This window comes from Type-E symbiont of Plautia stali (assembly GCF_059731115.1).
Genome location: NZ_AP035907.1, coordinates 114,330 through 172,000, shown reverse-complemented (window position 1 = coordinate 172,000; position 57,671 = coordinate 114,330). Strand labels below are relative to the sequence as shown.

General features: G+C 52.2%; 51 protein-coding genes, 1 pseudogene and 1 riboswitch (1 of these 53 only partly in view). Of the genes and pseudogenes, 31 read left to right on the top strand and 21 right to left on the bottom strand.

Annotated features, from left to right (window positions below; translation table 11 throughout):
- The first annotated feature begins 149 nt into the window (after positions 1-149).
- Complete coding sequence (chaB, locus tag AC6I8L_RS20685; protein ID WP_058960718.1) at positions 150-383, top strand: putative cation transport regulator ChaB; 234 nt, start codon at positions 150-152, stop codon at positions 381-383.
- 203 nt (positions 384-586) lie between these two features.
- On the opposite strand, the gene AC6I8L_RS20680 is transcribed toward chaB, so the two are convergent.
- From AC6I8L_RS20680 to AC6I8L_RS20670, 3 genes are all read right to left on the bottom strand, one after another.
- The gene (locus AC6I8L_RS20680; RefSeq protein ID WP_058960719.1) at positions 587-868 is read right to left on the bottom strand and encodes a hypothetical protein; all 282 of its coding nucleotides are present in this window, start codon (positions 866-868) and stop codon (positions 587-589) included.
- A gap of 719 nt (positions 869-1,587) precedes the next feature.
- On the bottom strand, positions 1,588-2,577 hold the full coding sequence (locus tag AC6I8L_RS20675) for an aldo/keto reductase (RefSeq protein WP_058960720.1): 990 nt from the start codon (positions 2,575-2,577) through the stop codon (positions 1,588-1,590).
- Positions 2,578-2,766: 189 nt separating this feature from the next.
- The gene (locus AC6I8L_RS20670) at positions 2,767-3,678 is read right to left on the bottom strand and encodes a LysR family transcriptional regulator (RefSeq protein WP_058960721.1); all 912 of its coding nucleotides are present in this window, start codon (positions 3,676-3,678) and stop codon (positions 2,767-2,769) included.
- Positions 3,679-3,784: 106 nt separating this feature from the next.
- Here AC6I8L_RS20670 and AC6I8L_RS20665 point away from each other — a divergent pair, with 106 nt between their 5' ends.
- The 3 genes from AC6I8L_RS20665 (at position 3,785) to AC6I8L_RS20655 (ending at position 6,757) form a co-directional block, all read left to right on the top strand.
- Positions 3,785-4,288, top strand: coding sequence for a cyclophilin-like fold protein (locus AC6I8L_RS20665; protein WP_058960722.1), 504 nt, complete (start codon positions 3,785-3,787; stop codon positions 4,286-4,288).
- A gap of 37 nt (positions 4,289-4,325) precedes the next feature.
- Positions 4,326-5,438, top strand: coding sequence for an alpha/beta hydrolase (locus AC6I8L_RS20660; RefSeq protein ID WP_058960723.1), 1,113 nt, complete (start codon positions 4,326-4,328; stop codon positions 5,436-5,438).
- Positions 5,439-5,542: 104 nt separating this feature from the next.
- Complete coding sequence (locus AC6I8L_RS20655; RefSeq protein WP_058960724.1) at positions 5,543-6,757, top strand: MFS transporter; 1,215 nt, start codon at positions 5,543-5,545, stop codon at positions 6,755-6,757.
- 145 nt (positions 6,758-6,902) lie between these two features.
- On the opposite strand, the gene AC6I8L_RS20650 is transcribed toward AC6I8L_RS20655, so the two are convergent.
- Positions 6,903-7,445: a TetR/AcrR family transcriptional regulator gene (locus tag AC6I8L_RS20650; RefSeq protein ID WP_479399993.1), complete on the bottom strand. Its 543-nt coding sequence runs from the start codon at positions 7,443-7,445 to the stop codon at positions 6,903-6,905.
- Between the two features lie 133 nt (positions 7,446-7,578).
- Here AC6I8L_RS20650 and AC6I8L_RS20645 point away from each other — a divergent pair, with 133 nt between their 5' ends.
- From AC6I8L_RS20645 to AC6I8L_RS20630, 4 genes are all read left to right on the top strand, one after another.
- Positions 7,579-8,670: an alkene reductase gene (locus AC6I8L_RS20645; RefSeq protein ID WP_058960725.1), complete on the top strand. Its 1,092-nt coding sequence runs from the start codon at positions 7,579-7,581 to the stop codon at positions 8,668-8,670.
- Between the two features lie 74 nt (positions 8,671-8,744).
- The gene (locus tag AC6I8L_RS20640) at positions 8,745-9,527 is read left to right on the top strand and encodes an SDR family NAD(P)-dependent oxidoreductase (protein ID WP_058960726.1); all 783 of its coding nucleotides are present in this window, start codon (positions 8,745-8,747) and stop codon (positions 9,525-9,527) included.
- Between the two features lie 132 nt (positions 9,528-9,659).
- On the top strand, positions 9,660-10,478 hold the full coding sequence (locus AC6I8L_RS20635; RefSeq protein ID WP_058960784.1) for an oxidoreductase: 819 nt from the start codon (positions 9,660-9,662) through the stop codon (positions 10,476-10,478).
- Positions 10,479-11,501, top strand: a complete 1,023-nt coding sequence (locus AC6I8L_RS20630; RefSeq protein ID WP_058960727.1) for an NADP-dependent oxidoreductase — start codon at positions 10,479-10,481, stop codon at positions 11,499-11,501.
- A gap of 526 nt (positions 11,502-12,027) precedes the next feature.
- On the opposite strand, the gene AC6I8L_RS20625 is transcribed toward AC6I8L_RS20630, so the two are convergent.
- From AC6I8L_RS20625 to AC6I8L_RS20615, 3 genes are read right to left on the bottom strand one after another with little or no spacing between them, the layout of a single operon-like run.
- Entirely contained in the window at positions 12,028-13,338 is a 1,311-nt protein-coding gene (locus tag AC6I8L_RS20625; RefSeq protein WP_058960728.1) for a c-type cytochrome, read from the bottom strand.
- A 1-nt stretch (position 13,339) separates the two neighbouring features.
- Positions 13,340-15,112 carry a GMC family oxidoreductase gene (locus AC6I8L_RS20620; protein ID WP_058960729.1) on the bottom strand — a complete coding sequence of 591 codons (1,773 nt, stop codon included), beginning with the start codon at positions 15,110-15,112 and terminating at the stop codon, positions 13,340-13,342.
- Positions 15,113-15,134: 22 nt separating this feature from the next.
- Entirely contained in the window at positions 15,135-15,854 is a 720-nt protein-coding gene (locus AC6I8L_RS20615; RefSeq protein WP_058960730.1) for a gluconate 2-dehydrogenase subunit 3 family protein, read from the bottom strand.
- A gap of 423 nt (positions 15,855-16,277) precedes the next feature.
- Between AC6I8L_RS20615 and AC6I8L_RS20610 the strand changes: the two genes are divergently transcribed.
- The gene (locus tag AC6I8L_RS20610; RefSeq protein WP_479414990.1) at positions 16,278-17,297 is read left to right on the top strand and encodes a LacI family DNA-binding transcriptional regulator; all 1,020 of its coding nucleotides are present in this window, start codon (positions 16,278-16,280) and stop codon (positions 17,295-17,297) included.
- Here the strand turns inward: AC6I8L_RS20610 and AC6I8L_RS20605 are convergent.
- Entirely contained in the window at positions 17,294-18,172 is an 879-nt protein-coding gene (locus AC6I8L_RS20605) for a LysR family transcriptional regulator (RefSeq protein WP_058960731.1), read from the bottom strand. The two genes, AC6I8L_RS20610 and AC6I8L_RS20605, sit on opposite strands and share 4 nt — an antisense overlap.
- Positions 18,173-18,305: 133 nt before the next feature.
- Here AC6I8L_RS20605 and AC6I8L_RS20600 point away from each other — a divergent pair, with 133 nt between their 5' ends.
- From AC6I8L_RS20600 to AC6I8L_RS20590, 3 genes are all read left to right on the top strand, one after another.
- A complete protein-coding gene (locus tag AC6I8L_RS20600) occupies positions 18,306-18,929 on the top strand; it encodes a glutathione S-transferase family protein (RefSeq protein ID WP_058960785.1) in 624 nt (207 codons plus the stop codon).
- 20 nt (positions 18,930-18,949) lie between these two features.
- Positions 18,950-19,720, top strand: a complete 771-nt coding sequence (locus AC6I8L_RS20595; RefSeq protein ID WP_082678122.1) for an enoyl-CoA hydratase/isomerase family protein — start codon at positions 18,950-18,952, stop codon at positions 19,718-19,720.
- A 75-nt stretch (positions 19,721-19,795) separates the two neighbouring features.
- Positions 19,796-20,521, top strand: a complete 726-nt coding sequence (locus tag AC6I8L_RS20590; RefSeq protein WP_058960732.1) for an SDR family oxidoreductase — start codon at positions 19,796-19,798, stop codon at positions 20,519-20,521.
- Positions 20,522-20,656: 135 nt separating this feature from the next.
- Here the strand turns inward: AC6I8L_RS20590 and AC6I8L_RS20585 are convergent, their stop codons facing one another.
- Positions 20,657-21,769: an alkene reductase gene (locus AC6I8L_RS20585; protein ID WP_058960733.1), complete on the bottom strand. Its 1,113-nt coding sequence runs from the start codon at positions 21,767-21,769 to the stop codon at positions 20,657-20,659.
- Between the two features lie 260 nt (positions 21,770-22,029).
- Between AC6I8L_RS20585 and AC6I8L_RS20580 the strand changes: the two genes are divergently transcribed.
- From AC6I8L_RS20580 to AC6I8L_RS20565, 4 genes are all read left to right on the top strand, one after another.
- Positions 22,030-22,287, top strand: a complete 258-nt coding sequence (locus AC6I8L_RS20580) for a hypothetical protein (RefSeq protein WP_034822590.1) — start codon at positions 22,030-22,032, stop codon at positions 22,285-22,287.
- Between the two features lie 361 nt (positions 22,288-22,648).
- Entirely contained in the window at positions 22,649-24,268 is a 1,620-nt protein-coding gene (locus AC6I8L_RS20575) for an inorganic phosphate transporter (protein ID WP_058960734.1), read from the top strand.
- A gap of 25 nt (positions 24,269-24,293) precedes the next feature.
- On the top strand, positions 24,294-25,202 hold the full coding sequence (ppk2, locus tag AC6I8L_RS20570) for a polyphosphate kinase 2 (RefSeq protein WP_058960735.1): 909 nt from the start codon (positions 24,294-24,296) through the stop codon (positions 25,200-25,202).
- A 38-nt stretch (positions 25,203-25,240) separates the two neighbouring features.
- Positions 25,241-25,507, top strand: coding sequence for a DksA/TraR family C4-type zinc finger protein (locus AC6I8L_RS20565; RefSeq protein WP_058960736.1), 267 nt, complete (start codon positions 25,241-25,243; stop codon positions 25,505-25,507).
- Between the two features lie 127 nt (positions 25,508-25,634).
- On the opposite strand, the gene AC6I8L_RS20560 is transcribed toward AC6I8L_RS20565, so the two are convergent.
- Together AC6I8L_RS20560 and AC6I8L_RS20555 are read right to left on the bottom strand one after the other, a co-directional pair.
- The gene (locus AC6I8L_RS20560; RefSeq protein WP_058960737.1) at positions 25,635-26,132 is read right to left on the bottom strand and encodes a hypothetical protein; all 498 of its coding nucleotides are present in this window, start codon (positions 26,130-26,132) and stop codon (positions 25,635-25,637) included.
- 158 nt (positions 26,133-26,290) lie between these two features.
- Positions 26,291-26,917 (bottom strand): Vat family streptogramin A O-acetyltransferase, encoded by a 627-nt coding sequence (locus AC6I8L_RS20555; protein WP_058960738.1) that lies wholly within the window; start codon positions 26,915-26,917, stop codon positions 26,291-26,293.
- 314 nt (positions 26,918-27,231) lie between these two features.
- Between AC6I8L_RS20555 and AC6I8L_RS20550 the strand changes: the two genes are divergently transcribed.
- Positions 27,232-27,771 (top strand): hypothetical protein, encoded by a 540-nt coding sequence (locus AC6I8L_RS20550; RefSeq protein WP_058960739.1) that lies wholly within the window; start codon positions 27,232-27,234, stop codon positions 27,769-27,771.
- A 201-nt stretch (positions 27,772-27,972) separates the two neighbouring features.
- Here AC6I8L_RS20550 and AC6I8L_RS20545 read toward each other — a convergent pair whose 3' ends face one another.
- On the bottom strand, positions 27,973-28,713 hold the full coding sequence (locus AC6I8L_RS20545) for a hypothetical protein (protein ID WP_498014661.1): 741 nt from the start codon (positions 28,711-28,713) through the stop codon (positions 27,973-27,975).
- A gap of 317 nt (positions 28,714-29,030) precedes the next feature.
- On the opposite strand from AC6I8L_RS20545, the gene AC6I8L_RS20540 reads away from it, so the two are divergent.
- Positions 29,031-30,473 carry an IS1182 family transposase gene (locus tag AC6I8L_RS20540; protein ID WP_058960787.1) on the top strand — a complete coding sequence of 481 codons (1,443 nt, stop codon included), beginning with the start codon at positions 29,031-29,033 and terminating at the stop codon, positions 30,471-30,473.
- Between the two features lie 395 nt (positions 30,474-30,868).
- On the opposite strand, the pseudogene AC6I8L_RS20535 reads toward AC6I8L_RS20540, so the two are convergent.
- Together AC6I8L_RS20535 and arsH are read right to left on the bottom strand one after the other, a co-directional pair.
- A pseudogene (locus tag AC6I8L_RS20535) lies at positions 30,869-32,310 on the bottom strand (IS1182 family transposase).
- A 195-nt stretch (positions 32,311-32,505) separates the two neighbouring features.
- Positions 32,506-33,204: an arsenic resistance NADPH-dependent reductase ArsH gene (gene arsH, locus AC6I8L_RS20530; protein ID WP_058960742.1), complete on the bottom strand. Its 699-nt coding sequence runs from the start codon at positions 33,202-33,204 to the stop codon at positions 32,506-32,508.
- 85 nt (positions 33,205-33,289) lie between these two features.
- Here arsH and arsR point away from each other — a divergent pair, with 85 nt between their 5' ends.
- The 3 genes from arsR to arsC are packed head-to-tail and all read left to right on the top strand — an operon-like array spanning position 33,290 to position 35,383.
- Positions 33,290-33,610: an As(III)-sensing metalloregulatory transcriptional repressor ArsR gene (gene arsR / locus AC6I8L_RS20525; protein ID WP_058960743.1), complete on the top strand. Its 321-nt coding sequence runs from the start codon at positions 33,290-33,292 to the stop codon at positions 33,608-33,610.
- Between the two features lie 45 nt (positions 33,611-33,655).
- Positions 33,656-34,945: an arsenite efflux transporter membrane subunit ArsB gene (gene arsB / locus AC6I8L_RS20520; RefSeq protein ID WP_058960744.1), complete on the top strand. Its 1,290-nt coding sequence runs from the start codon at positions 33,656-33,658 to the stop codon at positions 34,943-34,945.
- A gap of 12 nt (positions 34,946-34,957) precedes the next feature.
- Positions 34,958-35,383 carry a glutaredoxin-dependent arsenate reductase gene (gene arsC, locus AC6I8L_RS20515; protein ID WP_058960745.1) on the top strand — a complete coding sequence of 142 codons (426 nt, stop codon included), beginning with the start codon at positions 34,958-34,960 and terminating at the stop codon, positions 35,381-35,383.
- 348 nt (positions 35,384-35,731) lie between these two features.
- Here the strand turns inward: arsC and AC6I8L_RS20510 are convergent, their stop codons facing one another.
- The 4 genes from AC6I8L_RS20510 to AC6I8L_RS20495 form a co-directional block, all read right to left on the bottom strand.
- Positions 35,732-36,673 carry an alpha/beta fold hydrolase gene (locus AC6I8L_RS20510; protein WP_058960746.1) on the bottom strand — a complete coding sequence of 314 codons (942 nt, stop codon included), beginning with the start codon at positions 36,671-36,673 and terminating at the stop codon, positions 35,732-35,734.
- Positions 36,674-36,777: 104 nt separating this feature from the next.
- Positions 36,778-37,545 carry a 3-oxoacyl-ACP reductase gene (locus AC6I8L_RS20505; protein WP_058960747.1) on the bottom strand — a complete coding sequence of 256 codons (768 nt, stop codon included), beginning with the start codon at positions 37,543-37,545 and terminating at the stop codon, positions 36,778-36,780.
- A gap of 26 nt (positions 37,546-37,571) precedes the next feature.
- Positions 37,572-39,023 carry an acyl-CoA reductase gene (locus tag AC6I8L_RS20500; protein ID WP_058960748.1) on the bottom strand — a complete coding sequence of 484 codons (1,452 nt, stop codon included), beginning with the start codon at positions 39,021-39,023 and terminating at the stop codon, positions 37,572-37,574.
- Positions 39,020-40,102 carry a LuxE/PaaK family acyltransferase gene (locus AC6I8L_RS20495; protein ID WP_058960749.1) on the bottom strand — a complete coding sequence of 361 codons (1,083 nt, stop codon included), beginning with the start codon at positions 40,100-40,102 and terminating at the stop codon, positions 39,020-39,022. Before AC6I8L_RS20495 ends, AC6I8L_RS20500 begins: the two co-directional genes overlap by 4 nt.
- A gap of 98 nt (positions 40,103-40,200) precedes the next feature.
- Positions 40,201-40,329: riboswitch (TPP riboswitch) on the bottom strand.
- A gap of 947 nt (positions 40,330-41,276) precedes the next feature.
- Here AC6I8L_RS20495 and AC6I8L_RS20490 point away from each other — a divergent pair.
- Complete coding sequence (locus AC6I8L_RS20490) at positions 41,277-41,591, top strand: hypothetical protein (protein ID WP_153012301.1); 315 nt, start codon at positions 41,277-41,279, stop codon at positions 41,589-41,591.
- A 117-nt stretch (positions 41,592-41,708) separates the two neighbouring features.
- On the opposite strand, the gene AC6I8L_RS20485 is transcribed toward AC6I8L_RS20490, so the two are convergent.
- A complete protein-coding gene (locus AC6I8L_RS20485) occupies positions 41,709-44,396 on the bottom strand; it encodes a cation-transporting P-type ATPase (RefSeq protein WP_058960750.1) in 2,688 nt (895 codons plus the stop codon).
- Positions 44,397-45,154: 758 nt separating this feature from the next.
- Here AC6I8L_RS20485 and AC6I8L_RS20480 point away from each other — a divergent pair.
- Genes AC6I8L_RS20480 through AC6I8L_RS20470 form a run of 3 tightly spaced genes read left to right on the top strand, consistent with a single transcriptional unit; the run spans position 45,155 to position 50,264 of the window.
- Complete coding sequence (locus AC6I8L_RS20480; RefSeq protein ID WP_498014657.1) at positions 45,155-46,240, top strand: efflux RND transporter periplasmic adaptor subunit; 1,086 nt, start codon at positions 45,155-45,157, stop codon at positions 46,238-46,240.
- On the top strand, positions 46,240-49,302 hold the full coding sequence (locus tag AC6I8L_RS20475; RefSeq protein ID WP_058960752.1) for an efflux RND transporter permease subunit: 3,063 nt from the start codon (positions 46,240-46,242) through the stop codon (positions 49,300-49,302). Before AC6I8L_RS20480 ends, AC6I8L_RS20475 begins: the two co-directional genes overlap by 1 nt.
- Positions 49,299-50,264 carry an acyltransferase gene (locus AC6I8L_RS20470; protein ID WP_058960753.1) on the top strand — a complete coding sequence of 322 codons (966 nt, stop codon included), beginning with the start codon at positions 49,299-49,301 and terminating at the stop codon, positions 50,262-50,264. Before AC6I8L_RS20475 ends, AC6I8L_RS20470 begins: the two co-directional genes overlap by 4 nt.
- Here the strand turns inward: AC6I8L_RS20470 and AC6I8L_RS20465 are convergent.
- Together AC6I8L_RS20465 and pagP are read right to left on the bottom strand one after the other, a co-directional pair.
- On the bottom strand, positions 50,254-51,759 hold the full coding sequence (locus tag AC6I8L_RS20465) for an alpha/beta hydrolase (RefSeq protein ID WP_058960754.1): 1,506 nt from the start codon (positions 51,757-51,759) through the stop codon (positions 50,254-50,256). The two genes, AC6I8L_RS20470 and AC6I8L_RS20465, sit on opposite strands and share 11 nt — an antisense overlap.
- Complete coding sequence (pagP, locus tag AC6I8L_RS20460; protein WP_058960755.1) at positions 51,749-52,306, bottom strand: lipid IV(A) palmitoyltransferase PagP; 558 nt, start codon at positions 52,304-52,306, stop codon at positions 51,749-51,751. Before pagP ends, AC6I8L_RS20465 begins: the two co-directional genes overlap by 11 nt.
- 239 nt (positions 52,307-52,545) lie before the next feature.
- Here pagP and AC6I8L_RS20455 point away from each other — a divergent pair, with 239 nt between their 5' ends.
- The 6 genes from AC6I8L_RS20455 to AC6I8L_RS20430 form a co-directional block, all read left to right on the top strand.
- A complete protein-coding gene (locus AC6I8L_RS20455) occupies positions 52,546-52,788 on the top strand; it encodes a type II toxin-antitoxin system ParD family antitoxin (protein ID WP_034822508.1) in 243 nt (80 codons plus the stop codon).
- A complete protein-coding gene (locus tag AC6I8L_RS20450; protein WP_034822506.1) occupies positions 52,781-53,071 on the top strand; it encodes a type II toxin-antitoxin system RelE/ParE family toxin in 291 nt (96 codons plus the stop codon). Before AC6I8L_RS20455 ends, AC6I8L_RS20450 begins: the two co-directional genes overlap by 8 nt.
- Positions 53,072-53,229: 158 nt before the next feature.
- Entirely contained in the window at positions 53,230-53,733 is a 504-nt protein-coding gene (locus tag AC6I8L_RS20445) for an RNA polymerase sigma factor (protein ID WP_058960788.1), read from the top strand.
- Positions 53,730-54,767 (top strand): FecR family protein, encoded by a 1,038-nt coding sequence (locus AC6I8L_RS20440; RefSeq protein ID WP_058960756.1) that lies wholly within the window; start codon positions 53,730-53,732, stop codon positions 54,765-54,767. Before AC6I8L_RS20445 ends, AC6I8L_RS20440 begins: the two co-directional genes overlap by 4 nt.
- Positions 54,768-54,846: 79 nt before the next feature.
- Positions 54,847-57,195 carry a TonB-dependent siderophore receptor gene (locus tag AC6I8L_RS20435; RefSeq protein ID WP_058960757.1) on the top strand — a complete coding sequence of 783 codons (2,349 nt, stop codon included), beginning with the start codon at positions 54,847-54,849 and terminating at the stop codon, positions 57,193-57,195.
- Positions 57,195-57,671, top strand: the 5' portion of a protein-coding gene (locus AC6I8L_RS20430; protein ID WP_058960758.1) for an ABC transporter substrate-binding protein. 408 nt of this gene lie beyond the right edge of the window; only the first 477 of its 885 coding nucleotides appear in the window; the start codon lies at positions 57,195-57,197; its stop codon lies off the right edge, out of view. Before AC6I8L_RS20435 ends, AC6I8L_RS20430 begins: the two co-directional genes overlap by 1 nt.

Sequence of the window (57,671 nt, the reverse complement as noted above, 5' to 3'; positions counted from 1 at the left end):
CGAATTGTTTAGCAGCGGGCGTTTTGGCGCGATGTGCATTGCCTGAAAATATTCGATCGCTCTGCATCATTCACGCGCCTCGCTTAAATGAACATTGAAATTTTTCGCATGTGAACCAGACTTAAGTCTTAAATTACAGGAGGGCAACTATGCCGTATAAATCACGAGATTCCCTGCCAGAGAGCGTCAGGAGCGTACTACCTGCTCATGCGCAGGATATATATCAAGCAGCTTTTAACAGTGCCTGGGATGAGTATAAGGATAAAAAAGACCGCAAGGATGACAGCTCCCGGGAAGAGGTTTCACATAAAGTTGCCTGGGCTGCAGTCAAGAATACGTACGAAAAAGGCAATGATGACAGATGGCATAAGAAGAAATCCTGACAAAACCCTCACCGGCAATTGATTGATCAATCCTCGCGGAAGGTTGGGTTCAGACAGGGTCAGGTTTTGCTGTATAGCCGCTTATGGAGACTTATTTGCCATTGAGCAACCAGATTGTATATTGGGAGTTTCACTGAAACGCTCTGAAAGAAGCCCCGTTGCTTTCGTGCCTGCTAACTGCGGATGCCGTAGCCCCCTGGAGATCAGCCAGCTTCGCCACGCAATCGGTGACGATAATGTTTCAGGACAACGTTTGTGACAATCTGTCCGTACACAAAGCCGCCCAGCCCGGACATGATTACGGAGCCGGCAATACCAAAAAAATACGCTCCTGAGTAGCCGAAGGCCCCGCAGACGATGAGGCCCGCCCAGGTCTGCCAGTGACGAAAAGCTGATTTATATGCCTCCCGCCATCGTCTTCCGCGCTCCCACAAGTCTAGGTCGGCCAGTTCGGGTATGGATTTCAGGGTCCAGAAGATCTTCACGTGTTCTCCTTTCACAAATAGCATAAATGATAATAATTATCATCTTCACGTCAAGGTTTTAAACCTTTTAACCCCATCACTCTCAAAGTCGAGATCCTGAACGACAGGAGGAAAGCTCAGGCTTGGACGACTTACTTAATCGAGTCTGAAATTGGACCCGGTTTAGCAGAATCAACGCCGGGAGTCTAAAAAACAGGCGATTAACGATTGTGACAATACTAAATTCTGAAGGCATCCGAATTTCCACCATTTGTCTGCCTGACCATTGTTTTGCCATCAGACCCACGCCCATCGTGCAGAGACGCATCTGTTTCCCTATAGCTCAGTCCGGCTTTCAATCCTGCTCGCACAGGAGACAAAGATAGGTGAACAACCTTAGAAGTGAATGGCAGCTATGTGCTGTGAGTTCAATGGCTCGATGCAACGCTATCCTTAATCAAGGGGGGACGTTGCCATGAAACGAAGAACTCGGATTAACTACACGCCAGAGCAGAAGGCGATTATCTGGGACAGATATAAGCAAGGTGATTCTCTGCATGATATCGTCTTTAATATGCTAGCCGGCGCCAGATGGCAACGGCATTAGCAGAGGTCATCACGGCGCTCTGATAGCGCGAAGGTTGATATGTTCAACGTTTGTCGCAGGTCCGGACCAACCCGCAAGGCTTATCCGGCAGATCTGCCGGATAAGTCGCACACACCGTAATACCTTACAGCGTTTACCAGGCGTAAGCCCCCGGCGCTTCACCACCAGGACCCGGCCAGATGGCATCGAGTTCGGTCAGCACCTTTTTTGAAAGCTTAAGTTCAACGGCCTTGAGATTTTCCTGCAATTGATCAGCAGTTCGCGGACCGCTGATCACCGAAGCCACTGCCGGATTGTGCAGGAGCCAGGCCAGCGCAACCAGTGCCGGGGACTCACCCAGTTCTACACACAAGGCTTCCCAGGCCTGCAGTTGCGGGCGGCGTGCCTCGATTTGCGCCAGCAAGCCTGGCGTGGCGCGCCGCCCCTCAGAAATCTTTTTCAGCACGCCTCCCAGCAGCCCCATTCCTACAGGACTCCAGGTGATTAGCCCAACGCCAAAATGGCGCAGTGCCGGAATGACTTCCAGCTCAATGGTACGCTGCGTCAGGTTGTAGAGACTCTGTTCCGAGGCCAGTCCCAGCAAATTGCGCGAGGCGGCCGAGCACTGTGCGGTAGCGATATCCCAGCCGGCAAAGTTGCTGCTGCCTGCATAGGTGATCTTGCCTTCCCTGATCAGTTGCTCAAATGCCTGCCAGATTTCTTCCCACGGCGTTGAACGATCAATATGATGCATCTGATAAAGATCGATGTGGTCTGTTTTAAGGCGACGGAGGCTGGCTTCACATGCCCGGCGAATGTGATACGCCGATAAATACTTATCGTTAGGTCCAGTATCCATAGGCTGATAAACCTTGGTGGCCAGCACAATTTTATCGCGACGGGACTTATCCTGCGCCAGCCAGTTGCCAATAATCTCCTCGGAAGTGCCATAACCTTTGGCCATGTCCGGTGACTGCGGGTCGCCATAAACGTCGGCCGTGTCAAACAGGTTAATACCGGCGTTAAGAGCAGTATCCATGATTCTGAAGCTATCCTGCTCGTTGGTCAGTTCACCAAAGTTCATACAGCCGAGCGTGATCGGGCTGAGTTTCAGGCCAGTGCGTCCCAGATGGTTATAGTTCATTACTTGGATCTCCATGGTTTTGTTTACAGCTGAGCGGAGATTTTTGCAGGACCACATTAGCCTGACTAGCTGATGAATACTTAAAGAGTTTATTAGTAAAGCTAATCAATATGTTTAAGGTATTGTTTTAAAAATCAAAATAAAACGATTTAGCATAAATGCTTAAAACCAAATGAAGACGTCTGCAGGTTATAGTTTCGTTCCGGCTGGTCTTGTATACCGTAAGGCGTCTACAACCAGCCGGAAAGCCGGCGAAGGCTGTCGGCGGCTTGGATAATACAAAAAATATCCCGGGAATGGATCGCACCAGTCTTCAAGCACGCGGACCAGTCGTCCCTCTTCAATATGCGGCGCAAACTCTTCTTCCGGCAGCGAGGCGATACCTGCCCCCATCAGCGTTGCCTCAACCATGGGTGGAGTCGTGTTAAAAATCAGCTGCCCTTCTACACGCACGCTCTGCAGCCTGCCCTGCCTGATAAAATCCCAGGTGTATATTCCCCCGCTGGACTGCATACGCATATTGATGCAGTTATGTTTCAGCAGATCGTGAGGCTTTTCAGGACGGGGGTACTTCTCAAAGTACTCAGGTGAGGCGGCAACGGCGACGCGCACAGGCGGGCCTATCGGTACTGCAATCATGTCTTTGTCGATGGTATCACCCAGTCGCACCCCCATATCAAAACGATCCGCCACGATATCGCGGAATCCATAGTTAATATCGTACTCAACGCTGATGTCCGGATATTCACTTAGTAGTGGCGTGATTTTCGGTAACAGCAGCGTTCGCAGTACATGGTCTCCGCAGGTAATGCGTACCGTTCCTCCAGGCTTATCACGCATTTCAGTCAGCTCGTCCAGCTCGGATTCAATTTCATCAAACCGGTGCCCGATGGTGTTCAGCAGGCGCTCGCCAGCAGCGGTCGGAGAAACACTGCGCGTGGTGCGGTTCAACAACCGTATTTCCAGTTGTGCTTCAAGCCCGTTAATCGCCTGGCTCAGCGCCGACTGCGTCACGCCCAGCAAAGCCGCTGCACGGGTAAAACTCCCCTCGCGCGCAATAGTCACGAAGTACATCAGGTCGTTAAGGTTTCGTCTGGCCATGGTGCTCAGCTTCCGGTCAAAAGTCATGATTAATTAGCATAACTTATAAGGCTATTCAGTATAAATAAGCTAGTCACGTCGAGCAGCATTACGGATGATAACTGCCATGAAAACGACCAAAAACGCACTTCAATGGCCGCACGGACTCATCATTCTGATCGCCGTGCTGATACTGGCTCCAGCCGCATGGGCACAGAAAAGTTCCGGTTCGCTGGCGCAGTCTGCGCCGCATCGTACACAAGCAAAGGGCGACACTATGAAGATTAGACTGATTGTTGGTAAGAAAACTGCCGTTGCCACCCTGTATGACAATGCCACCGCCAGAGACTTTGGTTCGATGCTTCCGCTTTCTCTCACGATGAATGATTACGACACCATTGAGCGCATGTCCGACCTGCCGCTCAAGCTCGTTACTGAGGGCGCGCCGGACGGTATGACGCCGGTGGCGGGAGAGCTGACCCATTATGCGCCCTGGGGTAACCTCGCCATCTTCATCAGGCCGCGAACCTGGTCGCGCAATCTTCTGCCGCTGGGAAAAATCGATCAGGGTCTGGACATCCTCTCACAGCCCGGCCCCTACAATCTGCGCATTGAGCGAATTGAACCCTGAACCTCACTTTTACTTTTACGCGAAAGGATGATCTGTCATGACCAGAAACGTTGATGACCGTGATGTGAAACTGCCCGGTGAACCGGACGCACACCGACGTACCCTGCTTAAGCTGACTGCCGCCGGCATTGCGGCCGCGGGCGTCAGCGTTATGTCCCCTGCTGCGGCACAGGAGCAGAAGGGCCTTACGCTCACAGACAAGTGGGATAAAGTCTTTCCGAAAAGCGACCGGATTGAACATCGCAAAGTGACGTTCAGCAACCGTTACGGCAACACGCTTGCCGCAGATATTTATCAGCCAAAAAATATCACCGGAAAACTCCCCGCTCTTGCGGTGGGTGGGCCTTTTGGTGCCGTTAAGGAGCAATCATCCGGGCTTTACGCGCAGACCATGGCAGAACGCGGTTTTATCACCCTGGCGTTTGACCCTTCTTACACCGGTGAGAGCGGAGGAGAGCCGCGTAATGTGGCTTCACCGGATATCAGCGTAGAAGATTTCAGCGCAGCGGTGGATTGCCTGGGCTTGCAGCCGAATGTCGATCAGGCGCGAATTGGTATCATCGGTATCTGCGGCTGGGGTGGAATGGCCCTGAGCGCGGCAGCGGTGGACAAACGAATCAAAGCTGTTGTCGCCAGCACCATGTATGACATGACACGAGTGATGTCCAGGGGATACAACGACAGCGTCACGCCGACACAGCGCGCGCAAACGCTGGAAGCATTAAGCCAGCAGCGCTGGAAAGATGCTGAAGCCGGGAAACCGGCATATCAGCCCCCCTACAATGCGCTCAAGGGTGGCGAGGCACAGTTCCTGGTTGAGTATCACGACTACTACATGACCCCTCGCGGCTACCATCCTCGCGCCGTTAACTCCGGAAACGCCTGGACACAGACCACGCCGCTGCCGTTCATGAACATGCCCATCCTGACCTATATCAGTGAAATTTCGCCGCGGCCCGTGCTCTTTATTCATGGAGAAAAAGCACATTCACGCTATTTCAGCGAAACCGCCTTTGCAGCAGCTGCTGAACCCAAGGAGCTGCTGATCATCCCGGATGCTGTTCACGTCGATCTCTACGACCGGATGGACAAAATTCCTTTCGACAAACTGACGGCTTTCTTCAGGGAAAACCTGGCCGCCACAGCATAAAGCGATCGGGCTGAGCGCCGCTTACATCTCCTCATCATTCATCCTGACCGCGCGGAGGCGATTCAGTGCGCGGTCGCCCATTTTTAAAATATGAAGATTATCCTATGAATTCAGCTCTATCAGAGGCCTCTGAAGGCACTGCAACATCACATGAAGCTCCCTCATCCTGGAGTGGTGTCTTTGCCATGTCAGTCTGCGCTTTTGCGCTAATCAGTTCCGAGTTTCTGCCAGTGAGCCTGCTGACGCCCATGGCATCTGATCTGCAAGTTACCGAAGGCATGACCGGACAGGGGATTGCCATTTCTGGCTTGTTTGCCGTTCTAACCAGCCTGTTTATATCAGCACTCGCCGGGAGCCTTAACCGTAAAACGCTGTTGCTGGCGCTGACTTTTGCCATGGGTGTTTCAGGTGGAACTGTTGCGCTCGCGCCTGACTATCTGACCTATATGTTGGGTCGTGCGCTTATAGGGATAGTGGTCGGCGGCTTCTGGTCGATGTCAGCGGCAACCGCCATCAGAATGGTGCCCAAACGCGACATACCGCGAGCGCTGGCGATGGTGAACGGTGGAAACGCGCTCGCGACCGTTGTGGCCGCGCCGATGGGCGCATGGCTTGGTGCCCTCATAGGGTGGCGTGGCGCTTTCCTGTGCCTTGTTCCGATCTCACTTATTGCTCTGGCATGGCAATGGAATGCGCTACCGTCAATGCCCTCTGCCGCACGTGCACCCGGGGTAGCCAGTGCTTTTAAGGTGTTTACCCTGTTCAGATATCCGGGTGTAGTCGCAGGCATGCTGGCAAGCAGTCTGCTGTTTATGGGGCAGTTTGGCCTCTTTACTTACATACGACCTTTTCTGGAAACCGTTACTGGCGTACACGGAACATACATTTCCCTTGTCCTGCTGGTGATAGGGGCGGCGGGTTTCATCGGCACAATATTAATTGGTCGGGTTCTGCAGCGCGCGTTCTATCCGACGCTAATCGTCATTCCGGCCTTGATGGCTTTTACAGCACTTGCCCTGATTGAATACGGCGATTCTACAGGTTTAGTCGTCGCTCTACTTGCACTCTGGGGCCTGGCAGGGACTTCGGCCCCCGTGGGGTGGTGGGCCTGGATTGCACGGGTCTTCCCGGATGATGCTGAAGCAGGTGGTGGGTTATTTGTTGCCGTTGTGCAGATGTCTATCGCATTAGGTTCAACCGCTGGCGGGTTGCTTTTCGATCACAATGGTTATCGCAGTACCTTTTTTGCCAGTGCTGCAATCCTGGTCGTCTGCGCTGTACTGACTGTTGTAACAGCGCGTAGATCGCCATCCCATTAAGAAATGGTCATGCAAACCTGAGTGTCCGCTTCGTTCAACGCTGTCCTTGGATTCGCCGAGGACTGCTGTGTGCCAGAAGCGGACGTTGGTGATTTATTTATATGCACTGCTGAAAAAAAGCCCCCTAAGCCCAACGCATTCAATCCTAAATGGCTTCATGATTAACAAGACGCGCACGGCAGACATCCAGAATTTCATCCGCCAGAGCGGAATTATCTGGGCAGGCACGAGACAACACCAGTGCACCTACAAGATGGGCGATGGTATCTATCAGGTCAGCGCGCGTGCCATTTTCAGCTCCTAAAACGGCGAGTTGGCGTTCAAGTCCGGCGGCAAATGTCGCCTTGATTGATTCAGACTGACGGGATGTATCGGTGCCCAGTGCTGACATCACGCACCCTTTTCCCATATCATCGCGATGTTGTCGGGAGAGGTAGTATTCAATAAATTTTTCCCGGTCCACACCTGCCGTGCTTTCTGCAGTACGCGTAAATCCGCAGCTCATCGCTTCCGCCATCAGGTCTGCCTTTGAACCAAAGTGCTTGTAAAACCCGCCATGGGTTAAGCCTGCCGCTGACATCAGTTCCGCCACGCCCACGCCATCGTAACCGCGTTCGCGAAAGAGTTCTGAGGCCGTTTCAACAATGCGTCTCCGGTTTTCCCGAACCTGCTCTTTCGACACTTTCATGCTTTCCTGCCCCTCTTAAAAATTGAGTTTAAGTATACATTGATGATGACCGTAATCAAACGAGTTGACATTATAGATTATGATCATCATCATTATATTGACACCTCAACCCACCATTAACGGGCGAATAAGCATGACGAATCAGACATTATTTCAACCCTATGAACTTGGCTCACTAACACTGGCCAACCACATCGTGATGGCACCGCTGACACGTAACCGGGCCGGAACGGGGCTGGTACCGGGCGAACTGGCGGCGACCTACTACGCCCAGCGTGCCACAGCAGGATTGCTGATCACTGAAGCCACGCAGATCTCCGCACAGGCGCAGGGCTATCAGGATACGCCGGGGATCTACACGCAGGCTCAGATCGATGGCTGGCGTAAAGTGACTGACGCGGTGCATGCCAAAGGTGGGCGCATATTTGTACAGTTATGGCACGTAGGACGAATTTCGCATGTCGATTTACAGCCGGGTGGCGCTGCACCGGTCGCTCCGTCAGCCATTCGCGCCGAGACAAAAACCTTTGTGAACAATGGCTTTGCTGATGTTTCTGAGCCACGTGCGCTGGAGTTGCAGGAAATACCGGGGATTATTGACGATTTCAGAACGGCATCGGCCAATGCCATTGCCGCCGGCTTTGACGGCGTAGAGATTCACGGCGCGAATGGTTATCTACTGGAACAGTTCCTCAAAGATGGCGCAAATCAGCGAACTGATGAATACGGCGGCTCTGTTGAGAATCGTGCGCGCCTGCTTCTGGAAGTCACGGCGGCTGTAAAAGATGAGATTGGTGCTGACCGCACCGGCGTACGTATTTCACCGGTTTCTCCTGCTAATGCGATTTCGTGCAGTGATCCGCAGCAGCAATATGATTACGTCGCTGACCAACTCAGCGCATTAGGCATCGTGTACCTCCATGTAGTTGAAGGTGCGACGGGCGGCCCGCGTGATGTATCCCCGTTCAATTACGACTCCCTGCGCCGGCGTTTTAAAAACACCTACATTGGCAACAATGGCTATGACCTGGAACTGGCGTCCGCTCAGCTTGCGCAGGGTAAAGCCGATCTGTTCGCGTTTGGTCGCCCGTTCATCTCCAACCCCGATCTGGTCGAAAGGCTGAAGACGGGCGCACCTCTGGCCTCAATCAATCCTGAAACACTTTATGGCGGTGGCGCAGCGGGATATACCGATTACCCGTCGCTGACTGAGACCAGTAAGTAAAGCACCGGTGTGACGGTTCTTCATACATCGCACATGGCGAATTCTGTTTACACTTTAATAAAGAAGATCAAATTATGACTAAAGCTTCAGTTCTCATTACAGGCGCATCCACGGGTATTGGTGCGGTTTACGCTGAACGGTTCGCCCGCCGGGGCCACGACCTGGTTTTGGTTGCGCGCGACAAAACGAAGTTAGAAATACTGGCCGATCGTCTGCGACAGGAAAATGGCATTTCTGTAGATGTTTTGCCTGCTGACCTTACGCAAACGAGCGATTTAGCTGTGGTCGAAGCTCGCCTGCGTGAAGACGCGCAGATTGGCATTCTTATCAATAACGCGGGTATTGCACAGTCCGGCAGTTTTACAGAGCAGACACCTGATTCAATAGAAAGCCTTATCGCGCTTAATGTTACTGCGCTGACGAGACTTGCCAGTGCCGTGGCACCACGCTTTGTGCAAGCGGGCGAGGGATCGATCGTCAACATCAGTTCCATCGTCGGACTCGCCCCAGAATTTGCCATGACGGTTTACGGCGCCACCAAAGCCTTCGTGCTTTTCCTGTCTCAGGGAATGAATGTCGAGCTGTCATCTAAAGGCATTTATATCCAGGCGGTGCTCCCTGCCGGCACTTACACGGAAATCTGGGACCGTGCGGGTATCGACATCACTAACTCGGCAAAATTCATGGAAGTGGGCGAATTAGTGGATGCCGCACTGGTAGGTTTTGACCGCCGTGAACGGGTCACCATTCCGCCTTTACATAATGCTGCCCGCTGGGACACCCTGGATGCTTCGCGTCAGGCTCTGCTTTCAGACATCAAACAAGATGAATCCGCAGAACGATATAAATCACTGTAATCAATGAGGTGTCCTGTGCAGAACGGTCTTCCGGCTGTTCTGCACAGCGGTAAATCCGACATAAATCAATTACAGCCTGTCGTCTCATCAGCGATGAGAAACCTGAAACATCTCATGAAGGCCTTATTCAGCATGGCAAAAAAACGTGTTGCACTGGTTACCGGCGCGTCCTCGGGTATCGGCGAAGCGTCTGGTCATAAACTTTTAGCCGCAGGATTTACGGTATATGGTACGAGCCGGCGTGGCGCTCAGGCGGGAAAGCATCCATTTCCTTTACTGGCGCTGGATGTGACGGACGACGCTTCTGTCGAGGCCGCCATTGAGGAGCTGTTGCGTCTGGAGGGGCGAATCGATGTTCTGGTTAATAATGCGGGCTTTGGGGTTGCTCCTGCGGCGGCGGAAGAGAGTTCTGTCGAACAGGCCAAACACATTTTCGACACCAACTTTTTGGGCATCGTCAGGTTGAGCCGCGCAGTGATCCCTCATATGCGCCGTCAGGGCAGCGGGCGCATCATCAATATCGGTTCGATACTCGGCATCGTTCCGTTGCCGTATGTGGCACTTTATGCTGCCAGTAAGCATGCGGTCGAAGGGTATACCGGAGCACTGGATCATGAACTGCGCACACAGGGCATCAGAGTGTGTGTCATCGAACCTGCCTACATGAAAACACAGTTTGAAGCCAATAATATCGAAGCGGATGCAAAGCTTCAGGAGTATGACCAAATCCGGGCTAAGCTGACGAAAGTGGTGAGCAAAGCAATAGCTGAGGCGGAAAGTCCGGAGGTGGTGGCTGACGTGGTGGTTAAAGCTGCTCAGACTTTACGCCCGAAGGTGCGCTACACGGCGGGAAGGCTGGCAGGTCAATTGAATTTTATTCTCAGATTCGCCCCTGCGTCATTCCTGGATAATGTGGTGCGCAAAAGTCTTCAGCTTGATGCGAAAAAATAAATGAAGAATAAGACGATGAAAGCACTTACGTTTAAACGCTATGGTAAATTCCCTGAGCTGGGATTCGATAACATCGATTGCCCTTCCCCCGATGATAATGAAATCCTGGTAAAAGTTTTCGCTGTGGGTCTGAACCCGATTGATAACATGATCCCAACCGGAATATTCAAACCGGTTTTGCATTTTAAACTCCCCGCCATTTCGGGAAGCGACTTAGCCGGGGTTGTCATCGCCGTGGGGAGTCGAGTGATGCGGTTCAAGCCAGGTGACGAAATTTTCGCCAGCACTTTCGACACGGGAATAGGTTCTCTTGCGGAGTTTGCAGTGGTACAAGAGAGCGCAGCAGCCATAAAACCCACGAACCTGGATTTCGTGCAGGCGGCTTCGCTCCCGATGGTGAGCCTCACATGCTGGCAGGCGCTGACAGAGCGAGCCGGGTTGCAGCCTGGTCAGAAGGTCTTCATCCCGGCAGGTTCAGGGGGGATTGGCAGTTTTGCCATCCAACTGGCGAAGCACCTTGGCGCACAGGTGGCCACGACAACCAGCACAGACAACGCCGGGTGGGTGAGTCATCTTGGCGCAGACGAAGTGATTGATTATAAAAAGCAGGAATTTGAAAACGAGCTGAGCGGCTACGATGTGGTTCTCGGCACTATCAGAGGCGATTCAATTGAAAAATCCACTCAAATTCTCAAGCCGGGTGGAAAGATTGTTTCTCTCATCGGTCCATTAGATGCTGCGTTCGCCCGGTCGCGGAGACTAAACGTCCTGCTGCGTTTAGTTTTCGGGCTGATGAGCCGCAAGATCATACGTCTTACAAAAAATCGAGGCCTCACTTATTCATTTCTTTTTGTCCGTCCTGATGGCGATCAGCTCGCCCAAATCGGCAAACTCATTGAGGCGGAACAAATCAGGCCGGTGATCGACAAGGTATTCCCTTTTATAGAAGCAAAGGAAGCTCTTGCCTATTTGGGTCAGGGACACGCGAAGGGCAAAGTAGTCGTTAAGATGCAGGAGTCATAACAAATGAAATTTGAATCTGTTTAAAGAATATCGAAAGAAAAACGCCACTAATTTGACGATATATCAAGGGCATGTTGTCTGCTAAATTTATGGCCGTGAATGTCCGCTATTCGCTCACAGCGGACCTCCTGCCAGACAGGCTTTGCGTGCTGCCCATTCCCTGGACGCATTAGCCTCTCCTGAAACGCTCCGATATCTCATAGTCAGCGTGGGCATGATGGTTATGTCCCGTATTGATTTAGCGTGCATATGAGCACTTTTCCGCCCGATGTTCAGGCAGTTAGCCAGTTTTAATCCCCATTGCTATGGTGTTTGGTGTGATTTACGCGCTGACAGACCTGTACAACGATGACCGAAGCGCAAGATGAACAACGCTCGTGCATTAACAGAACGGAAGGTCAGATCCGCCAGAATTTAAGAATTCATTTTGGGGAAGAATTTTGGAGGAGTTTTGGGGAAGGATTTTGGAGGAGTTTTGGGGAATGATTCAGGCCGCCCGTCCGGACGGCCTGTGATTCAGACCTGATTAATGCGCGGCCATCTGCGGAGGCAGGCGCAGCAGGGCTCGCTTGTCTGCCACCTCATCCGGTGTCACCGGTTTTGCGGCATTGCCCCAGCTGTTACGCAGGTAGGTTGCCACGGCTGCCACCTGTTCGTCCGAAAGCTTCCAGGCAAAGGAAGGCATCGCACCGCTGGTTGGATTACCCGCGGTTACCGCGCCGCGTCCCCCCTGCAACACCGTCGTGATAATGGAAGAGGCATCATCCGCTAACAGGCCAGGGTTATTCGCCAGGCTCGCCGCGAGGTTAGGAATCCCTTTACCGTCGCTGTTATGGCAGGCAGTGCAGTTGGCGGAATAGACATTTTCACCCATCTTCATTTGCCCATTGTCCATCGACAACGGCTGCGGCAACGTCGTGGTTGAGGCAGGAACCTGCTTGAGATACACCGCAATCGCGCGCAAGTCAGCGTCGGTTAAGTGTTGTGTGGAGTTAGTCACAGCTTCCGCCATCGGACCAGACGCGACCGCCACATGGTTACTGCCGAGCTTGAGGTAATCCACCACCTGTTGCTCAGACCAACTTCCGATACCAGTGTGCGGGTTCGGTGTGATGTCGGGGGCATGCCATTCACCCAGATTACCGCCTTGCAGATAATCACTGCTGTCACCGCCAATCAGGTTCTTAGCCGTGTGGCAGGCGGCACAGTGTTCTGGCCCTTCCACCAGATAAGCGCCTCGGTTCCATTCAGCACTTTTACTGCTGTCTGGCTGGAAACCTGCGTTGCGGAAAAACAGCAGGTTCCAGCCCATCATCGCCAGACGAATGTTATACGGGAAGCCCAGGTTAGTTTCCGGCACCTGATAGTGAATTGGCTTAACCGAGCGCAGGTACATCCACAGGTCGTGCATGTCCTGATCCGTCAGCTTCACATAAGCGTTGTAGGGCATCGCAGGATAAAGGTGCTCCCCTTCTTTGCCCTTACCGTGACGGACTGCGCGGAAGAAATCACGCTCCGTCCAGCTACCGATACCGGTTTCGCTATCCGGCGTGATGTTGCTGGCATAAATACCGCCAAACGGCGTGCTGATGGAGTAGCCCCCGGCCAGCGGCAGTTTGCTTTCCGGCATGGTATGACAAGCCGTGCAGTCACTGGCAATCGCCACATAACGTCCGCGCTCAATTGCGGCACTGTCTGCCGCCGTTGGCGGTTGGCTGGTGAGTACGTTGTTGCTGGCGACATCATCCGCGGAGGTATCGCCGTTCATCCACAGCATGCCCGCTGCCACGGCCGCAGCGATCACCGCCACGCCCGCAATGAGTTTGCTCTTTTTCATCTCACACCTTCACCAACGGACCTGGATTTTTCAGGTACTGCTCGATAATGGCTTTCGCCGTCCACAAACTCAGTGCGCCAATCGTGCCCGTCGGGTTGTATCCCGCATTGTTTGGGAAGGAAGACGCCCCCAACACAAACACGTTGTGCGCATCCCAACACTGCTGATAACGGTTGAGCACCGACGTTTTCGGATCGTTGCCCATCACCGCACCGCCAATGGTGTGGTCGCTGGCAAAGTTATACGGCGAGTAAGCCCCCGAAGCTGAGTTGGTGCCGATGACGATTTCCGCGCCCATGGCTTTACCGATCTCGACGCTTTTCTCTTCGATAAATTTCGCTGAACGGCGATCGTTATCGTTGTAGTCGAAGGTGACACGCAGCAGTGCATTGCCGTTGTCATCCTTGTACTCAGGATCAAGGTCAAGATAGTAATCTTCGTGCGAGAAGCTGGTGCCCTGGCCGAAAATGAAGGTGGTGTTCTGGAACGCGTGGGTATAAGCCTTCTTCCACTCTTTACCCCAGCGTGGTGAGCCCGGCGGCAGTGCATCGGCGTTGCCGATAGGACGCGCGCCACGCGCCACGACCAGAATCCCTGCGCCACCGATAAAGCCCAGACCGGTATGGTCAAAGTTATCGCCGTTCCAGTCGTCCACCTGCGAAGAAAGGGCTCCGGCACCGATATACTGATTCAGATTTTCATCTTTGAAGTGGATCGCTGCACCCGATACCGTCTGGAAGCTGTAGGCGCGTCCTACCACACCGGTTTTGGTCACCGGGTTATAAGGCACCCCAATTTTGGACAGCAGCAGCAGACGCACGTTTTGCATCTGGAAGGCGGACAAGATCACGATGTCTGCGGGCTGTACCCACTCTTTCTTGTTCTTATCGAGATAGGTCACGCCGGTGGCGGTTTTACCGTCTTCCGCTTTATTGACGCGAACCACCGCGGAGTCCGTTAATACCGTGAAGTTCTCACGTTGCATTAACGCTGGGATGACACAGGCGTTAGGGCTGGATTTTGAGAAGTTACCGCAGCCGTAATACAGGCAGTAGCCGCAATAGGTGCAAGGCCCCATACGCACACCCAGTGGGTTAACATAAGCGCGTGACGCCTGGCCAGCGGGAACCATGAAGGGTTTCAAGCCGATCTTCTTCGCGCCTTCGGCAAAAATATCCGTTAGACGCATACTCTCCAGCGCAGGCAAAGGGTATTCGCTTGAGCGGTTGCCCTCGTAAGGGTTGCCGCCTTCAATGACTTCGCCGTTCAGCTTACCGGCCTTGCCTGACACGCCGGCGATCTTTTCAAAGCGATCGTAAAACGGTTCCAGCTCGTCGTAAGTCACTCCCCAGTCTTGCAGAATCACCCCTTTGGCAATCTGCTGTTTTCCATAACGCTTCACTGTCTGGCTGTAAGGCTCGAAATCGAACGGCGTAAAACGCCATGCCATCCCAGCCCAGTGGGTGCCCGAGCCTCCCACGTTGTAACCCAGCTCATTCAGGTTCCACTCGCGAGTTGGCAGGGCCGTTTGCGTGGTGTTATTACGGAAAGTGGTGGTTTCGACGGCGGGCGGCAGCAGCATACTGCGGCGCGTATCCCAGCGCAGTTCATCGGTATCGACCGAGGGGGGAAAATCTGTCGCGGTTTCAAACCACGGGCCACGTTCAATGGCAACGACATTCAGACCAGCGCGGGTCAGCTCTTCGGCGATCAAAGAGCCACACCACCCCAGGCCGACGATGGCGACATCAGCTTTTGGACGGACGTTATTCATAGTTTATTGCTCAGCAAACAAATTAAAGGGTGTTATCAATCAGGCTGGTAGGAATGATGTTGAGCTTCTGTCCTTTTTTCGGCAGCAGATCGCGGAAGTCGTAGCGAGCGCCAGGGAAGCCAATCATTTTCCAGCTGGTCATGTCTTTGTTGCCCCCGTAAATCGGGTCAGCCAGGAACCCTTCTCGCACGTTCTGCAGCAGCAGCTCAAAGAACACTTTGGTTTCGACCTCTTCCCCCAGATCGAGGCGGTTATTTTCCATCGCCGTCAGAACCTGATCCTGCTGATCGCCGCTCAGTGCGAGGAAGCTTTTGCCGAACTGCTGCTGGATCGCCTTATCCAGTGCGGCAATCCCTAAGCGATAACGTTGCGCCGGAGTGAGCGAGGATTGCGGTCCCTGCTCTGGCGTGCCCTTCACGAATTTGCCAAGGCGATAGATCGCCACTGCGTTTCCGTAATCACCCGCGAGTTGGCGGTCGATAAAGATGGCGCACCCTGCCTCTTTGCCACTCAGGCTGGTTTCATCCGCTGGGATAAACCGTTCAGCGATGGCGCCTACCGTGTCAAATTCATGCTGAGTGAGATATTGCAGCCCCCCTTTTCTCGGCGGTGCGGGCGGCGTTTGGATTTTGCCGGGTTCCCAGGGCTGGCCACCCTTCACCTCATCGGCCTGCGCCAATGTCGGGATCGTGGAAGCCACTCCCAATGCGGTGATGGAAGTGAGAAATTCTCTGCGTTTCATGTTTTCCCTGCTTTCACATTGCAAACCAGGTCAAATAACAGACGTATTTGTGCCTGGCATTGAGCCATATAAATAAGGTTTATTGGATAAATAATGACGCTGCCCGGTGGGCTTTTATTAGATAAATACTGAGGTAAGTTTTTACATTCAAATCACGTAATTAATTAAATATTAACAACGCAGCAAAGAGTAATGACTCCCCCTTCGCTTTGAAAGGTTTTTGTTGATGGTTTCCCATCATTGAAGTTTTTAATAAGCCGGACTGGACGATGTAGAGTGTGGTTTCGTCTCGCAACATTTAACATCTTGCCAGTCACGAAACGTTGCGCATAATACGGGGAAAATAGACGCCAGGCTGTGACCTGATGCGCACTCTGCGTAGTTGAAATAGTGAACATGAATTTTACTGGGGCTCAGAAACAAATGAAAAAACTCACCCTGATTAAAGTGGCTGAACTGGCCGGGGTTGGGATCGCCACGGTTGACCGGGTGCTGAATGAGCGTGGCGGGGTTCGTCCGGAAACGGTACGCAAAGTGTTGCGCGCCGCGCGTCAGGCCGGGTTACAGCGTTTACTGCCGGATGACACGCAGCATCCCTGGCAGATTGAGGTATTCCTGAGCAGTAATGGCACCTGGTTTTTTCAGCAGTTAGCCGATGAATTTGCCAACATTGCCGATCGACTGGGTTATCGTAAAATAAAATTATTTCGTACACTGGTGAGTGAAAACCCACCAGAAAAACTGGCGGAAAAGATAAAAAAAAGCGGTGAGTTGCGCGACGGTATTATTGTTTATGGGCATGACTATCCTGTTATTCATGAAGCCTTATCCTGGTGTAAAGATAAAGGTGTCCCGGTGGTTTCGCTGGTTTCAGACTTACCCAATTCACATCGATTCTGCCATGTTGGAATAAATCAATATCAGGCTGGGCGTACCGCAGGCTTATTAATGAGCCAGACCATGCCCCACAAGGGTGACGTGATCATGGTTAGCGGGCGTTTTGATTTCAGCGCACATATTCAACGTATTTCAGGATTTCGTGATGCCATCACTCAACGCGCGCCCTGGCTACAGTTGCGTGAAGTATTGGCGGGGGAAGATGAACGGCACAAAATCCGAACGCTGCTGAATCACACTTTACAGCGATCAAGTAATGTGGTCGGTTTGTATAACTCTGGCGACAACAACAGCGATATCAGTGCTGTATTGCAGCAACACCAGTTGCTGGGCCGCTGCTGCTACATCACCCACGAATTGTATGATGTGACGAAAGATCTGCTGCAAAGTGGCGCGCTCTCCTACACGCTGGATCAAAACGCCCGTCAGCACGCCGTGCTGGCCACTGACCTGCTGATACGGCATCTGGAACAGGGCTTTGAACCCGATCTGTATCAGGACGGCCGCGTTGAACTGCGCATTGTGACAGCGGAGAATCTGGATTAGTCAGTCATGACGCGTTCAACAAATGCGGCAAACTGACGTGCTTTTGCCGTCGCCATGCGTCCACCAGGAAAAACGGCCCACAGGTCAATATCTGGCAAAGCCCAATCGCTGACCAGACGCTCGACGCTACCGTCAGCTATCTCCTGGGAAAACATCCAATCTGATGCCACCGTGATGCCCATATGCGCCAGCACGGCAGTGCGAATCCCCTCCGCTGCACTGAGATGAAGTCGCCCGTTCAGGACAACATTTTCGACTTCAGCTGCGCGCTTAAACTGCCAGGTATCATTGAGTTGGCTAAAAATCAGCGCTTCATGCTGGCTGAGGTCATGGGGATGCTGCGGATAACCATGGCGCGTCAGATAGTCGGTGGTGGCCAATACAGAACGTCGTGAGGTGGCAATTTTGCGCGCCACCGCGCCGGAATCCTGCAATGTGCCCATGCGCAGGCAAATATCGATCCCTTCGGCAATCAGATCGATGGGGCGATCGTCGAGCCGAATGTCCACCTTGAGTTGCGGGTGCTGCTCCATAAATTGGGCAAGATGTGGAATCACATGTAATCGGGCAAAAGTCGGAGCTGCCGCCACGCGCAGAATACCGGTAAGCCCTTTGTCCGCACCTCGCGCCGCCATCTCCGCTTCATCTGCCTGCTGCAGCGTAATGCGTACACGCTCATAAAATCGCAGCCCTGCTTCAGTGGGCGTGAGTCCATGCGTGGTGCGCAGCAGTAAACGTACATCCAGATGCTTTTCCAACTGGGCGATAGTCTTTGATACCGCCGGTTGCCCGATATCCAAAATGCGCGCTGCTGCCGAAAACGACCCCGCATCAACTACCTGCACATACATCTGCATCGCCTGAAAGCGATCCATGGTATTCCTCCTGGGAATAGCAATTATGGTTTTTGGCCCTCTGCCATTACCAACCGACCTTAGCAGATACTCCTTATCAACAACAGCGGGCAAATGTCACTGCCCAGCTAAACTGTCACTAAGGAGCCGGATGATGTACGAACTTTATGCCTTTGCTACTCCAAACAGTATTAAACCCGCCATCTTGCTGGAAGAGCTCGCACAACCATGGCACCTGCGTGCCGTAAACATCCGCCAGGGTGAACAGCAGGAAGCAGATTTCTTAGAGTTAAATCCGAACGGCAAAGTGCCGGTGCTGGTGGATAGCGACAACGGTGCAGTGCTAAGTGAGTCTGCTGCCATTTTGGTTTACCTGGCCGAAAAGCACGGGAGTTTGTTGCCTGCAAACGGACTGACTCGCGCCAGAGTGTTTGAGCAGCTTTTCTTCCACGCCTCAGGGCTAAGCCCCGCTTATGGACAAGCCGGATTTTTTACCCGCCTGACGAGTGAACCTCAACCATTGGCGCAGCAGCGCTTTAGCACTGAAGCCAATCGAGTCACCAGCCTGCTGGAACGTCAATTAGAAAAAACGGCGTGGCTAGCAGGGGATGAATACACCATCGCGGATATTGCGCATTTCGGCTGGATGTGGCGACGCGAGTTCGCTGGCGTCAGCTTTGAAACGCTTCCCAACCTCAGTCGCTGGTATGCCGCCGTCTCTGCGCGCCCTGCGGTCATGTGTGCCATTACCAAATTAAATGCCTTAATCGAAAACTAATCATTCAAAAGGAAATCACTATGTCTCGCTTCGAAAACTATCGTCACAGCTTTAACAACGCACGCCTTACCCGCTCGCCCACCGGTGTATTGGAAGTGATGTTTCATACTGATGGCGGCTCACTGTTGTTCAATGGGCATACCCACGAAGAGTTTGTTGAACTGTTTCATCAAATTGGCTCCGATCCCGATAATCGCGTGGTGATTCTGACTGGCGCTGGAGAGGCTTTTATGGAGAACATCAGTCCGGAAGGTTTTGATTTCTTCACGCCGCGCGGTTACGACAAAATTTTCCGCGAAGGCAAAAAAGTTCTGATGAATCTGCTGGATATTGAAGTGCCGGTCGTCGCTGCTTTAAACGGACCGGTGCGCCTGCACTCGGAATACGCTTTGCTGGCGGACATCGTGTTGGCCACGCCCGATACTGTTTTCCAGGACAAACCCCATTTCGACTTTGGCATCGTCCCAGGGGATGGCGTGAACCTGTTGTGGCCAGAAGTCATCGGTAGCATTCGTGGCCGCTATTTCCTGTTAACGCGTCAGGAATTGGACGCTGAAACCGCCAAAGGTTGGGGTGTGGTGAATGAAATTCTGCCACGCGATACCTTGCTGACACGGGCTCATGAGCTGGCAGAATCGCTCGCGGCGTTACCTCCACTCACCAGCCGCTATACACGCATCGCGCTGACGCAAAAACTGCGGCGCATCATTGATGAAGGTGCGGGGTACGGCCTGGCATTGGAAGGCATTAGTGCAGCCGATGTCGCTCTGCAAGCAGCTTCAGCCTCATAAATCACCTTTAACCGTTTTATCCTCTCCGGCGCAGACATCTGCGCCGGTTTTTGTCGTTCAACGCAGGAGTAAAATATGCAACCGCAAAGAACATTTTTGATTACCGGTGCCAGCAAAGGGATTGGCCTGGCTTTATCCCAGCGTCTGGCTGATGCAGGCCATCTCGTGATCGGTATTGCACGACATCAGCCTGAGCAAAGCTTCCCGGGACATTTTGTCTCACTCGACCTCGCAGATACGCTCGCAACAAAACAGAAGCTGGAGCAAATCAATGCGGAGTTCGATGTAGATGGCATCATTAACAATGTCGGTTTAGTAAGTCCGCAATGGTTACCCGAAGTCTCGACGGCAACGCTGGATGAAGTATTACGCGTCAACTTGCATCCTGCCCTATTAGCAGTGCAAACCGCCTTACCCGGTATGCAAGCCCGTGGCTGGGGAAGAGTCATCAATATTGCTAGCCTGACGGTCCTCGGCGTTCCGCAGCGCACGTCCTATGCTGCTGCAAAGGCAGCTTTGATCAGCTTTACACGTAGCTGGGCGCTGGAACTGGCGACTCAGGGGATTACCGTAAACGCTGTTGCCCCCGGCCCGACAGAGACAGAACTGTTTCGAGCTAGCAACGCACCAGGCAGTGAGGGTGAACAACGTTATCTGGATAGCGTACCCATGAAGCGTTTTGGCATACCAGAGGAGATTGCCGCCACTATCCAGTTCCTGTTATCTGAGGACGCGGGCTTTATGACCGGACAAACACTGTATGTTGATGGCGGTGCTTCTGTAGGGGTTTCTCAGATTTAAGGCGTATAAGCCAGTGCGGAACCGCACTGGCTTGATAGTGATTTTAGAGCCTGGAGAAAGGTGATTGAGGCGGGCGTTTATTGATCGAGGCAAAAGCGGCCAGACGGCCGCTCTTCTAAGGATTAACTCGCGTTGCTACTGCGCATAGGCAGGAAAATCCGTATAGCCTTTAGCATCTCCACCGAAAAATGCGTCACGCTGATAGTGAGCTAACGGATAGCCATGTTGGATCCTTGCAGGTAAATCGGGATTCGAGGTAAACAAACGACCAAATGCGATCAAGTCTGCCTCACCCGCTTCGAGCATTTTCTCCCCCGCCTCAGGTTTAAAGCCTCCCGCCGCGATAAGGGTGCCATGGTAAAACTCGCGCAGATGTCGGCTGGCTACCGGTTCCTCATAATGCCCGCCTTCCCTGTCTTCCGGTCCGACAATGCGCGGCTCAATAATGTGCAGATACGCCAGCGCCATATCATTGAGCTTGTCGGCCAAATAGCTGAACGTCGCTGCCGGGTCACTATCATGCATATCACCATAAATGCCACTTGGAGAAATTCGGACGCCAACCCGTCCCGGCCCATGCACTTCCGTCAGAGCTGCCACCACCTCCAGTAAAAACCGCGCTCGATTAGCCAGGCTTCCACCCCAGCTGTCCTGACGTTTATTGCTGCCATCCAGCAAAAATTGTTCCGGTAAATACCCGTTAGCAGCATGCAGCTCAACTCCGTCAAAACCCGCCGACTTTGCCCTTATCGCAGCCTGTCGATACGCTTCAATAAGTTGTGGAATTTCTTCTTCTTGCAATTCACGTGGTTCAGGGAACAACTTTCCTTCATAAATACCATCGGCATTCTTGCCCACGCCGTAGGTCTCTCGCGCAGTCAAAGCCGAAGGTGCAACCGGCTGGTAACCTTCTGACAGTTCTGGCAATGACTGACGCCCTGGGTGCCACAATTGCAGCACTATCTGACCGCCCTGCTTATGCACCGCATCAACCACCTGCTTCCATCCCGCCTGTTGAGCGTCATTGAAAATGCCCGGCGCATCGGCATAGGCATTCGCATGGGGCGAAATCGCGGTGGCTTCCGCAATCAGCAACCCACCGGGACTGGTGCGCTGTCGATAATACTCAACCATCAACTGACCCGGCACGCCGCCATTTTCACTGCGCATACGGGTTGTCGGTGCCATCACGACACGATGCTGAAGACGTAATTGTCCGGCGGTAATAGGCGTAAATAGTGTGTTCATTTGTCGCTCTCTCATTGAATGATGGGAGCAGCATAAACAGGCCCATACCCGGCAGAAATACGTCCAGCCGCATAACCGCTATGCTATGGAGGAATGGGCTTGATATTAAATGCCCCGCAATACACTTAAAGCGATTAAGGAAATTATCGGATAAGCGAACCGCAACAATTAAATATTCACTTGTACAGCATGATTATTCTGCACATAAAGGACAGAGCGGTTTACACTGGCAGGCCACCATTCAGGAAGAAGAGGTCATTGTGCTGTCGAAGATCCCCGATTATGAAACCGATCGCGAAGGCTATCTGGAGTTCATGACCCGCAGTAACGCGCTGCGCATGGAGCTACTGATTTTGTCGGAAAAGTTTGTTGAGGTGCACGGCTCTTATGAAGCGGGCATGGCGGAACTCGGAGAATGGCTACTCAACTATGCGGATAATGCCATGATTCAGAAGTTAAGTTCCGGCCCCATCAGCAAAGAATGGTTGTTTGATGAGTTGAAAAGACGCCACAAATAGTCGTCTGGTTCTATAAGTTAACGCCAACATTAACGCAGGGTCTTCAAGCTTAGATCTCATTAGCACGGTAATGATCTCCCGCTGAAAATATAATCTATAGTAATCAGTCAAATCATAATGTGACAAATTTATGGCAGAAATAAAACTCAAACTGGTGAATTCACCACTGAGGAATAACCACGCAACAAATTGTTTTTAATGATAAAAAAAGAAAATATCGATTTTATTGCATCCCAAAAATTTCATTTATATGACTAAATTTTGACAGTTCTGTCATAAAACTTTCATAAATTTTCTATATGTTAGCCGCACATATCGTTGTGCTTATGCTGCTTTAGCGATCTATAGGAAATTTTCACTAATGAGTGATTACGTTACGCCTCAAACTTTACATGTTGCCGCTTCACCGCTGTCTTCCGCGATTCAACTCCCTGCAAAAAACAGTAAGAAACCGCTTTTCCTGTTCGGCATGGTTTTACTCGCCGGCATTCTCTTTGCAGGAACGCAATTAGTCGGAGATATACAGCAAACCGGGGTCACATTTAGCAGTGCACTGCCATTAATGCTGCTTGGTTTTGCCTTATTAGCGGCATTAGGTTTCGAGTTCGTCAATGGTTTTCACGACACGGCCAACGCCGTGGCTACCGTCATTTATACCCGCTCACTCTCTCCGACCGTGGCGGTGGTGTGGTCAGGAATTTTCAATTTCCTTGGTGTTTTATGCTCTTCTGGCGCGGTGGCTTTCGGCATCATCTCCCTGTTGCCGATTGAACTCATTATGCAAACCGGCAGCAGCGAAAGCTTTGTGATGATCTACGCCCTGCTGTTCTCGGCGATTATCTGGAACCTCGCCACCTGGTGGTTGGGCCTGCCCGCCTCCTCATCGCACACCTTAATTGGTTCCATTATTGGCGTGGGCATCGCCAATGCCGTGATGCACGGGCGTAGCGCCATGAGCGGCGTAAACTGGGGACAGGCATTAAACATCGGCAATGCGCTGATCCTGTCACCGATTGTTGGCTTCGTCTGTGCTGCACTATTGCTGGTGTTGATGAAGCGCGTGGTGAAAAAGCCAGAGTTGTATGCCACCAGCAAACACGAATGTGCGCCACCGATGTGGATCCGCGGTTTGATGGTGCTGTCCTGCACCGGCGTCTCCTTTGCACATGGCTCGAATGATGGCCAAAAAGGCATGGGGCTGATGATGCTGATTCTGGTGGCTGCCCTGCCCGTAACCTATTCTCTCAATCGTTCCGTGCCCCAGTCCGATATTCCACATCTGATCACACTGACCGAAAGCAGCCAGTCACAACTGCTGCAGTTCAGCAACACACCCACTCCTGCTCAGCCTGATGATGTATTAGCGACTTATCTGCGCACTGGCCAACGCGATACGAAGGTGGTCGCCGCGCTGGCGCAGGTCAGTGGCAACATTGGCGCCACGCTAAAGCAATATGGCGCGTTGCAGGCTATCCCGGCCGAGCAGAAACCAGCCGTGCGTAATGAGATGTATCTGGCAGCTGAAACCATCAAACGTCTGCAAGCCGATCACTCGCTGATTTTGCCGTCTGCCACCCAGCAAAATCTGCAGGCGCTGAAAAACGCGCTGAACGGTGCAACGCAATTTATCCCGACCTGGGTCAAAGTCGCGGTGGCACTGGCTTTGGGATTAGGCACCATGGTGGGCTGGCGCCGCATTGTCACCACGCTGGGTGAGAAGATCGGCAAAAGCCAGCTTAACTATGCGCAAGGCATCAGTGCGCAGATGGTGGCGATGGGCACCATTGGCGCGGCGGATGCCTTTGGTCTTCCGGTCTCAACCACACACGTGCTCTCCTCAGGGATTGCGGGCACCATGGCCGCCAATCGCAGCGGCTTACAGTTCGGTACGCTGCGCAATATGGTACTGGCCTGGGTGCTCACCTTGCCTGCCGCCGCACTGCTCTCTGCCGCCCTCTACTGGATCATGACTTCACTGTAACGCTCGCTTCGACAGGGATAAGACGATGTCTGCACACGAAATAAATAACAACAATATGTTTGATGCGCGCTTTTTACAGGAATTCTATGACAGCTATGACGAATCGCTGGAGATGGAGTTAGCGGATTTTGGTCTGGCGGCCAATAACGATCCGCAAGAGATGGCGTGGCGTCGCCGCTATTTTATGGAGCTGCTGCATCTTCAGGGCGAATTAGTGAAGCTGCAAAACTGGGTGATCCGCACCGGCCATCGACTGGTGGTGATTTTTGAAGGCCGCGACGCGGCAGGCAAAGGCGGCGTGATTAAACGTATCATGCAGCGACTCAATCCGCGCTATTGCCGCGTGGCGGCACTGCCCGCGCCAAATGAACGTGAGTGCACGCAGTGGTATTTTCAACGTTACGTCTCTCATCTGCCGTCAGCGGGCGAGATCGTCTTGTTCGACCGTAGCTGGTACAACCGCGCGGGCGTCGAAAAGGTGATGGGATTTTGCAGCGATGCGGAGTACGAGGAGTTCTTCCACAGCACGCCAGAGTTTGAACGCATGCTGGTGCGCAGCGGCATTCAGATCGTGAAATACTGGATCTCCATCACCGATGAAGAGCAGGAAATGCGCTTCCTTAGCCGCATTCATGATCCGCTGAAGCAGTGGAAGCTGAGTCCGATGGATTTGGAAAGCCGTCGCCGCTGGGAGGATTACACCGCCGCCAAAGAGATGATGCTGGAGCGCACCAATATTTCTGAGGCGCCATGGTGGGTGGTGCAAGGCGTTGATAAGAAGAAAGCGCGTCTGAACTGCATTTCTCACCTGCTGCAACAGGTGCCGTATGAAGCCGCAGAAGGCGAGCAGATTTCATTACCTTCCCGCATTCATCATGAAAATTATGCCCGTCATCCGGTGCCTGAGAGCATGATCGTGCCTGATAGCTACTGAACTATACTTTGACCAGTCGATGAAAATCAGGAGGAATTATGGCAGGCGGCTGGTCTGAAGATGGTGCAGTGCAAAAGCAGATTGATGCGACCGTGGATGACGCGATTGCGCGCGCCAGGAGCCACCTCAACCAGGGCGAAAGTGCAGAGTATTGCGACGAGTGCGGGGAACCGATTCCCGAAGCGCGTCGCAGCGCGTTGCCTGGGGTGCGTTACTGCGTGAAGTGCCAAAGTGCGTTAGATAAAAAAGAAGCCAGCCACAGCGGGTATAACCGCCGTGGCAGCAAAGATAGCCAGTTGCGGTAGATGAGTCGCAATCCCTTCAGGACGCCACCGTGATATGCGCTGTGGCAGCAGCGAACAGCATGAGTGACTTTTTAAACTCAGTATCACTACTTGCATGTGAACTCATGAAGGCATTTAACGAGGATTGTTAATCCGGCTGAGTTTTGCTGTTCCAGCCAAAATTATCAGCGCAGGGAGCTAACCATTGACGGATTCTGGCATTCCGCGCCAGCGTTTCGGGTTCGATCAGGCACGCGCCGAAATTGGCATGACGCAGAAAGTTGATCTCCAGACACGTCTCTAGTTGCCCAATCAGCTGGGGAAAATCCATAAGGCAGGCCAGTCGAGGCCACTTGATTAACTTGCGATAGCGCAGTTGCGCCGACTGAATGCGTAAGTCGTCATCAGGACGCCACTGAACATTGAACAGCTGGTCATGACGTGATAAATCGACCAGCCAGTTCCCGCTCGATGGGATGCGCAATTCCAGCTTAAGACTCTCAGGTCGCAGTTTGTTGCGCTTATAGAACCAGTGCTCAGGCGGTTCGTTCGTGAGGACGATACCACACACACTGTATGACACTTCTTCAATACCCAGACTGGCAAACCATTCAGCGACTTCGGGTTGGGTAGGATGGTCGAACATATTGGCTACGCTCCTGAGTCAATGTGAGACAACGCAAGAGCCTATCGTTGAAAACACTGTTTTTAAATCCTTTATTTCGCTGCCTGGTAGCAAGTGCGGACGATGATCCGATAGCGCACCTAAAGTTTAATCTTCGGTATTCCTGCAGAGAAGGACCGTTAATTACGCAATTTTTCAATATCATTGGACATTATTGCCGTGATATTTTTGGTGATCTTTTCAACCGGCCAGTTCCACCACGCCAGCTTTTCCAGTGTCGCTATAGTTTCCTCTGGGAAGCGTTTCTTAATAATTTTTGCAGGGTTGCCACCCGCAATCGTATAGGCAGGCACATCGGAGGTGACGACCGAACGTGATGAAATAATCGCGCCATTACCGATTTTCACACCTGGCATAATCAGAGCGTCAAAGCCGATCCATACATCGTTGCCAATCACAGTGTCGCCTATGTAAGGTAAATCACCCGCTTGTGGCATGGCGTTTTCCCATCCGTTTCCGAAAATATAAAACGGGAAAGTAGAGAAGCCAGAAAGTTTATGATTTGCCCCATTCATTATGAATTGAACGCCTTTAGCAATGGCGCAAAACTTACCAATGATCAGCTTGTCTCCTATAAAAGGAAAATGATAGAGAACATTACGCTCGAAGTTTTCTGAGTCCTCTGGATCATCGTAATAAGTAAAATCACCCACGATGATGTTAGGGTTTTTTATCGTATTTTTGATAAAGCAAACCTGTGGGAATCCCTCCATTGGATGTGTATTGGATGGATCTGGTCCGTGCATAATTCCTCCTGATAAAAATAGTTTGTTGCTTGAAGGCTACCATATCACGATAAGGTTAATGCTTTAATTATGAGCGTTCTTTTGCGCATTGCACTCCCCTCTGTTTGTTCTAAGCAGACAGTTCACGTCCTGAGAGCCGCTAAGTGCAAGGAGCAGACGTTAACGTACTATGACAATTTAAGGATAATTAGGGGTGATCTAAGCTGCTGATATAACCTTTCAACAGAATACCAGGTGCTTCGAAATGGGCTTTTTAGTAATATGCCAATCAGATGACCAATAAAGATGTCTCTGAATGCTCAAGGATTAAAACAATGCCACTGCCGGAAAGGATGAAACCTACCAAAGTCAGTAGTAAAAAAATTAGTGAACTAGCAAAAAAAGCTGAAATGATAATTTCCAAAATTGATGAAGGTGCAGAACAGGACGATGCTGATCTGGCGGCTATGATGGTCGAATGGAATAACCAGGTTGTGCACCCCTATACATTTTCTGATTTCAGAGACTTCTCCTCCTGGACCAATGCCAGAGGATTTACCAGGATGGCTTTTAATCTGGATAAATTTTACCCTGACTTTACGTGGGAAGAATTGCTTCAAACAATAACATTCATCTGTGTCTGCGAGGGCAAGGAGTCCGAGCAAAACTTCGCACTTTCATTACTTGAATGTAATTTTGCAGGTAATCCATCTGACCTAATCTTCTGGCCGGATAATTGGTTCCAGAATCCTGAAATGTTAAATGCTAACCTAAGTGTCGAGGAGATTGCCGGGTATTTAATGGCCCGCTCAGGGCGGAATTTAACGGATACGCCTGATATAGAGTTGAAATATTCAATGCCGGATGATAATTGATTTTTGCATTGCCGCTACACCTGCATTTCCCTGGCTGTATTTTTGAAAATGGTTGCAGGACAGCGTCCGCTTTTCGCTCACAGTAGCCCTTCGCTTATGCCCTTAGCCAGTTCCATGTCACCCGTGGAAGTTTCTTGCTTATTTTAATGGTGATTTACAGAAGCTATTCCGCTGGGGCTAAAAGGCCGGTATCAATTTCTGTTATGCAGACCTGATAATTTTTTTGGATATTTCACCGCTCAAGACCAAGTCATCGTGTGTTGAAATAAGCCATAATTCTCTGAGTTCATCTTCCCATAGCGTTTCATTATAAAAACGATTGAGGATCTCAGAAAGCTCTATTGTTTCAGGCTGATTGAGATGATCTGTCAGGTTAAAATAACCTACAAGGAAAAACTCTGTTTGCTTAAGCCCAAGCAGTGACTGGATCTCACCGAATATATGCCCCGAACCGGTCGCTTCGGGATACACTTTTAGATAAAGTCTTCCAGTATTGACTGGCCCCATAAAAATCCCGCCAAGCTTGTATTTTTTTACTGGTTGTGTATCCATAAATGTCTGAAGTGATTCAATGGCAAGTTCTATGCAATTATCGTTCAACCCGCTACTGATTGTCGCATGTAACAGGTTTTTCCTTTTTTCCAGCAAGTCCCAGACTATCTTATTTGTAAACGATGCGTTGCGAAGAGCCTTCTCAATCTCGATAAACGTTGTTGTTTGGCGCAGGCGTTCATCACTAACGGGCAGTATTATAGAATGCCGTTGGGTATTATACGTCCCCATACAGTAGTCTTCATCACTGGTTATGACATCTGGATGGGACGAGTTAACCAATGGGAGGTGAGCGCGGCGGTAATTTTTGTCTAAAACAAGTTCGTCCCCGACTGAATAAAACTGATGTGAACTGCCATATCCCAAAATTTTATCGTCAGTAAAAATCATCTCAGTGCTCCTTTTCTGCAAATGATAGTTAGAACTGTGGTAACTATAAAAGGATAGTCAGTTGGCCTAAAGGACTTAAAGACCTACTCAGAAATAAGCTAACAGGATATTGTTACAGACGTGTTCTGCCCCTCCGTTGATTCAAATAGAGTGCTGTCATAAATGTCTGCAGATCGCTCAGGCTGTGTGAAAACTCCTGATCACCTTTTGGTCTAAGCGATGGTTTCATATGATCAACCATTCTTGATAAACCCATGCGACGGACTGACTTTTTCATTAAAATTAAAAACATACAAATGAATAATGCGGATACCTACATGGCCAATCACATTCAAGGACAAGGCAGGCTTCAGGTGACATTGCTCCCTGATGCACTGGATGATTTTGTCACTGAAGATAACCCCGTCAGAGTGGTTGATATCTTTGTTGATGGACTAAAGCTCGATTCTCTTGGTTTCAGAAGAGTTGATGCAAAGCGAACCGGACGGCCCGGATATCACCCTGCCACCCGACTGAAGTTGTACATTTACGGATATCTCAACCGAATTCAGTCCTCCCGTAGACTGGAAAAAGAGGCCCATCGGAACGTTGAACTGATGTGGTTACTTGAACGATTAACGCCTGATTTCAAAACCATTGCAGACTTCAGAAAAGATAACGGTGAAGGTATCAGGAATGCCTGTCGGGCTTTTATTGGCCTGTGTCGGCAAATGCAAATGTTCACTGATGTCGTTGTAGCCATCGACGGTAGCAAATTTAAAGCAGTTAACAGCAAACCTAATAACTTCACATCCCAGAAAGCCAAAGACCATATTGAGCGCGTTGAGCAAAGTATTACTTATTGTTTAAATAAGCTGGATGAAGCCGACAAGAATGCTGAGCCCGATGCAAACGATAAGTTAACAGCCACTAAACTGGCCTGGCTAAAAAAGCGTTTACGTGAGCTTCAGGAGATCCAAGAAGCCGTCGCACAACAGCCAGATAAACAACTCTCTTTAACCGACCCTGACTCCCGGTTGATGAAAACAAATAATATGAATCGGCAAGTTTGCTACAACGTTCAGACAGCTGTGGATACGAAGAAACATTTGATTGTTGCGCATGAAGTCACCAACACAACAGATAACGGGCAACTTGGTTTGGTAGCAACACTGGCTCAGAAAGCTGTTGGCCGGAAGGACATAACAGTACTTGCCGACAAAGGGTATTACAGTCGCAGCGATATTAAAACGGTTCTGGATAGCGGAGCCGTGGCGTTAGTGCCAAAAGGAGATACCTCTGGCGTTGAACGTAAGGGGCTCTATAATCGCTCAATGTTCAGATATAACAGGGAAAAAGATGTTTATGTATGCCCAATGGGTAATGAGCTTCAGAATCGATTTACATCAATAGAGGACGGACTGGAGCAACAGTTGTACTTTAACAATATTGCCTGTCGCGATTGCAGTCAGCGGTCAAGATGCACCACATCAAAACGCGATCCAAGGCGTATACGGCGTTGGGTTCATGAAGCTGAAATGGAAGAAATGCATGCGAGGCTTGAGTCATTTCCGCAGGCGGTAGTCATGCGAAAGCAAACGGTAGAACATCCGTTTGGGACAATTAAAATGTGGATGGGTGCAACGCACTTTCTGATGCGGAAATTTAAAAATGTCAGTACGGAAATGAGTCTACATATATTGGCTTATAACCTGAAAAGGATGATATCGATATGGGTTACTACAGGATTGATATTTCAGCTTCAGGAACAATACGGCTAACGGTTCCGGCCGTTTTATCCTCCAGTAACAAATATCAGGCTCTTTCCCGCAATAAAAAATTCTGACACACCCGAATTAAATCACAGATTACCTCGTCAACTTAAAAAGCTTTCTCAAAACACAGATGAGAAATATTGTTAGGCTACTTAAAGATATGAGTTTTCACACAGCCTGCGCTCGGAGCGGACATTAGCTGTTGTGGATGTCTGCTATGCGCCCAGGCTGTGTATAAACTCGGTTTTTGCAGTATCTGAGGACTAACACTAGCCGGGGATGCAAGATATTCCTGATATGGACCGTACTCGCAGTGATTTGTATGTAGAGGAAAATCGAGGCTTTGTGCTGGAAATTGAGTGCTAATGACCTGTTATTAGGAGTTAAAGCGGCCACTGCCGCTAGTTACATCGTTCTCGCAGCATAATGGCCAGTCCTTCGGTACCCCAGATGGACATCATCCTTTTCAGGTTATAAGCCAGTACATGCAGACTGATTTCTGTGCTGACGTTTTTAAACCTTTGCGTCAGGAAGTGAGTCGCTCCCATCCACATTTTAATTGTCCCGAACGGATGCTCTACCGTTTGCTTTCGCACGACAGCTGCTTGTGGCGATGCATTAAGCCTGGCTTGCATGTCTTCCATTTCTGCTTCATGAACCCAGCGCCTTATCCGTCTTGGATCGCGTTTTGATGTGGTGCATCTTGACCGCTGACTGCAATCGCGACAGGCAATATTATTAAAGTACATTTGCTGTTCTAAACCATCCTCAACCATAGTAAATCGGTTCTGAAGCTCGTTACCCATCGGGCAAATATAAATATCTTTTTCCTGGTCATATTTGAACAATGAACGATTGAAAAGACCTTTACGGTCAGCGCCAGAGGTATCGCCTTTTGGCACTAAGGCTACGGCACCTAAGTCCTGCGTTGCTTTAATATCTCCCCGGCTGTAATAACCTTTATCAGCCAGTACGGTAATATCCGTTTTGCCAACAGCGTTCTGCGCTAATTTTGTCACCGATGTTAGCTGCCCACGGTCTGGTGTATTCGTTACTTCATGCGCAACAATCAGGTGATATTTAGCATCAACAGCAGTCTGAACGTTATAACTAACTTGGCGGTTAACATTGCTTATCTTCATTAGCCGGGAATCAGGATCTGACAGTGACAGCTGCTTATCAGGGTGCTGCATAACAGCATGCTGGATTTTCTTGAGTTCTTTCAGTCGTTTTTGGAGCCATGCCAGTTTTTCAGCGGTTGAACCTGCACTTTTATCGGGCTCCACAGCCTTGTCAGCTTCATCGAGTTTATTCAGGTAAAGAGCGATACTTTGCTCAACCCTTTCGATGTGGCCTTTTGTTTTCTGGGGCGTGAAGTTGTTCGATTTGCTGTTTACCGCCTTGAACTTACTACCGTCAATGGCAACCACTACATCGGTGAACATCTGCATCTGCCGACACAGATCAATGAAAGCCCGACAAGCATTTTTGATGCCTTTACCATTGTTTTTCTGAAGTCTGCAATGGTTTTATAATCAGGCGTTAATCGTTCAAGTAACCACATTAATTCAACGTTGCGATGGGCTTCTTTTTCTAACCTGCGGGATGACTGAATTCGGTTGAGATATCCATAAATGTACAGCTTCAGCATGGTTGCGGGGTGATATCCAGGCCGCCCGGTTTGTTTTGCATTAACGCGCTCGAAGCCAAGTGCATCAAGTTGTAATTCATCAACAAAGACATCAATAACCCTGACAGCGTTGTCTTCTGTGACAAAATCATCAAGCACTTCAGGGAGCAACGTCACCTGATATCTGCCTTGGCCTTTAATATGATGAGTCATACCTGCGCCTGCAATATTTAATCGTATGATTATAATTTTATTAAATAAAGTAGGCTGCTGCATGGGTTTATCAAGAATGGTTGATCATATTAAGCCACTGCTTAGACCAAAACGTGATCAGCAGTTTTCACACAGCCTGTGCCAAAAGCGGACGTTATTGAGTTCACTCAGGATGGGTTTACAATACAAGGAACTCTATATTTTCACCTGATTGACGCGGGCTGACAGTTCCTGGTGGCTTTCCTTGCGTTCGCTGTAACGATCGGCAAGGTACTTCGTATGACCTTTCAGCAGCAGCGTGATTTTGAACAGCTCTTCTGCCACATCCACAATGCGGTCATACCAGGATGATGGTTTCATTCGCCCGTTTTCATCAAATTCCTGCCAGGCTTTCGCCACGGAGGACTGATTCGGGATGGTGAACATGCGCATCCAGCGTCCCAGAATGCGCATCTGATTGACGGCATTGAAGGACTGAGAACCGCCACATACCTGCATGACCGCCAGCGTTTTTCCCAGGGAAGGACGAACAGCGCCCTCCGACAAAGGGATCCAGTCAATTTGCGCCTTCATTATTGCGCTCATCGCCCCGTGACGCTCCGGAGAACTCCAGACCATGCCATCACACCATCTCACCAGTTCACGTAGCTCCGTCACTTTAGGGTGAGTTTCTGGTGCATCATCAGGCAGAGGCAAGCCGGACGGGTTAAACGTTTTGACCTCTGCACCCATAGCAATAAGCAATCGACCCGCTTCCTCGGCAGCAAAACGGCTGAATGAACGTTCACGTACTGACCCATACAGACTCAGAATACGTGGTGGTGTCGGATGCTGAAGCCGCTCAGCGATCTGCCTGTCGAAACACTCAGCATTCAGGGCTGGAAACTGATCCATTTTTTCTTCCTCTCTAAAATCGATAATGTTCAAACAAATACATATGATTTATCATATGTGTATTCTAAATTTACCGGAAGAGAAAATGCTACAACCTGTTCAGCTTTTCAAAATTCTGTCAGACGAAACCCGTCTGGCTATCGTGATGCTTCTCAGGGAATCGGGCGAGATGTGCGTGTGTGACCTTTGCGGGGCCACCTCCGAGTCGCAGCCCAAAGTTTCCAGGCATATGGCAATTCTGCGGGAGGCTGAACTCGTTCTGGACCGCCGGGAAGGGAAATGGATCCATTACCGACTTTCTCCACATATGCCCGCATGGGCAGCAGAAACCATCACGACATCCTGGCAGTGCCTGCGGGAAGACGTTCGTCAGTGGCTGGAGAAATCAGCGGCATCATCCTGCTGAGATGAATTGAACACATTCTTTTAATCATATGTGATGGAGTCGGAAATGTTACTGGCAGGGAGTATATTTTTACTGACATTGATCCTGGTTATCTGGCAACCCGGGGGACTCAGTATTGGCTGGAGCGCCAGCATTGGTGCTGTGCTGGCCTTGTTATTTGGGGTTATCCATATGGGTGACATTCCGGTGGTCTGGAATATCGTCTGGAATGCAACCGCGACCTTTATCGCGGTAATTATCATCAGCCTGCTGCTCGATGAGTCGGGTTTTTTCGAATGGGCTGCGCTGCATGTCTCCCGTTGGGGCAACGGACGTGGTCGTCTGTTGTTTACCTGGATTGTCCTGTTGGGTGCAGCTGTAGCGGCACTGTTTGCTAACGATGGCGCTGCGCTTATCCTGACCCCCATCGTCATCGCCATGTTGCTCGCGCTGGGGTTCAGCAAACAGACTACGCTGGCCTTTGTTATGGCCGCCGGGTTTATTGCCGATACCGCCAGCCTGCCGCTTATCGTGTCGAACCTGGTGAACATCGTCTCTGCCGACTTATTCCGGCTTGGCTTTACGGAATACGCATCCGTCATGCTTCCCGTTGATATTGCTGCCATCGCCGCCACTCTGGGTATGCTGCATCTGTTTTTCCGCCGGGATATTCCTGCAACCTACAACGTCACTCTACTGAAAGCACCTGCCAGTGCGATTAAAGATCCCGCAACCTTCAAAGCCGGTTGGGTTGTTCTGGTTCTGTTGCTTGCCGGGTTCTTTGTGCTTGAGCCTCTGGGGATCCCCGTCAGCGCTATTGCAGCCGTCGGCGCTGCAGTGTTGTTCGCCGTTGCGAAAAAGGGTCATGCCATTAATACCGGAAAAGTGCTGCGCGGTGCGCCGTGGCAGATCGTTGTGTTCTCACTGGGTATGTACCTGGTGGTCTTCGGCCTGCGCAATGCTGGCTTAACGGAGTACCTTTCCGGGCTTCTGAATATACTGGCAGATAAGGGACTGCTGGCGGCAACGTTTGGCACGGGTTTCCTGACTGCATTCCTGTCATCAGTCATGAACAATATGCCAACCGTTCTTGTTGGAGCACTGTCGATTAACGGAAGCACGGCGTCCGGCGTCATCAAGGAAGCGATGATTCACGCCAACGTGATTGGCTGCGATTTAGGCCCCAAAATCACGCCAATAGGCAGCCTGGCGACCCTGTTGTGGCTGCATGTCCTGTCGCAGAAAAATATGACCATCAGCTGGGGGTATTACTTCCGCACGGGTATCATCATGACCCTGCCTGTGCTGTTTGTCACACTGGCCGCGCTGGCGCTGCGGCTCTCTGTCACTTTGTAATGAGATACTAATATGAGCAACATAATCATCTATCACAACCCTGACTGTGGTACGTCACGTAATACGCTGGAGATAATCCGCAACAGTGGCAATGAGCCCACCATAATTTATTACCTTGAAACACCCCCGGCTCATGATGAGCTGGTTAAACTTATTGCAGATATGGGGATCACAGTCCGTGCTCTGTTGCGTAAAAACGCGGAGCCTTACGAGCAATTAGGACTTTCAGAAGAGACATTCAGCGATGAGCAACTGATTGGTTTTATGCTAGAATACCCCATTTTAATTAACCGTCCCATCGTCGTGACCCCCTTTGGAACCCGCCTGTGCAGACCTTCCGAAGTCGTACTGGATATACTGCAGGAGCCTCAGCAAGGAGCATTTAAGAAAGAGGATGGTGAACAGGTTACTGACGAAACGGGGAAGCGGGTTAAGTAATCTATTCACTTAAGATTAACGGGCACCTTTTTACTTGATGCAGGTGTCCACTCCTCGCTCAGGCTGTGTGAAAACTGTTTTGGTCGCTTAAAGTGCCAAAAACAGGGATGAAAACTGCGCTCATACTTAAAATCTGGCTCAGCCAGCCAGTCGGGCATTGCCAGATTTTGCGTAGATGCGCGCACTTCAGTTTTGGGGCAGAGTTTTCACACAGCCTGCGCTCAAAGCGGACCATACCGTCTCATCCCCCCATCTCTTTCACATCAGACATGCATCCCGCGCAATATCTGCGCCCTACGCTCTAATGCAGCGAAACAACGGCCTATTCCGGCCGTTCCTCCCCAAATCTCATTCAGTTTGTGGCTGCATCTGGCTAACATCGCCATTCAAAGACGACTCAACCGCGTCGGAAAATCGCTCAGGCTGATCAAGCATGACAAAGTGAAAACTGTCATCGATCCGTTTGAAGTGGATATCGGGTGCAGAAGCATAGGCTTGACGGTACATCGCATCCACGCTGGCTGCTGGTACGCCGAATAGCGTGTCATATGCGTATACAACCTCAATCGGCGCTCTGATGCGGCCAAGTTCGGGACGCAAATCGGTGATCATCACTTCATACACGGCATCGGCAATGGTTTTACGGTCGGAATGGATTCCTGCCGCCACCAGTGCTGGCCTCACCGCCTCGGTCTTCGCTAAACGGGCGATGGATGCTTTCTGAAACTCCGTGAATTGCTCCGGCGACTGCCCCAAAATTAAATTTCGCGTCGCAGTGGCCTGCGGGGCGACCGTTTCGCTGGTCGCCGCTGGATTGAACATCAATGAATAGAACGGCAACGCATCAACGATCATCACGCGCCCCACCAGGTCAGGATGACGAGCAGCCAGCATCAATGCCATTTCTCCCCCAAGGGAATGGCCAATGATCGTCGGGGCTTTGATGTGCTGGACGTGAATATATGCAGCGATGGCGTCAACTGCCGGTGCCATGATTTTCCCGTCCGGGTTGGCAATGGCAGCCGTATTCGCGAAGCCTGCAAGCTCGATAAGATGAATGCGATGGTTCTTGCGTAATTTTGCAGATAAATCGGCCCAAACGTCGCGCGATGACGCCAGCCCCGGAATCAATATGACATCTGTTCCCGTTCCTTGCGTCTCCACGGAGATTCGCTGTGAGTTCGGATGTTCTGGAGGTACAGGCAATGGCTGAGCGGCAGACGCCGATACTAAGCTCGACGCCATTAAAAGCGTTCCACCGATGACGGCACGGATAGTTGCGGCATTCATTAAACCTCCCTGTTTATGTTAAGCGGCGTTAGCAAATTGATAAATCAGTGATCAGACTAACGCTAACCCATCGTGCTGCCAACAATATCAGCGTTCGGCCCCCGTCATCCCATCACCAACCCACCATCAACATACAGCGTTTGCCCGGTGACAAACTCGCTCCATTCTGAGGCTAAAAACATCACCGGACCGGCGACATCCACTGGCTCGGCAATTCGGCGCAGCGGCGTTTGTGCGGTGATAAAATCGCGCACGTCTTCTCGCGTCGCACTGCTGGCATCCGTGGGATAGACCAGACCCGGCGCAACACAGTTCACTCGAATCCCCAGCGGCCCCAGTTCGGCGGCGAGTGAACGGCTAAAGCCTATTAATGCGGATTTCGCCGTGACGTAATCGTGGTAAGGAACAGACGGACGGGCCACCAGATCGCTGGAAAGATTGATAATGCTGCCGCGTGTGCGTGAGCGCATCAGCGGCAACGCAGCCTGGCAGACGTTATAGGCCGCGCCGACGGCACCGTCAAACTGGCTTTGGTAGCCCTGCCATGAGGTTTCCCAGAAGCGCTGTCGATTATCGGTATCGAAGACATAGGGTGCGAAAGCATTGTTCACCACCGCATCCAGACGACCCGTGGTGTTAGCGATCTGCTCCATCATCGCCGCTACCTGCTCTGCTGAGGTGACATCGGCTCGAATGGCGATGGCCGAACCGCCCAGTGCTTCACAGCTTTTTACCACTTCCATTGCGGCGGCTTCACTGCGCAGGTAGTTCACCACCACCAGCGCGCCCTCAGCGGCGAAAGCCTGCGTGATAGCTGCACCAATACCCCGGCTCGCCCCCGTCACCAGAATCGTTTGATCAGCAAATTTCATCTCTTACCTCCTGTAAAAACGTGGATTCAATCCGCATAGGGCGCGAAGCGCTCAGCGGCAATTTCAGCAGATGCCTCTATTTCCGTAAAAGTGACCAGATCCAGCAGGCTAAAGCGGCCATCGTGATGCCATCCGGCGGCAGGCGATGTCATGCTGCCAAAGGCAGTAATACGGCTGATACCGGCTTGCCCTAGCCGCGCGGCGAGAACAAACAGCTCTCGCGGAGTGGCCGCCACCGCCGCCGTTTGCAGATAAATTTTCTGCTGCGAAATCAATGCAATCGCATCCTCAATCTCATCAACGGCCACCACTTTAAGCGTGCGTCCGAGTGCCGACGGCATCAGAGCTTCGGGGCCATCAACTACCACCACCGACCAGCTGTCCGTTGGCTCGCCGAACAGGATGCGATCGTCCTGCAACGCGCGAATCTCTTCACGGCTGCGCCAGGTTGCCACGCTGTTCACTTCAGCCGAAGAGAGCGCGCGACGCGGGTATTTGCGCGCCAGCGCTCGCAGTTCATGGGCGATGTACTCCGCAAATTCCTGCGGCGTGATGCGCCCGCCGCGTTCAACGAACAGCATTTGCGGTGAGTAACAGCCCGCCTGGTCATAGCGCATCACGTCATAGGCCGCGCGCTGCGCCAGATCGACGCCCTGCCTTGTATCCAGTGCCGAACGCCCCACCAGCCCCACGCTGATTTTATGGCCGTGCGGCAGAAAACGCGTGGTCACAGGCAGTTGCTGTTTGATTGCAGCCAGCGCGGCATTACCACCGTAAGCCATCACCACGTCAGGCTGGGTTAACCAGTGTTTTTCTGCTTCGGCTTCGCCGCCTTTCCACCACACTACCGCCAGGCATTCGCCAAGTTGGGGATCGATCTCAGCCAGCAGTTGTGCGAACCAGCCCGCCATCAGCGGTTCAGCACCGGGCAATTTGCCCACGCTGCCCGCTTTTACCAGTAATCCACAAATCAGACTCCACAGCGGTAGACCTGGCACATTTCCTGCCCAGATATGCATGAGCAGGTCCGGGCCAAATGCCCGTGCGAAGCCGCCATTAGGTCGCGGCTGAAAATCATCCAACAGCTGTGGATCGTTAAAGTCCTCGGCTAAAAAGCGCTTGAGCTGCGGCTGTCGAAAAGTTTTGAGGTATCCGGTAAGCCCAAGGCGAATCATCTCAGCGTCATAACCGGTGACAATCGGCAGCAGCATTTCGGCCTTGCGGCGCAGTGGATGGTTTCGATCCAGCAATCGCGCAATGGCCTCATCAATAATTGCTACGATCTTCGCCACGCTCAGCGTTGTGAGATAAGCGCGAGCGTGATCGCGCAGATGTGCGCTGAGAAGTGTAATTTGTGCCGGATTCAGATCGGGCACGTCGACATCCAGATGCTGGCCGTGATGGCTAAAACTCAGCGTGCGCCACTGCACCCCTTCAGGTGATAAACATCCCGGTAGATAACCCGCGACCTCTTTCACACTGCACCCTGCGCAGCAGCCAGGAACTCTTCCATCGACAGCGAACAGCCCTTCGCATCCGCTCCGGTGACCCGGCCCAGCAGATGGAAGCCGCCCGCCACTGCCCGGCCAGCATCCTCGGTCAGCAATGCTGACACTGAATTGAAGTGGGCCAGATCATGGTGCACCAGCACGCCCATCTCACCTTCCGGCACCTCTTCGCCCGTCAGCGGATTGACCACGCGGGTGCGGATCCAGTGCGGGCCGGATTTCACCGAGGGACAGGCAACGTTGCCATCGTCATAAAACTGGCTGCTCAGTTCGGTCATGCCGTACATGTTGATGCAGTGCGTGCGCGGCACGCCCAACGACGCACTGAGTTCGGCGTAAAACTGCTCGGCCTCAATCTCACGGGATTGTCCCTTAAATCCACCGGTATCCAAAATTCGGCTGCCAGCGGGTAATGCAAAATGTCGCCCCTGGCGCTGCAGTTCGTCGAGCAGATGGACAAAGCTGTAGCTCGCGCCCAGCAGCGCATAAGGTTCGCCCTGCGCTTCAGCCTGCTCCAACGCAGCAAACAGGCGATCCATCGCGATACCGCGGTCATCCAGCAGCACTTCGCTCTCGGCGGTGCCAAATTTTTCCACCGCTAACGTCAGGTAATGGGCCAGCGAAGAGTTGGGCAGCGCCCGATTATCAGGGAACAAAATGCCCATGCGAATCCGCTCTTCGCCCGCCATAAAGCGCTGGCGGAAATTCTGCATCATCGAGCATTTCCAGACATCGAGTGTCGGATGATAGCTGCGACCTTTCACCGTGCCGGTCGTACCGCTGGTCATAAACATCGCTTCGACGTCATCGGTGGCATGGCAGCTCAGCGTCAGATCCTTAAACGCAGTAATGGGAATCGCCGGGATGGCGCGCCAGTTTTTCACCGTAAAGGGTGTGCGGCCGCGTTGCATGGCGAAGCGTCGATAAGGGGTATTGTGTTCGAATTGATAAGCGAAGATGGCGAGCGCCAGGCGGTTAAAATCGTCGTCGGTTGTGTCCTGACGCTGAAGAAAGGTCAGCAAAGCGTCGATCAAAGCAGCTTCAGTCATATGCGGGTCCACCAGTTGCGATTGCGCGAAATTTCTCAGGCCGGGCCTGATGAGTAGAGTCTGTCCGCTACAAGCACAAAGATGGGATCAGGACGCAGTGTCGCCCTGTGTTCCGCTCCCTACGCCGGTATTAGCCGGATCAGGTTCGTAGGGTCACCACGTTGCCAACGCGAAAACGCTGGCGGGTAGAATCTCAGCCCGCTAACCGGGCACCCCCTGGAACAGGTCGCAGTCAATCAAAAGGCCGCTCAATAAAACCTCAATCAACTCACTGATTTTATTAAGCTTACTTTAAATCTACTGCAGACGGTCGTTAAAGGTTAAACCATTTGCTGTTTTAACACACTGATCTTTTTATCTGACCAGATGCACGACGAGCGTTTCAGCATCGCGGTGATTCATTGATTAATGTGAATAGTCCTGCTGAATGAGTGAGCTGTGAGTTTTTATCATCAGATACTTCTGACCTCAGCATTAATCCAGGAAAAAATGTCATGAGAATGCCATAACTCTACCATTAATAAGTTATTAACCAGGATATTTGATGTACTTTGGCTTTAATGCCCGTTTTATTTGTTCGAGTCCCTCTTCAATAAATCTCACAGGATTTTTTTGTGATACGTAATATTCAGATTTTATCCCAACCATTATCAGATAATGACCAGGCGACATCGGCAATACACATCAATTCATTTCATCAAATAAACCAAAAATACTATTGATTTTCCGCTAGTTAGACCGGAGACTGTTTGTGAAGCACTTAAGGGAATTTAAAATGAAGACTTCCGCTAAGGTTGGAGCACTCAGTGCCCTGGGGATTATTTTGTCTGCGTCGGGTTATGAGGTATATTTGCGGAGCGTAGAAAACCAAAAAAGATGAAATAGCCTGTGTGACCGTTCACAGTCGTGATGCGGTTATTGCCGTAGAAAAAGATCTCCTCAATAAATCCGATACCGAGATGTTTGGGAAAAATAGAATCACCCTGGGCTCTCTTCTGGTCCACAATGAAGGCGTAGCAAAAAAATGGTACACGTATTATCGTTCCGTTTACTTTGGCGAGCCATCGTGGGCAAACTGAGTTTCAGGCCGTAGTGAGATGTTCAAATTTACAAGATATTGAATACGATAAACTTTAATGAGTCCATTGACTCACGCAGCAAACGGATAAAAACCATGTATAAGGCAACGAAATATTACGTCTGCGATCACGCCCGCAGGGGCTTGCTGTTGCATACCGCAGGATGTGAACAATTACCCGGTATCGATTCACGGGCGTTTATTGGCAGTATGTATAACCACAGCCAGGCATTAACCGTCGCCGCAGCGCAATATACGAATGTTCATTACTGCCCGTGCTGTATCACTGTGAATAAGACTACCGAGCCAGAAAAATCCAAGGCAGCTATGCCAGCACTGTGCAGGGCGACAAAACCAAAGAGAAAGAAACCGGTGAAGATTGTCGAACCCGTGCGACACTTTCCTCTCTGAGTTGATGACAGCAAATGTCCTGCAACGTTTAAATCCCATCTTTTGGCCCGAAATCAACATGTATCGTCTTAAACACCGCCCGCCTCGCTGACACCAGCGTGACGGGCGGCAGCAGACTCAAGCCGTTCTGAATCGGCGGGTGAGCGGTTTCTCAACTTCTACAATCAGGAACATCACGAAACCGATGATGAAGGTGATCACCCAATAACGGAATGGCAGTCCAGTGGTACCGAATAGCAGCTGCATAAATGGCGCGTAGATGATCAGCAGTTGCAGCACCAGCAGCACCGCGCTGACGATCCAGATCCCTTTGTTCATCAGCAGCCCTTTGCTCAGTGAGAAGCCGTCCGACACACGGCAGTTGAGCATATAGAACCACTGCGCGGTAACCAGCGTCTGCAACAGCACGGTGCGGATAAACTCAGGGGAATAGCCACGCGGCTGCAGCCAGGCTTCCAGCACAAACGCACTTATCGCAATCATTGAGCCAACAAACACCACGCGCCAGATAGCGAACCCATCCATCACATGCAGTTTGGGATCGCGCGGCGGTCGGCGCATGATGTTTTTTTCACCCTCTTCAAATGCCAGACCAAACGACAGCGTGGCCGACGTCGCCATGTTCATCCACAGAATCAGTACCGGCGTGAGCGGAATGAGATTCCCCGCCAGCAGGGCGATGATGATCAACAACCCCTGTGCGAGGTTGGTGGGCATAATAAACAGGATGGTTTTTTTCAGGTTGTCATAAACCCGGCGCCCTTCCCTTACTGCGCTGGCAATGGTGGCGAAGTTATCATCCGTGAGCACCATATCGGCGGCTTCCTTGGTCACTTCGGTGCCTTTAATGCCCATCGCGATACCGACATCGGCGCGCTTCAGGGCGGGCGCATCGTTCACGCCGTCCCCGGTCATACCGACTACCTCTTGCTTACTCTGCAACGCCTGAACCAGACGGAATTTATCCTCCGGACTGGTGCGGGCAAAGATGTCGTAGGCCTGCGCGGCATCACTCAACTGGTGATCGTCCATCACTTCCAGTTCACGCCCGGTGATGGCTGAGTCTGCATTGCCAATCCCCAGCATCTGCCCAATGCTCATCGCGGTTTGCGGGTGGTCTCCGGTGATCATTTTGACGCGTATGCCGGCTTGCAGACAGTCACGAATCGCGGTGATGGCTTCAGGGCGCGGCGGGTCCATCATTCCGGCAATGCCGAGCAGAATCACGCCCTGTTGCAGATCCTGATGGGTGAGTTCAGTTTGTCCCGGTAACGCCGGTTTCCAGGCTGCCGCCACCATGCGCAAGCCTTCGCGCGCATACTCTTCAATCTTGCCTTCCCACCAGCTGATATCGAGCGGTTGCAGGCCGTGCTCGGTTTGCTGCTGCTGACAAAGCCGGAACAGCACATCCGGCGCGCCGGTGATCAGCACGCGCTCTTCGTCACCAATGCGGTACAACGTCGACATATATTTGTATTGCGAATCAAACGGAATTTTACTGCGTAACTCGGTGGTGACCACCGGCAACTGCCCTTTGGCGGCCAGTACCTTGAGCGCACCTTCTGTCGGGCCCCCGGTGATTTTCCAGAAACCGCTCTCATCCTTAATCAGCTGGCTGTCATTACACAGATCTATGGTACGTAAATACTGCTCCAGCAAGGACCCACCCGTGACGGTAATCGGTACGGCGTCATCCGCTTTATGAATGGCACCAACCGGTTCATAGCTGTCACCGTCTACCCGATAGATATGGTCGGCGGTGATCACCGCTTTGACCGTCATCTCATTCATGGTCAGCGTGCCGGTTTTATCCGAGCAGATCACCGTCATCGCACCCAGCGTTTCCACCGTCGGCAGCTTGCGAATGATCGCCTGCTGCTTCGCCATAGTCTGCACGCCAAGGGAGAGAATGATGGAGATAATGGCGGGTAAGCCTTCAGGAACAGACGCCACCGCCAGACTGATCAATGACAGCATCAGTTCAGAGACCGGCATATCGCGGAACAGCAGACTGAAGACAAACAGTGCCGCCATCATCGCGAGGATAATCAGGAAGATGGCTTTCCCTAACTTGTCCATTTGCACCAGCAGCGGCGTGCGGTGTTTTTCGATATCGGACATCATCTGATTGATGTGCCCCAGTTCGGTCTCTCCGCCCGTGGTGACGACCAGCCCTTTACCGCCACCGGAACTGACCGTTGTTCCCGAAAACAGTAAATTGGTGCGGTCGCCTAACGGAAGTTCGCCCGCAAGCGCATCGGTGGTTTTCTCTACCACCGTGGATTCCCCGGTGAGTATCGCCTCTTCGACGCGCAGATTGTGGGCTTCGATCACGCGCAGGTCGGCAGGAATACGATCCCCGGCGCGGATCACCACCACATCACCCGGCACCAGCGCGGTGGTCGGCAGGGTTTCATGGTTACCGGCGCGGATCACCACCGTTTCACTGGAGAGCATATTGCGTATGCTTTGCAGGGATTTTTCCGCGTTACTCTCCTGGATATGACCAATCAACGCGTTGACCACTGCCACACCGAGAATGACCAGTGTATCGACCCAATGGCCCATCACTGCCGTCAGCAGCGCGGCAGCGAGTAACACGTAAATCAGCACATCGTTAAAATGGGCGAGGAAGCGCAGCCATGCTGGCTTGCCCGGTTTTTGTGGCAGGGCATTTTCACCGTACTGTTGTAAGCGTGCTGTTGCTTCACTACCCGAGATACCTTCGAGGGAACTCTCTGTCTGGCTCAAGGTTTCATCGACAGAAAGCTGATAGTACGACCTTTCCGATTTAGCAGTATTCATCGCTTTCTCCTCAAATCCTGTTTCGGAAATCAAGGCGGTGACATCGCGTTATTAACAGATCCACTTCAAATACAAAGACAAACATCCACGCACTGCCTGAGGTGAGTCCCGTTTATAACTGAAAGACATGTCATTAATGGCTGCTCAACGAAATTGAGCAGGGAAATAATCTATACGACAAACTTTTGACAAGAGAAATGAACGTTATAAACGTAGCACAGGCTATTCAACTCACTCTGCTTTTATGAGGAAAGTCATCCGTAATCAAAAAACAATTTTTAGCGTAATTTTAAACCAAAGATAAATAAGCCGTTTTTAACGAAAATAAATTAACCCTCCCCTATGTTAATGAAATGGCGAGAAAAGCCACACTTTGCGTTTATGTTGTTAACGTGGTTTAAAGCTCTGTTTAAATCAAACAAATCAGACTTAAATTCCATGATTTGCGATAAAGTTATTGCGTTTATCAAACTTTACATTTTTGGATATACACAGCTATGCTCATGCTTAACAAATAAACCTTAACCGTCACTCCTATCCGTGCGCAGTGAGATGACTCTATTTCGCCCACTGTTAATGGAGGTAACGATGCCGGACTATAGTCTGCTGCGCCTGAGTCTTTATGTGGTTATCGCTATTGTAACCTGTTCTGCCGTGGGGTTATTTACCTACGCCGTCGTTTCAATGCTCGGCGAATAAGAACCTCGCTAATAATAACGCCAATAATTAATTCAATATTGCTGATTGAGGACAAACTCGTGACGCGTTATTTTCCGCTGATCGCCATTGTTATATTGATAACAACAGGTTGCGATCAAAAAAAAACGGAAGTTACTCCTTTGCCGCGCATGGTGAAAGTGGTTGAGGTAGTGGCTTCCGGTGAGGCTCAGCAACGCATCTTCCCCGCACGCATTGAATCGGGTGATTCCACAGACCTCTCCTTTAAACGGGGTGGGCAAATCGACGCCCTGGAGATTCGCCAGGGCAACAATGTGACGCAGGGACAAGTGATCGCCAGACTGGTGGCACGTGAGGCGCAGCAGCGCGTTAACGAACGCCAGACTGCCGCTACGTTAGCCCAGCGACAGTTTGCACGCTTCCAGACGCTGGCCGGGCGCCAGGCGATTTCTCAGGCCGAAATGGACGTGCAGCGCGCGAACCGCGATGCCGCCAACGCGGCCTTGCAAATTGCCCGTGAAGAGTTAAGCCAGATGACCTTAACCGCGCCTTTTAGCGGCACCGCGGCGACGGTCAATGTGCGTAATCATCAGGTGATTGCGGCGGGCCAGACCATCGCCACGTTAACGCGCACCGACCTGCTTGATGTGGTGTTTAACGTGCCGGAAAACCTGTTCACCGCGCTGGATATCCGCAACATGACGTACCGCCCGGTGGTGCGCATTAACACGCTGCCAGATCGCGAATTTCAGGCTGAATACAAAGAGCACACCAGTAGCAGTAGCAGCAACACACTGACCTGGCAGGTGATCTTAACCATGCCGCGCCCTGCCGATTTTCCGGCCGTGGGCGGTGTCAGTGGTACTGTCACCATCAATCTGGCCAATCTTCCCGCCAACGTTAATCATGCAGCCTTGGTCGTTCCGGTCGAAGCGGTGTTTAACCCCGACAGCCACCAGCGCAATGAGCCTCATGTCTGGGTGGTGCAAGGCAGCGGCGATCAGCTCAAGCTGGAAGATCGTAGGGTCGCCGTCGGCGAAGTCACTAACCAGGGCGTGGTGATCACCGATGGACTGAAAGCCGGTGAACGCGTGGTCGCAGCAGGCGTCAATGAGTTACATGCGCAACAGCCGGTACGCATCTGGACGCGTGAGCGAGGGCTGTAATGGACATCTCCAAACAGTTTATTGATAACCCGATTCGCGTCTGGCTGGCGATTTTGCTATTAGGGCTGGGGGGTATTTTTGCCCTGCTCAATATTGGTCGCCTGGAAGACCCCGCTTTTACCATTAAAACCGCCGTAGTGGTCACGCAATATCCTGGCGCGTCCGCACAGCAGGTGGAAGAAGAGGTGACGCTGCCGCTGGAAAATGCCCTGCAGCAGTTGCCCTATCTGGACAGCGTCAGTTCCATCTCCTCCAACGGCCTGTCGCAAATTACGGTGAATATTGCGTCGCGCTATCACTCTAACGAACTGCCACAAATCTGGGATGAGCTGCGGCGGCGCGTCGGTGATGCGTCACGCTTCTTCCCGCCCGGCGTAGCAGCGCCTTTCATTAACGATGATTTTGGCGACGTGTTCGGCTTTTTCTTCGCCATTTCCGGTGACAACTTCAGCAATCCTGAATTAGTGCAATACGCTGAACAGCTGCGGCGAGAACTGGTGCTGGTGCCCGGCGTGGGCAAGGTGGCGATTGGCGGCGCCATCCCGCAGCAAATTGATGTCGATGTTTCGCTGACAAAAATGGCGGCGCGCGGCATCACGCCAGCACAACTCTCCGCCGCACTGAGCCGCCTGAACGTGGTTTCCAGCGCAGGAGAGATCAAATCCGGCTCCGAATCGATTCGTCTGCATCCTACCGGTGAATTTGAAAATATCGATGAGCTGAGCGATCTGCTTATCAGCCCCGTTGGCGACACTGCCACCACCCGCTTGCGCGACATCGCTACGCTGTCTCGCGGGTTGAGCGAATCCCCTTCCAGCATCTATCATGCCAACGGACGCCCGGCCGTCACCATGGGCGTCTCCTTTATCCCTGGCGTCAACGTGATTGATGTGGGGCGTGCACTGGAAGCCAAACTGCAGCAGATGTCGGCAGAAAAACCGGCCGGTATTCAGATCAACACCTTTTACGATCAGGCTGCGGAAGTGGCGCACTCCGTCAACGGCTTTATCACCAACTTCCTGATGGCGCTGGCGATTGTGGTGGGCGTGCTGCTGATCTTTATGGGCGTACGCAGCGGCATCATTATTGCGCTCTCGCTGGCGCTGAACGTGCTGGGCACCCTGCTAATCATGTATTTGTGGGGCATTGAGCTACAGCGTATTTCACTGGGAGCGCTGATTATCGCCCTCAGTATGCTGGTGGATAACGCGATTGTGATCGTCGAAGGGGTATTGATTTCACGTCAACAAGGCTCATCGCGCACCTCGGCGATCAACTTTGTTATCCGGCGCTCGGCCTTCCCGCTGTTAGGGGCCACGATTATCGCAATACTGGCGTTTGCGCCGATTGGGTTGTCGCAGGATTCCACCGGTGAGTACTGCAAATCGCTGTTCCAGGTGTTGCTGATTTCGCTGATGTTGAGTTGGTTCTCGGCGCTCACCATCACGCCGGTGTTAATCAAATGGTGGCTGTTTAAAAAGAACAGCGCGGCAACGCTCGCCGCTGAAGCCTCGCCGTACGATGGCGGTTTCTACCGGATCTACCAACGCACGCTCAACGCGCTGCTACAGCAGAAAACCCTCACGCTTTCAGTGATGGCCGTCCTGCTGGCACTGGCGATCTGGGGCTTTGGTGGCGTAAGACAAAACTTCTTCCCCTCGTCCAATACGCCGATCTTCTTTGTCGATTTGTGGCTGCCTTACGGCACAGACATCAAGGCCACCGAGCAAATGGCCAGCGATATTGAAAAGTCGATCACCGGGCAGCAAGGCGTGGTGTCTACGGTCACCACCGTCGGCCAGGGCAGCATGCGTTTTATCCTCACTTACAATGGACAGCGCCAGTACAGCAACTACGCGCAAATCATGGTGCGCATGGACGATCAGCGCAATATCGCCGCACTGTCGCGCCGCGTAGATGATTATATCGCCCGCCAGTATCCGCAGGTGAATGCCAGCACCAAACGGGTGATGTTTGGCCCTTCCGGCGGCAGTGCCATTGAGGTACGCATCAAAGGTCCCGATCCCGACCGCATGCGACTGATTGCCAGTGAAGTGGGTGATATCCTCGCGCAGGATCCCGCCACCGACAGCGTGCGCAATGACTGGCAAAACCGCAGCAAGGTGATTCGTCCGCAGTTCAATCCGGCGCTGGGCCGCGAGTTGGGCGTGGATAAGCAGGAAATCGATAACGCGTTGCAAATGAATTTCACCGGCAGCCGCGTGGGTTTATACCGTGAAGGTGCAGATTTGCTGCCGGTGGTGGTGCGTCCGCCCGCCAGTGAACGCCAGGATGCCAACCATCTGAACAATGTGCTGGTGTGGAGCCAAAGCCAGCAGCACTACATTCCACTCAGCAATGTGGTGAGTGGCTTCAATCTTGAATGGGAAGATCCATTAATTCTGCGGCGCGATCGCAGTCGCGTGCTGACGGTGATGACCGATCCCAGCCCGCTCAGCAGCGACACTTCCGGTGATATTCTGTCTCGCGTGCGACCGCAAATTGATCAGCTAACACTGCCGCACGGCTACAGCATTGAATGGGGCGGCGATGCCGAAAACTCCAGCGAAGCGCAGCAAGGCGTGTTCACCACGTTGCCGTTGGGCTATCTGGTGATGTTTGTGATTACCGTGCTGATGTTTAGCTCACTGAAAAATGCGGTGGCGATCTGGCTGACAGTGCCTTTGGCGTTGATCGGCGTGACGCCTGGCTTTTTACTCACCGGCATACCGTTTGGCTTTATGGCGCTGATTGGCTTGCTGAGCCTGAGCGGCATGCTGATCCGTAACGGCATTGTGCTGGTGGAAGAGATTGAGCAACAGAAACAGAGCAAAGCACAGCATGACGCGATTCTGTATGCCGCCACGTCGCGCTTGCGCCCCATCCTGCTGACCGCGTTCACCACGGTGTTAGGCCTGGCACCGCTGCTGCGAGATGTGTTTTTCCAGAGCATGGCGGTAGTGATTATGTTCGGACTGGGCTTTGCGACGATACTGACGCTGCTGGTTCTGCCGGTGATTTATGCCTGCTTCCACCGCGCTGAGAAAGCGACGTCAACATGAACACCACCGGGCTGAATGTCATTAAGACACTCGGCTGCATGGCGGCAGTGACCTTTTTTACGCTGTATAACACCTGGGATCGCTACGATTATGATTACCACTGGATTCTGGCGTTCCTGACGTTTATCTCCACCATCGCTACCCCACTGTTTTTTGTGGTGGCGGGCATTATGGATAGCCATGCCGAGCAGGATTTACGCTGGCAGCTCAACAAGATCCGCAATGTGGTGATCGTCTTCCTCTTCTGGATGACGATTTACTATCTGTGGGAACCTTATCAGCGCGGTTACCTTATTCAGCCGTGGTTTGTATTCTCGTTTATCGTGATCTACAGCTTTAATCCGCTGCTCAGCTGGCTCAGCCTGCATCGGCTGGCGTTTTGCGCGCTGGTCGGTGCCCTGCTGCTGTTTTCTTATGGCTACGATTTGCTGTCGGTGCTCTATCCCGACGTGCGGGTGTTCAGCCTCGCGCCGCAGTACCGCATCTGGACCTGGCTGCTGTTTTACCTCACCGGCCAGCTATTGTGTGAACCGGTGATTGCCGACTGGCTGAATCGGAGAAGAGTCGCCCTCGTCGCCACCTGCGCCCTGCCCTTTATCTATCTGTTCACCTGGTTGTACGAGCAGCACTTCTTCTTCGCGTTGTTTAAAGCCGACCGCAATGCCTTCCTCCTCACCGGTTCACAAATTTACCTGTTGGTGGTCGCACTGGTATTAGCCGCCAGCGGCGTGCGTTTCCGCCGCCATGTCGCCCTCAAAGAAACCCTGCTGGCCACCGTGAGTAAAACCATGACCGGGGTGTACATCATGCATTACTCGGTGTTTCACATCGTCACCGCGTTGATCCCAATCACCTCGCTGGCCACCAAACTCACGCTGATTGTGCTGACCTTTGTGCTCTCGGTGTTGCTGGCCCGACTGATTCTTGCCAACGGGCTGCTGAAAAAAGTCATCACTCTTTAAGGCACTGCTGCAGATCCGGCTGCTGACCGCAGGCAATTCGTGCATTTATTTGCGCCATCATATAAGTGAAAAACGGATTGGAGGTATTACGCATCAAGGTGTCGAGTCCCACGGTGAGGCTGGCGGTTTCTCCGCGCAGTGAGATGATGCCGAGGCTGATGCCATAACGATTTTTCTCGGTGGGTTCGCGGCCATACAGCGAATCGGTGAGAGGGAATGGGACAGCGATATGCGACAAGGAATACATATCCTGCGGCCACGCCAGATGCAGCGGACGCGTCACTTCGTTGGTTTGATCGGCGGGCGTGATGCGGGCGACCACGTCATAAGTGGTGGGCGACGCGTTAGTGATCACCGTTGTGGCGTAATGACGCGGCGCGGCAGGCAGTAAGTCGTTGACCGCTGAATACAGTGCAGGCCGGAACAGCGCGCGTAAGTTGGCCGCCTGGTTGATATCGAAAATCACTAACTGACTGCCGTTGTCCGGCAGGTAACGGTACAGCGCATTCACCACCGCGCGGGTACTGACAGTGGAATCGAGGATCGACTGGAACGTCATCAGCGGGGGTAAGCCACGTATTTCGCCATCGCGGGCGAGTTGCACAATCTGTTCCTGCAACGCCTGGGTTAACAGCCAGGACTGACGCGCCGCTCGTACCGGGAATGAATTGTATTTAAACGGGTTGTATTCCGGCACGATATTCAGCCACGCCGCTTTAGCAAACACCGGGAACACCGCTGGCCATCCCGCTAACCCCGCAAAACGGGCGTATGCCGTCACGCCAATCATCGGTGACAACAACACCACCTGTTGTGGTTTACGCAGCGCCTGATCCTGTTGGCTATCAAGCACATACTTCATCGCCAGCGCGCCGCCGTTTGAGTAGCCCACCAGATGCAACGGGACCTGGGTTCCCGCTATCCGGGTGGCTTCACGCACGGCCAGACGCGTCGCGGCCAGCCACATTTTCCAGTCAACTTTGGTTAACGATCCCGGCGCGGTGCCGTGGCCGGGTAATCTCGGTACTACCGCAACATAGCCTTGTTGCTGATAGGCCTGTGCCAGATAACGCATGCTGTAAGGCGAATCCGTTAGGCCGTGCAGTAGCACCACAGCGCCTTTAATTTCACCCATGGGTTTCAGTACAAACGAACGATTCCAGTCGGTGTCAAATCCTGCCGGATAGACCGGGCTTTGCGCGTAATAGCGGTTTAGCGAGGTTTTCTCTTCATCGCTCAGTTGGTCCGTGACGTTGTGATTCATCTGCTGGAAGATCACATTTTCCTGCGCCAGATAATCGGCGAAGGTGGCGTGATCTATTTGATCCACTGTCATTTCGTCAGCCGCCCAGGTATGCCAGCGATGCAGCGGTGCACCCTGCTCAGACTGATAGCCGCGAATCAGCAAAAACATGATCAGCAAAGAAACCACGCCCAGGGCGATTCTCTTCAGCCACTTAAGCGTGGGTGAACGCTGCACCCTGTCAGAAGCCATAGCGGAACCAGGCAAACAGCACATTGCCGTTGTTGTAGCTACCCGGAATATAGGTGAACTGCACGTTGAGATTTTTATAGCCTGCGGAGAACAGCGGCAGGACAATCGGCAGTGGCACGTAGTTGGCGAAATCGTCACGCGCGGTGATGCCCGCCGTCAGCCCCAACCCTAAACGCACATCGCGTGCCTCATCGAGATACCAGCCTTTCTCCCAGCCGTAACCGATAATCGGCTGCCACATGTTATGCGAATCCTTAAAGGCCATCGCATACAGCGCGCTCCAGTCACCGTCCTCGTTGTAGCGGGACACACCAAAGCCACCGCCCCATGGCGACTCGTTGTAGTTATCGGTTTTGTCTTTGTCATAAGCGAAACGGGCATGCCAGCTGATGAACGGCAAATAGAGGTCGTAATATTGTGGCTGCTCCCAGGTTTGTGACACGTCCTGCTTCAGCCATTCCCATCCATCACTGAGTGTGCCAGCCGCCAGGGCCGGGAAGGTCAAAACACTCAACGAGACGCACAACGCCACCAGAAAAGTACGCATGAGTTATCCTTCTGCAAAAGCACCAATGATAGTGAGCAAGGGGAACAGCCAGCATGATCTGTGTGCCCATACCGGGCAGACCGTCTGGGAATATTATAGTTGTTGAGTGAAGGTTAAGGGGCTGAGCAAAACATACTGTTGCGTGGCACATTCCATAAGGACGAGGTCGATTTGACTGGCGATGAAGACTTGAGCAAACTATGTTCTTTTGTATTAACAGTTAATACACGGTGAGTTCAATGAGAAAAATAACGTCGGTTAGCGTAGGCGAACAACTCGATAACTTCATCTCGCGCATGGTTGATTCAGGGCGCTATGGATCAGCCAGTGAAGTGATGCGTTCGGCTTTACGGCTGCTGGAACAACAGGAATCACATGATCAAGTTGTCCGAAATGCCGTTGTTGAAGGGTTAGAAAGTGGCGAAAGCCCGCGTTCACTGCGTGAGATCGCTGCGGAAAGGAAGAAGCTTCATCGTGTATAAACTGTCCAAACTTGCCGACAGTGACTTTGCCAATATCTATGATTATACCTTGCTCAAATTTGGTGAAGCCCAAGCCGATCGCTACACCGATGCATTGGATGAGTTCCTTGAAACATTGTCAAAGATGCCTGAGATGGGACAGGATTACCCGCGCGTGCAGGATGTGAAACGTATTGTTTTCCAGTCACATACCATTTTTTATACTGCCAATCCTTCCGGAATATTTATTGCCCGAATTTTACATCAACAGATGGATACGGCTCGTCACCTACCCGACTTTTAATTCCACACTCAGCACCCTATCGCGCCCATAATCTTCCTCAACAACGCTTTTTTTACCTTTTCCACTCATCCCATCTTGATAACGATAACGATTTTCATTCAAATACAGCCTGCCACTCTTTCATGCATGCAGCACTGTGCGGTTGTTGGGAATCCATCTTGTCAGCGTTTGAGCGTTACTACACGGAACTGTTCCGCTTTTTGAGCGGTAAACTGCGGGATAAACACCTCGCGGAAGAATTGACCCAGGAGACATTCAGCCGCGCGCTGGCTGCCCCGGAACAGATTTCCTCGCACCGCGGATTGCTCTACCATATCGCCAGAAATCTTTTGGTCGACCGCTATCGCCTGCAGAAACAGTATGATCCCTCGCAAGATACTGACACCGATGAGTTACTGGCACCCGGCTACGAGCAACCGGACAATCGCCTTGAGAACCAACAATATATCGACCATATTGTGGCTGCCATTGAGACCCTGCCGCCGCGCTGTCGGGAGGCTTTTATCCGTCATCGAATTGAGGGGCAGTCGCAAAGCGAAGTGGCTGCGAGCATGGGAATTTCAACCAACATGGTGGAAAAACACATCATTCGCGCCATGCTGGCCTGCCGTGCCAGCCGCGACAGCTGGCGTGATGAACAATCGACAGGGAAGGCACGATGACGCGTCATGATGAGCAGACAATTGCCGAACAGGCGATTCACTGGCTACTCCGTCAGCAAGAGGGCATGACGCGAGAGGAGCAGCAGGCTTTCGAACGCTGGCTGCAAACGCCTACCCATCGGGCAGAATACGAGGATTTGGGCGGGCTGTGGCAACAGACGGCGGCTATTCCTGCCGCTGCCGTTGCGCATCTGCGCCCCGCGCCAGCACGCCGTATCGGGTGGCGTTCGATAGTAGCGACCTGTGCGCTGCTGTTACTGGCAGCCGTGCTCTACTTCCCGCTACGTAACACCTTCGCCCCGCCGATTTACAGCGCAAGCTGGCACACCGGACGTGGCGAGATGCGCACCGTGCAACTTCCCGACGGCACCACGTTGTCACTGGATGCCGGTACTCAGCTCAATGTGCGCTACTTTGCCAATCGCCGGGAAGTGGAGATGCCGCAAGGGCAAGTCTTCTTCCAGGTCACACACAACCCGAACCAACCGTTTGAGGTGCTTAGCGGCCCAACCCGCGTAACCGTAGTGGGCACCGAATTCCGGGTCCGTTACCTGCCGCATACCATGAGTGGTGAAGGCAGCGATGTCGCCGTGCGTTCAGGCGCGGTGCGCGTCGGTCCACGCGGCAACTGGGAGAACCGCTGGTGGCGGGCAATGCAGCATCTGCACATTCCTCAAGCTCAGCGCCATATCAGTGTGCTGCACGCCTCGGAACGGTCGCTCACCGATGCGCAGGGACGTCTGATTTCTCGTTCCACGCTGCCCGCCGAGCGCATCGCCGCCTGGCGCGACGATCGTATCGTACTGGATGACACGCGGCTGGATATGGCACTGGCGGAGTTTGCTCGCTACGGCGACGTTTCGCTCAAGCTGAATTCGCCTGCTGTTGCCGCACTGCGCATCAGCGGCAGTTTTGATACCAATCGGGTGGATAGCTTTGCTAACGCATTGCCGCGCGTTCTGCCGGTGAAAATAAAAAGCATTAAAAATCAATCCACTGTGGTCGCAACCAGCATGACGTTAAAAAATAATTAAAATCGACGTCAGGGTTTGACCCTGCGCGCCGTCTTCAGAAGAGAATGATTATTATTTATCTTATCTCTGGGGATCCTGAATGGCTGGTTTTTCTGTTTTACGTGCATTTCGACCTTCGCATATTGCCGTCGCGCTGGCGGTGGCCTTGCCTGCTTCCGCCGTTTTCGCCGCGGCAACGCTGTCACTGTCACTGCCCTCGCAACCACTGGCGACCTCACTCAACCAATTAGCCAGACAGGCTAACGTGCAGCTGATTGCTGCACCGGCATCCCTTGCTAATAAAACTGCACCGGCGGTGAAAGGCTCGATGACGTTGAACAGCGCGCTGGGTCAACTCTTGGCAGGAAGTGGACTGGAGTGGACGCAAAATGGTGACACCGTCTCCGTCACGCCTTCGACAGTAGGCGAAGATACGCTGACGGTAACCAAAACCCCGAGCAACTCTTCCGCCGTACCGGATCAAACCACCAGCGCCACTAAAACAGATACACCTCTGCTTGAAGTGCCTCAGTCAGTCTCGGTGATCACGCGTCAGCAATTGGACCGCCAGAATGTCCAAAGCGTCACCGAAGCGTTGCGCTATGTGCCGGGAGTGAAAACCGAAACCTACGGTGTCGATCCCAAAGGTTATGACTGGATCTACATTCGCGGCTTCAATGCTCTGACCACCAACGATTACCGTGATGGTCTACGCCAACTCAACAACAGTTACAGCTACTTCCGCACCGAGCCTTATGCACTGGAACGCATTGATATTGTACGCGGCCCCTCTTCAACCCTGTTTGGTCTCGGCGATGCTGGCGGGATCGTGAACCGCGTCAGCAAAATGCCTGACGCGCGCGGCGTGCATGAAGTGGAAGTCCAGTTGGGGAATTTCAATCGCCGTCAGGCGCAGTTTGATATGAGCGATAAACTGGATGATGAAGGTCAGTGGCTGTATCGCGTGGTCGGTCTGGCACGTGACAGCGATACCCAGTTCCAGTATCGCGATGGCCCGCATGTAGAAGATAACCGCCTGTACCTCGCACCCACCTTAACGTGGCTTCCTTCCGCCGATACCAGTCTGACGCTGCGCGCTGATTACCTGCGCGATACCTCCGGTGGCACCGTGGCAGTCCTGACCAATCCGGGCAATAAAACCACCGACACGCTCTTAGGCGATTACAACTACAACCGCTTCCGCCAGGAGCAGTACAGCGTGGGCTATGAGTTCAGCCAGCAGCTTTCTGAGGGCATTAAGTTCCGCCAGAACCTGCGTTATGGTCAGACCGATACCATTCTGAACAACCTGCTTGCAGGCGATCCAGACTTCACCACCAACACCGTGTCACGCAACGCCATTCGTTTTGATGAGCACATGAAAGCCTTCAACATCGATAATCAGTTGCAGATGGATTTCAACACGGCGTCAGTCGCACATACGCTGCTGGCCGGGGTGGATTACAGCTGGCTGGATGCCAACGCCAAGCGCTTCAGCGCTGTTGCGCCCGCGCTCAGCATCACCCATCCGGTTTACGGTCTGGATATTGCCGACCCGACCAACGCCGTGAATAACAACGATCAAACCACCGCCCAGTTGGGTGTGTACATGCAGGATCAAATTCACCTGACCGATCAATGGCTGGTGACGCTCGGTGGTCGTCATGACGATATCAGCATGCGCACGCAGAACAACCTCAGTGGCAGCAGCTCGTGGGTGGACAAAGATGCCTGGACGGGGCGTGCGGGATTAACTTATCTGGTTGGCAACGGATTGGCGCCGTACATCAGCTACGCCGAGTCATTCGTGCCCAACAGCGGCACCGACAGCCATAACCGCACCTTCGATCCGAGTAAGGCGCATCAGTATGAGATTGGGGTGAAATATCAGCCGGACAGCAATCTGCTGATGACACTGGCCGCGTTTGATATCACCAAATCCAACGTGCTCACCAATGAAATCGTCGATGGGCTCGCCACCGGTTATCAGGTGGCATCAGGTGAAGTGCGCTCACGCGGCATCGAGTGGCAAACACAGGCACAGCTGACCTCTAACTTCGACGTGCTGGCTTCTTATACCTACACCGATGCCGAGATCAGCAAAAGCAACAATGGCGATCAGGGCAAGCAGCAGGCTAACGTGCCGAAAAACATGGCATCGGCATGGCTGAACTACGGCTTCCATCAGGGCATGTTTGATGGGCTGTTGCTGAGCACTGGCGTGCGCTATATCGGCAGCATGTACGGCGACAACGCCAACACCATTCCGGTAAAGAACTTCACCCTGGTCGATGCGGGCGTGAAATATCAGGTGAACAGAAATATTCAGGTCGGATTCAACGTGCAGAACCTGTTTGATCATCACTATGTCGGTACCTGCGATGGCGATACCAGCTGCTATCCAGGCCAGGAACGCACCTTTATAGGCTCGCTGAAGCTGAACTTCTGATGTTCAATATCAGTCGTCGTACCTGCCTGAAAATGCTCGTCGTGCTGCCCATCGCGGCACGTGCGAGCCAGGCCATTCCCGATCGCCAGCGTATTGTGGCGATCAACTGGGCGGCAGCGGAAACGCTGCTGAGCCTGGGCGTCACGCCGCTAGCGATATCCGATAGCCACTATTTTTGCCAACGCATTCCGCGCCCGCTGTTACCTGACAGCGTGCAGGATATCGGGCCTTTCTGGGAGCCCAATCTGGAAATGCTCGCGACCCTGCGCCCTGCTCTAATTATCAGCGATGCACTCCCCGCCGCCGTTATGACCAAAATGGCGACCATCGCCCCGGTAGAAACCGTCACCGCGTTTGCGACGTCAGGTGATCTATGGCAAGCCCTGCATGACTGGACCGGGCAACTGGGCGCACGTCTGAAGGTTACACCCCACGCGACAAAGTGGCTGCAACAGGTCGATACGGCAATGGACACT

Bases quoted from the DNA above. Each gene is read 5' to 3' on its own strand.
- AC6I8L_RS20625 (WP_058960728.1), bottom strand. From the start codon at position 13,338: ATGAAAAAGAGCAAACTCATTGCGGGCGTGGCGGTGATCGCTGCGGCC.
- AC6I8L_RS20470 (WP_058960753.1), top strand. From the start codon at position 49,299: ATGAACACCACCGGGCTGAATGTCATTAAGACACTCGGCTGCATGGCG.
- chaB (WP_058960718.1), top strand. From the start codon at position 150: ATGCCGTATAAATCACGAGATTCCCTGCCAGAGAGCGTCAGGAGCGTA.
- arsR (WP_058960743.1), top strand. From the start codon at position 33,290: ATGCTACAACCTGTTCAGCTTTTCAAAATTCTGTCAGACGAAACCCGT.
- AC6I8L_RS20455 (WP_034822508.1), top strand. From the start codon at position 52,546: ATGAGAAAAATAACGTCGGTTAGCGTAGGCGAACAACTCGATAACTTC.
- AC6I8L_RS20615 (WP_058960730.1), bottom strand. From the start codon at position 15,854: ATGAAACGCAGAGAATTTCTCACTTCCATCACCGCATTGGGAGTGGCT.
- AC6I8L_RS20655 (WP_058960724.1), top strand. From the start codon at position 5,543: ATGAATTCAGCTCTATCAGAGGCCTCTGAAGGCACTGCAACATCACAT.
- AC6I8L_RS20505 (WP_058960747.1), bottom strand. From the start codon at position 37,545: ATGAAATTTGCTGATCAAACGATTCTGGTGACGGGGGCGAGCCGGGGT.
- AC6I8L_RS20620 (WP_058960729.1), bottom strand. From the start codon at position 15,112: ATGAATAACGTCCGTCCAAAAGCTGATGTCGCCATCGTCGGCCTGGGG.
- AC6I8L_RS20485 (WP_058960750.1), bottom strand. From the start codon at position 44,396: ATGAATACTGCTAAATCGGAAAGGTCGTACTATCAGCTTTCTGTCGAT.
- AC6I8L_RS20510 (WP_058960746.1), bottom strand. From the start codon at position 36,673: ATGAATGCCGCAACTATCCGTGCCGTCATCGGTGGAACGCTTTTAATG.
- arsH (WP_058960742.1), bottom strand. From the start codon at position 33,204: ATGGATCAGTTTCCAGCCCTGAATGCTGAGTGTTTCGACAGGCAGATC.
- AC6I8L_RS20665 (WP_058960722.1), top strand. From the start codon at position 3,785: ATGAAAACGACCAAAAACGCACTTCAATGGCCGCACGGACTCATCATT.
- AC6I8L_RS20605 (WP_058960731.1), bottom strand. From the start codon at position 18,172: ATGGATCGCTTTCAGGCGATGCAGATGTATGTGCAGGTAGTTGATGCG.
- AC6I8L_RS20555 (WP_058960738.1), bottom strand. From the start codon at position 26,917: ATGCACGGACCAGATCCATCCAATACACATCCAATGGAGGGATTCCCA.
- AC6I8L_RS20440 (WP_058960756.1), top strand. From the start codon at position 53,730: ATGACGCGTCATGATGAGCAGACAATTGCCGAACAGGCGATTCACTGG.
- AC6I8L_RS20675 (WP_058960720.1), bottom strand. From the start codon at position 2,577: ATGAACTATAACCATCTGGGACGCACTGGCCTGAAACTCAGCCCGATC.
- AC6I8L_RS20645 (WP_058960725.1), top strand. From the start codon at position 7,579: ATGACGAATCAGACATTATTTCAACCCTATGAACTTGGCTCACTAACA.
- AC6I8L_RS20650 (WP_479399993.1), bottom strand. From the start codon at position 7,445: ATGAAAGTGTCGAAAGAGCAGGTTCGGGAAAACCGGAGACGCATTGTT.
- AC6I8L_RS20610 (WP_479414990.1), top strand. From the start codon at position 16,278: ATGAAAAAACTCACCCTGATTAAAGTGGCTGAACTGGCCGGGGTTGGG.
- AC6I8L_RS20435 (WP_058960757.1), top strand. From the start codon at position 54,847: ATGGCTGGTTTTTCTGTTTTACGTGCATTTCGACCTTCGCATATTGCC.
- AC6I8L_RS20660 (WP_058960723.1), top strand. From the start codon at position 4,326: ATGACCAGAAACGTTGATGACCGTGATGTGAAACTGCCCGGTGAACCG.
- ppk2 (WP_058960735.1), top strand. From the start codon at position 24,294: ATGTCTGCACACGAAATAAATAACAACAATATGTTTGATGCGCGCTTT.
- AC6I8L_RS20475 (WP_058960752.1), top strand. From the start codon at position 46,240: ATGGACATCTCCAAACAGTTTATTGATAACCCGATTCGCGTCTGGCTG.
- pagP (WP_058960755.1), bottom strand. From the start codon at position 52,306: ATGCGTACTTTTCTGGTGGCGTTGTGCGTCTCGTTGAGTGTTTTGACC.
- AC6I8L_RS20540 (WP_058960787.1), top strand. From the start codon at position 29,031: ATGGCCAATCACATTCAAGGACAAGGCAGGCTTCAGGTGACATTGCTC.
- AC6I8L_RS20635 (WP_058960784.1), top strand. From the start codon at position 9,660: ATGGCAAAAAAACGTGTTGCACTGGTTACCGGCGCGTCCTCGGGTATC.
- AC6I8L_RS20595 (WP_082678122.1), top strand. From the start codon at position 18,950: ATGTCTCGCTTCGAAAACTATCGTCACAGCTTTAACAACGCACGCCTT.
- AC6I8L_RS20465 (WP_058960754.1), bottom strand. From the start codon at position 51,759: ATGGCTTCTGACAGGGTGCAGCGTTCACCCACGCTTAAGTGGCTGAAG.
- AC6I8L_RS20490 (WP_153012301.1), top strand. From the start codon at position 41,277: ATGTATAAGGCAACGAAATATTACGTCTGCGATCACGCCCGCAGGGGC.
- AC6I8L_RS20670 (WP_058960721.1), bottom strand. From the start codon at position 3,678: ATGGCCAGACGAAACCTTAACGACCTGATGTACTTCGTGACTATTGCG.
- AC6I8L_RS20550 (WP_058960739.1), top strand. From the start codon at position 27,232: ATGCCACTGCCGGAAAGGATGAAACCTACCAAAGTCAGTAGTAAAAAA.
- AC6I8L_RS20585 (WP_058960733.1), bottom strand. From the start codon at position 21,769: ATGAACACACTATTTACGCCTATTACCGCCGGACAATTACGTCTTCAG.
- AC6I8L_RS20495 (WP_058960749.1), bottom strand. From the start codon at position 40,102: ATGACTGAAGCTGCTTTGATCGACGCTTTGCTGACCTTTCTTCAGCGT.
- AC6I8L_RS20640 (WP_058960726.1), top strand. From the start codon at position 8,745: ATGACTAAAGCTTCAGTTCTCATTACAGGCGCATCCACGGGTATTGGT.
- AC6I8L_RS20565 (WP_058960736.1), top strand. From the start codon at position 25,241: ATGGCAGGCGGCTGGTCTGAAGATGGTGCAGTGCAAAAGCAGATTGAT.
- arsB (WP_058960744.1), top strand. From the start codon at position 33,656: ATGTTACTGGCAGGGAGTATATTTTTACTGACATTGATCCTGGTTATC.
- AC6I8L_RS20600 (WP_058960785.1), top strand. From the start codon at position 18,306: ATGTACGAACTTTATGCCTTTGCTACTCCAAACAGTATTAAACCCGCC.
- AC6I8L_RS20575 (WP_058960734.1), top strand. From the start codon at position 22,649: ATGAGTGATTACGTTACGCCTCAAACTTTACATGTTGCCGCTTCACCG.
- AC6I8L_RS20545 (WP_498014661.1), bottom strand. From the start codon at position 28,713: ATGATTTTTACTGACGATAAAATTTTGGGATATGGCAGTTCACATCAG.
- arsC (WP_058960745.1), top strand. From the start codon at position 34,958: ATGAGCAACATAATCATCTATCACAACCCTGACTGTGGTACGTCACGT.
- AC6I8L_RS20560 (WP_058960737.1), bottom strand. From the start codon at position 26,132: ATGTTCGACCATCCTACCCAACCCGAAGTCGCTGAATGGTTTGCCAGT.
- AC6I8L_RS20590 (WP_058960732.1), top strand. From the start codon at position 19,796: ATGCAACCGCAAAGAACATTTTTGATTACCGGTGCCAGCAAAGGGATT.
- AC6I8L_RS20630 (WP_058960727.1), top strand. From the start codon at position 10,479: ATGAAGAATAAGACGATGAAAGCACTTACGTTTAAACGCTATGGTAAA.